The sequence below is a fragment of the Achromobacter sp. FW305-C-30-7 genome (assembly GCF_058783105.1).
This window is the reverse complement of record NZ_JBYSYI010000003.1, coordinates 618,894-669,630: the sequence shown is the minus strand read 5'-3', so window position 1 is coordinate 669,630 and position 50,737 is coordinate 618,894. Positions and strand designations below refer to the sequence as shown.

Annotated in this window: 49 protein-coding genes and 1 pseudogene (1 of these 50 running past the window's edge); 27 read left to right on the top strand and 23 right to left on the bottom strand. The window is 65.7% G+C overall.

The window, feature by feature from the left end:
* Window positions 1–80: 80 nt before the first annotated feature.
* Window positions 81–281, top strand: a pseudogene (locus AC3WOB_RS13765) (IS110 family transposase); the annotation flags it as partial.
* Window positions 282–366: 85 nt separating this feature from the next.
* On the opposite strand, the gene AC3WOB_RS13760 reads toward AC3WOB_RS13765, so the two are convergent.
* Together AC3WOB_RS13760 and AC3WOB_RS13755 are read right to left on the bottom strand one after the other, a co-directional pair.
* Window positions 367–990: a hypothetical protein gene (locus tag AC3WOB_RS13760; RefSeq protein WP_492275339.1), complete on the bottom strand. Its 624-nt coding sequence runs from the start codon at window positions 988–990 to the stop codon at window positions 367–369.
* A gap of 295 nt (window positions 991–1,285) precedes the next feature.
* The gene (locus tag AC3WOB_RS13755) at window positions 1,286–1,864 is read right to left on the bottom strand and encodes a hypothetical protein (protein ID WP_492275338.1); all 579 of its coding nucleotides are present in this window, start codon (window positions 1,862–1,864) and stop codon (window positions 1,286–1,288) included.
* 711 nt (window positions 1,865–2,575) lie between these two features.
* Here AC3WOB_RS13755 and AC3WOB_RS13750 point away from each other — a divergent pair.
* From AC3WOB_RS13750 to AC3WOB_RS13705, 10 genes are all read left to right on the top strand, one after another.
* Entirely contained in the window at window positions 2,576–3,532 is a 957-nt protein-coding gene (locus tag AC3WOB_RS13750; RefSeq protein ID WP_492275337.1) for a reverse transcriptase family protein, read from the top strand.
* Window positions 3,529–4,866, top strand: coding sequence for an AAA family ATPase (locus AC3WOB_RS13745; protein WP_492275336.1), 1,338 nt, complete (start codon window positions 3,529–3,531; stop codon window positions 4,864–4,866). The genes AC3WOB_RS13750 and AC3WOB_RS13745 overlap by 4 nt, the downstream gene beginning before the upstream one ends.
* A gap of 283 nt (window positions 4,867–5,149) precedes the next feature.
* A complete protein-coding gene (locus tag AC3WOB_RS13740; protein WP_492275335.1) occupies window positions 5,150–5,482 on the top strand; it encodes a hypothetical protein in 333 nt (110 codons plus the stop codon).
* A gap of 345 nt (window positions 5,483–5,827) precedes the next feature.
* Complete coding sequence (locus AC3WOB_RS13735; protein ID WP_492275334.1) at window positions 5,828–6,508, top strand: RraA family protein; 681 nt, start codon at window positions 5,828–5,830, stop codon at window positions 6,506–6,508.
* Window positions 6,505–7,770 (top strand): aminotransferase class I/II-fold pyridoxal phosphate-dependent enzyme, encoded by a 1,266-nt coding sequence (locus AC3WOB_RS13730; protein ID WP_492275333.1) that lies wholly within the window; start codon window positions 6,505–6,507, stop codon window positions 7,768–7,770. The genes AC3WOB_RS13735 and AC3WOB_RS13730 overlap by 4 nt, the downstream gene beginning before the upstream one ends.
* 51 nt (window positions 7,771–7,821) lie before the next feature.
* A complete protein-coding gene (locus AC3WOB_RS13725) occupies window positions 7,822–8,643 on the top strand; it encodes an ABC transporter substrate-binding protein (protein ID WP_454694920.1) in 822 nt (273 codons plus the stop codon).
* A 118-nt stretch (window positions 8,644–8,761) separates the two neighbouring features.
* Window positions 8,762–9,451 (top strand): amino acid ABC transporter permease, encoded by a 690-nt coding sequence (locus AC3WOB_RS13720; protein ID WP_013394169.1) that lies wholly within the window; start codon window positions 8,762–8,764, stop codon window positions 9,449–9,451.
* Window positions 9,444–10,133 carry an amino acid ABC transporter permease gene (locus tag AC3WOB_RS13715; protein WP_013394168.1) on the top strand — a complete coding sequence of 230 codons (690 nt, stop codon included), beginning with the start codon at window positions 9,444–9,446 and terminating at the stop codon, window positions 10,131–10,133. The genes AC3WOB_RS13720 and AC3WOB_RS13715 overlap by 8 nt, the downstream gene beginning before the upstream one ends.
* An 11-nt stretch (window positions 10,134–10,144) precedes the next feature.
* On the top strand, window positions 10,145–10,879 hold the full coding sequence (locus tag AC3WOB_RS13710; RefSeq protein ID WP_013394167.1) for an amino acid ABC transporter ATP-binding protein: 735 nt from the start codon (window positions 10,145–10,147) through the stop codon (window positions 10,877–10,879).
* Window positions 10,880–10,923: 44 nt separating this feature from the next.
* Complete coding sequence (locus AC3WOB_RS13705) at window positions 10,924–11,889, top strand: LysR family transcriptional regulator (protein ID WP_013394166.1); 966 nt, start codon at window positions 10,924–10,926, stop codon at window positions 11,887–11,889.
* 33 nt (window positions 11,890–11,922) lie between these two features.
* On the opposite strand, the gene AC3WOB_RS13700 is transcribed toward AC3WOB_RS13705, so the two are convergent.
* Window positions 11,923–12,312 (bottom strand): I78 family peptidase inhibitor, encoded by a 390-nt coding sequence (locus tag AC3WOB_RS13700; protein WP_492275332.1) that lies wholly within the window; start codon window positions 12,310–12,312, stop codon window positions 11,923–11,925.
* Between the two features lie 287 nt (window positions 12,313–12,599).
* On the opposite strand from AC3WOB_RS13700, the gene AC3WOB_RS13695 reads away from it, so the two are divergent.
* The 6 genes from AC3WOB_RS13695 to AC3WOB_RS13670 all read left to right on the top strand — a co-directional run bounded on the left by AC3WOB_RS13695 (window position 12,600) and on the right by AC3WOB_RS13670 (window position 19,621).
* Window positions 12,600–13,448, top strand: coding sequence for a MurR/RpiR family transcriptional regulator (locus AC3WOB_RS13695; protein ID WP_492275331.1), 849 nt, complete (start codon window positions 12,600–12,602; stop codon window positions 13,446–13,448).
* A gap of 19 nt (window positions 13,449–13,467) precedes the next feature.
* The gene (locus tag AC3WOB_RS13690; protein ID WP_492275330.1) at window positions 13,468–14,715 is read left to right on the top strand and encodes a diaminopropionate ammonia-lyase; all 1,248 of its coding nucleotides are present in this window, start codon (window positions 13,468–13,470) and stop codon (window positions 14,713–14,715) included.
* Window positions 14,712–15,968 (top strand): M20 family metallo-hydrolase, encoded by a 1,257-nt coding sequence (locus AC3WOB_RS13685; RefSeq protein ID WP_492275329.1) that lies wholly within the window; start codon window positions 14,712–14,714, stop codon window positions 15,966–15,968. The genes AC3WOB_RS13690 and AC3WOB_RS13685 overlap by 4 nt, the downstream gene beginning before the upstream one ends.
* Before the next feature lie 18 nt (window positions 15,969–15,986).
* A complete protein-coding gene (locus AC3WOB_RS13680) occupies window positions 15,987–16,940 on the top strand; it encodes an N-carbamoyl-D-amino-acid hydrolase (protein ID WP_492275328.1) in 954 nt (317 codons plus the stop codon).
* Window positions 16,941–17,085: 145 nt separating this feature from the next.
* Window positions 17,086–18,417: an MFS transporter gene (locus AC3WOB_RS13675; protein ID WP_013394160.1), complete on the top strand. Its 1,332-nt coding sequence runs from the start codon at window positions 17,086–17,088 to the stop codon at window positions 18,415–18,417.
* 55 nt (window positions 18,418–18,472) lie between these two features.
* Window positions 18,473–19,621: a YgeY family selenium metabolism-linked hydrolase gene (locus AC3WOB_RS13670; RefSeq protein WP_492275327.1), complete on the top strand. Its 1,149-nt coding sequence runs from the start codon at window positions 18,473–18,475 to the stop codon at window positions 19,619–19,621.
* Here the strand turns inward: AC3WOB_RS13670 and AC3WOB_RS13665 are convergent.
* Window positions 19,618–20,523 (bottom strand): LysR family transcriptional regulator, encoded by a 906-nt coding sequence (locus AC3WOB_RS13665; RefSeq protein ID WP_492275326.1) that lies wholly within the window; start codon window positions 20,521–20,523, stop codon window positions 19,618–19,620. The two genes, AC3WOB_RS13670 and AC3WOB_RS13665, sit on opposite strands and share 4 nt — an antisense overlap.
* Before the next feature lie 101 nt (window positions 20,524–20,624).
* On the opposite strand from AC3WOB_RS13665, the gene AC3WOB_RS13660 reads away from it, so the two are divergent.
* Window positions 20,625–21,911 carry an SGNH/GDSL hydrolase family protein gene (locus AC3WOB_RS13660; RefSeq protein WP_492275325.1) on the top strand — a complete coding sequence of 429 codons (1,287 nt, stop codon included), beginning with the start codon at window positions 20,625–20,627 and terminating at the stop codon, window positions 21,909–21,911.
* Between the two features lie 16 nt (window positions 21,912–21,927).
* Here AC3WOB_RS13660 and AC3WOB_RS13655 read toward each other — a convergent pair whose 3' ends face one another.
* The 4 genes from AC3WOB_RS13655 to AC3WOB_RS13640 all read right to left on the bottom strand — a co-directional run bounded on the left by AC3WOB_RS13655 (window position 21,928) and on the right by AC3WOB_RS13640 (window position 29,015).
* Window positions 21,928–25,152 carry an error-prone DNA polymerase gene (locus tag AC3WOB_RS13655; RefSeq protein ID WP_492275324.1) on the bottom strand — a complete coding sequence of 1,075 codons (3,225 nt, stop codon included), beginning with the start codon at window positions 25,150–25,152 and terminating at the stop codon, window positions 21,928–21,930.
* A 6-nt stretch (window positions 25,153–25,158) separates the two neighbouring features.
* Window positions 25,159–26,628: a Y-family DNA polymerase gene (locus tag AC3WOB_RS13650; RefSeq protein WP_492275323.1), complete on the bottom strand. Its 1,470-nt coding sequence runs from the start codon at window positions 26,626–26,628 to the stop codon at window positions 25,159–25,161.
* Window positions 26,558–27,262 (bottom strand): translesion DNA synthesis-associated protein ImuA, encoded by a 705-nt coding sequence (imuA, locus tag AC3WOB_RS13645; protein WP_492275322.1) that lies wholly within the window; start codon window positions 27,260–27,262, stop codon window positions 26,558–26,560. The genes AC3WOB_RS13650 and imuA overlap by 71 nt, the downstream gene beginning before the upstream one ends.
* 217 nt (window positions 27,263–27,479) lie before the next feature.
* Window positions 27,480–29,015 (bottom strand): amino acid permease, encoded by a 1,536-nt coding sequence (locus AC3WOB_RS13640; protein ID WP_492275321.1) that lies wholly within the window; start codon window positions 29,013–29,015, stop codon window positions 27,480–27,482.
* 183 nt (window positions 29,016–29,198) lie between these two features.
* On the opposite strand from AC3WOB_RS13640, the gene ypfH reads away from it, so the two are divergent.
* Entirely contained in the window at window positions 29,199–29,903 is a 705-nt protein-coding gene (ypfH, locus tag AC3WOB_RS13635; protein ID WP_013394152.1) for an esterase, read from the top strand.
* Here ypfH and AC3WOB_RS13630 read toward each other — a convergent pair whose 3' ends face one another.
* From AC3WOB_RS13630 to queE, 7 genes are all read right to left on the bottom strand, one after another.
* A complete protein-coding gene (locus AC3WOB_RS13630; protein WP_492275320.1) occupies window positions 29,904–31,325 on the bottom strand; it encodes an efflux transporter outer membrane subunit in 1,422 nt (473 codons plus the stop codon). It lies immediately after the preceding gene.
* A 54-nt stretch (window positions 31,326–31,379) separates the two neighbouring features.
* Window positions 31,380–32,294, bottom strand: a complete 915-nt coding sequence (locus tag AC3WOB_RS13625) for an efflux RND transporter periplasmic adaptor subunit (RefSeq protein ID WP_492275319.1) — start codon at window positions 32,292–32,294, stop codon at window positions 31,380–31,382.
* A 2-nt stretch (window positions 32,295–32,296) separates the two neighbouring features.
* A complete protein-coding gene (locus AC3WOB_RS13620; RefSeq protein ID WP_013394149.1) occupies window positions 32,297–32,509 on the bottom strand; it encodes a DUF1656 domain-containing protein in 213 nt (70 codons plus the stop codon).
* A complete protein-coding gene (locus tag AC3WOB_RS13615; RefSeq protein ID WP_492275318.1) occupies window positions 32,506–34,557 on the bottom strand; it encodes an FUSC family protein in 2,052 nt (683 codons plus the stop codon). Before AC3WOB_RS13615 ends, AC3WOB_RS13620 begins: the two co-directional genes overlap by 4 nt.
* Window positions 34,554–35,030: a MarR family winged helix-turn-helix transcriptional regulator gene (locus tag AC3WOB_RS13610; protein WP_013394147.1), complete on the bottom strand. Its 477-nt coding sequence runs from the start codon at window positions 35,028–35,030 to the stop codon at window positions 34,554–34,556. Before AC3WOB_RS13610 ends, AC3WOB_RS13615 begins: the two co-directional genes overlap by 4 nt.
* A gap of 174 nt (window positions 35,031–35,204) precedes the next feature.
* Window positions 35,205–35,648 (bottom strand): 6-carboxytetrahydropterin synthase QueD, encoded by a 444-nt coding sequence (queD, locus tag AC3WOB_RS13605; RefSeq protein ID WP_492275317.1) that lies wholly within the window; start codon window positions 35,646–35,648, stop codon window positions 35,205–35,207.
* 28 nt (window positions 35,649–35,676) lie between these two features.
* The gene (gene queE, locus AC3WOB_RS13600) at window positions 35,677–36,309 is read right to left on the bottom strand and encodes a 7-carboxy-7-deazaguanine synthase (RefSeq protein ID WP_492275316.1); all 633 of its coding nucleotides are present in this window, start codon (window positions 36,307–36,309) and stop codon (window positions 35,677–35,679) included.
* Between the two features lie 93 nt (window positions 36,310–36,402).
* Here queE and arfB point away from each other — a divergent pair, with 93 nt between their 5' ends.
* Window positions 36,403–36,819, top strand: a complete 417-nt coding sequence (arfB, locus tag AC3WOB_RS13595) for an alternative ribosome rescue aminoacyl-tRNA hydrolase ArfB (RefSeq protein ID WP_492275315.1) — start codon at window positions 36,403–36,405, stop codon at window positions 36,817–36,819.
* Between the two features lie 2 nt (window positions 36,820–36,821).
* Window positions 36,822–37,505: a DUF2238 domain-containing protein gene (locus AC3WOB_RS13590; protein WP_013394143.1), complete on the top strand. Its 684-nt coding sequence runs from the start codon at window positions 36,822–36,824 to the stop codon at window positions 37,503–37,505.
* Here the strand turns inward: AC3WOB_RS13590 and AC3WOB_RS13585 are convergent.
* Entirely contained in the window at window positions 37,477–38,418 is a 942-nt protein-coding gene (locus AC3WOB_RS13585) for a LysR substrate-binding domain-containing protein (RefSeq protein ID WP_492275314.1), read from the bottom strand. The genes AC3WOB_RS13590 and AC3WOB_RS13585 overlap by 29 nt on opposite strands.
* 132 nt (window positions 38,419–38,550) lie before the next feature.
* Between AC3WOB_RS13585 and AC3WOB_RS13580 the strand changes: the two genes are divergently transcribed.
* The 4 genes from AC3WOB_RS13580 to AC3WOB_RS13565 all read left to right on the top strand — a co-directional run bounded on the left by AC3WOB_RS13580 (window position 38,551) and on the right by AC3WOB_RS13565 (window position 42,537).
* Entirely contained in the window at window positions 38,551–39,537 is a 987-nt protein-coding gene (locus AC3WOB_RS13580; protein ID WP_492275313.1) for a Bug family tripartite tricarboxylate transporter substrate binding protein, read from the top strand.
* Between the two features lie 27 nt (window positions 39,538–39,564).
* Window positions 39,565–40,974 carry an amidase family protein gene (locus AC3WOB_RS13575; protein WP_492275312.1) on the top strand — a complete coding sequence of 470 codons (1,410 nt, stop codon included), beginning with the start codon at window positions 39,565–39,567 and terminating at the stop codon, window positions 40,972–40,974.
* A gap of 114 nt (window positions 40,975–41,088) precedes the next feature.
* On the top strand, window positions 41,089–41,436 hold the full coding sequence (locus AC3WOB_RS13570; RefSeq protein WP_492275311.1) for an ArsR/SmtB family transcription factor: 348 nt from the start codon (window positions 41,089–41,091) through the stop codon (window positions 41,434–41,436).
* 48 nt (window positions 41,437–41,484) lie between these two features.
* On the top strand, window positions 41,485–42,537 hold the full coding sequence (locus AC3WOB_RS13565) for an alkene reductase (protein ID WP_492275310.1): 1,053 nt from the start codon (window positions 41,485–41,487) through the stop codon (window positions 42,535–42,537).
* A gap of 16 nt (window positions 42,538–42,553) precedes the next feature.
* Here the strand turns inward: AC3WOB_RS13565 and AC3WOB_RS13560 are convergent, their stop codons facing one another.
* Complete coding sequence (locus AC3WOB_RS13560; RefSeq protein WP_492275309.1) at window positions 42,554–43,402, bottom strand: CPBP family intramembrane glutamic endopeptidase; 849 nt, start codon at window positions 43,400–43,402, stop codon at window positions 42,554–42,556.
* A 141-nt stretch (window positions 43,403–43,543) separates the two neighbouring features.
* Between AC3WOB_RS13560 and AC3WOB_RS13555 the strand changes: the two genes are divergently transcribed.
* Both AC3WOB_RS13555 and AC3WOB_RS13550 read left to right on the top strand, forming a co-directional pair.
* On the top strand, window positions 43,544–43,918 hold the full coding sequence (locus AC3WOB_RS13555; RefSeq protein ID WP_013394136.1) for an MAPEG family protein: 375 nt from the start codon (window positions 43,544–43,546) through the stop codon (window positions 43,916–43,918).
* A gap of 12 nt (window positions 43,919–43,930) precedes the next feature.
* Window positions 43,931–44,908 carry a glycerophosphodiester phosphodiesterase family protein gene (locus AC3WOB_RS13550; protein WP_492275308.1) on the top strand — a complete coding sequence of 326 codons (978 nt, stop codon included), beginning with the start codon at window positions 43,931–43,933 and terminating at the stop codon, window positions 44,906–44,908.
* 6 nt (window positions 44,909–44,914) lie between these two features.
* Here AC3WOB_RS13550 and AC3WOB_RS13545 read toward each other — a convergent pair whose 3' ends face one another.
* The 6 genes from AC3WOB_RS13545 to AC3WOB_RS13520 form a co-directional block, all read right to left on the bottom strand.
* Window positions 44,915–45,349 carry a carboxypeptidase-like regulatory domain-containing protein gene (locus tag AC3WOB_RS13545; protein ID WP_492275307.1) on the bottom strand — a complete coding sequence of 145 codons (435 nt, stop codon included), beginning with the start codon at window positions 45,347–45,349 and terminating at the stop codon, window positions 44,915–44,917.
* A 120-nt stretch (window positions 45,350–45,469) separates the two neighbouring features.
* Window positions 45,470–46,258 (bottom strand): NRDE family protein, encoded by a 789-nt coding sequence (locus tag AC3WOB_RS13540; RefSeq protein WP_492275306.1) that lies wholly within the window; start codon window positions 46,256–46,258, stop codon window positions 45,470–45,472.
* Between the two features lie 3 nt (window positions 46,259–46,261).
* Entirely contained in the window at window positions 46,262–48,241 is a 1,980-nt protein-coding gene (locus AC3WOB_RS13535) for an FUSC family protein (RefSeq protein ID WP_492275305.1), read from the bottom strand.
* Window positions 48,242–48,267: 26 nt separating this feature from the next.
* A complete protein-coding gene (locus AC3WOB_RS13530; protein ID WP_013394131.1) occupies window positions 48,268–48,750 on the bottom strand; it encodes a YbaK/prolyl-tRNA synthetase associated domain-containing protein in 483 nt (160 codons plus the stop codon).
* Between the two features lie 118 nt (window positions 48,751–48,868).
* Window positions 48,869–49,585, bottom strand: a complete 717-nt coding sequence (locus tag AC3WOB_RS13525; RefSeq protein ID WP_492275304.1) for a DNA-binding response regulator — start codon at window positions 49,583–49,585, stop codon at window positions 48,869–48,871.
* Window positions 49,586–49,716: 131 nt separating this feature from the next.
* Window positions 49,717–50,737: the 3' portion of an efflux transporter outer membrane subunit gene (locus AC3WOB_RS13520; protein ID WP_492275303.1), read on the bottom strand. Its footprint extends 461 nt past the window's final position; the window shows 1,021 of its 1,482 coding nt (coding positions 462–1,482); its start codon lies off the right edge, out of view — the gene reads right to left on this strand; the stop codon is at window positions 49,717–49,719.

Genomic DNA, 50,737 nt, shown 5'->3' with positions numbered 1-50,737 from the left:
GATGTCGTCTTCCATCTTCATACTCATCGTCAACTTCCTCGATTATGACGTGAGCAGGTTTTCACTGGGTCAATACAAGACCGCCACGAGTGAGGGCAACGCTCTACATGGCTGCGATTGTGGCCACGCGCTATAACCCACATGTCCAAGCCCTCTACGCCCGACTGCTAGACGCCGGTAAAGGCAAGATGTTCGCACTCGGCGCTGCAATGAGAAAGCTTGCTCATCTCTGCTTCGGCGTGCTCAAAACGCGTTCATCCGGTCGCCCGGATTACGCCTAATCTCTTGACGGGCAAGACGGTATCTTTTTTCCTGTTCGGCCAGGAGTAGCCGCTGGTGGCGAACAAAAAATTCCCAACGTTTGAGTTAGGCGAACGTTGCTGCATGGGAAGGCTTTTCAACGATCTCCGCAATATCGGCAATGCTTCCGATTGTGAGCAGAACGGGAGATAGTTCTTCAACTCGCTGGCCGGGGTGCCATGCAAAACGCCACTCATGCTGTGAGCTAAATTTAACTGGTTTGGAGAAAACTGCACCAAGCTCACTTCTGCCTCCATACACGACGGTGGCATCCATGCCTGCCCATTGAGGCAGAGCTATCTCAGCCGCATAGTGCAATCTTTCACAGAAATCATCTACTTCATGGATGATTAGGCATGCATCGGTGCCAGGAAAGTTATCAAATTGATGCTCATCCCACAACTTCGAAAAGCAGATGGTTAAATAATTTGTTCCGACTTCTGTTCGATAGACAACTTCGCCAATTGGTTTGATGATTTGCCCCGTGTGTATAACGGTGATCGATACGGAACTAGCCGGAGACGTGTCAATACGAACTAATTCATCATCATGTCGTGCTGCGTCAGTCTCTTGTAATTTATAGTCGGTCGCGGGCCGAAGGCGAAACTCACCGAACTCAAGAGAGCGCTCTAGCCAATTCTTTTCGGAGTATCTGTACAGCTTTTGTGGCCGCATAACGTCGATTTTCATAAGTCCCTACCATAATTTAAACCAAACCTATCTGAATCCAGTATATAGCGCTTGGAAAATGGTGTCAGACTACAATTTCGCTATCCAGACGCTGCGAAATTGTAGTCTGGCACCATTTTTAGTTCAGAAGAGCGGATCGAGGTTTAATCTTTATCGCAAAGTCTAAGCTTTCGGTGTCAGATCAAAATCGTCGAATCCGCAGTGGTGATAGCTGATCACCACAGAGACCAAGATACAAGGTGTCAGACTGCAATTCCACTCGGAAAATTGTAGTCTGACACGTTTTCTATTTATATCACTTCTCCGCATACCGTACTTCATAGTGGTGGCTGAATCGGCGGGTTCCTTTGATTCCATCGATGTGTGTTTTATGGGTAACGTATTCATTGTTGGTGCGAATTTCGAATTCATACCGTTCCCTGGTCATCCAACCAGGGATCGATACCAAAATAACGCGATAGTCTTTAACGTAAAGATCTTTATAGTTTTCGTCGAGATATCTTGGGTCTTTCTCATTCTCGTCCAGAGTTGGCCACCAACGAGCATCTTCAATGCGTTTGAGGATAATGGGTTTGAAAATTCGAAAGATGCGATTTTGGTTTTGAATGGATTCAAATACGGAAAAGCTGTGAATGATTGATGCAATCGAGCCTGGATTAAATAGCACTAGTTTGACCAAGAAGTGTTCATTCAACTGTTCGGAGCTAATATACTGCAGCACAATCTGGCTGCTTCTGTGATTATTTCTGGAAATACGATATGTTGATAACTGTGTTTCCCTGTTTTTGATATTTATATAAAGCAGGTAGAGGGAGATAAGCAGGCCAAGGATGGCAATGGCGAGCGTGATGAGTTGTTGGGTCTCTGGGTTCACGATATATGCGTCTGATACTGATTTTTCTAATAGGAATTCCGGGTCGACTGCTATGCCTGCCGTCTCGGCTCACGGAAATTGTTAGATGAAAATAGCAATAAAGTGCAGCTACAATTTCACCATCAAAATAAAAAAGGTGTCAGACTAAAAATTCGCTAGCTAAATGTTGCGAAATTGTAGTCTGACACCTTATCTCCTTGTCAATGATTATGCACGATTGCATAGCGTTTATGACGGTGATGAGGCGAATTGGGTCAGCGCCCATTGGCTCATACTGAGCGACTGTTTATTGCTTGTCGCGCGCCACAAAGCAGCCGGAGAGGGCGCGTCTTCGAATTGCTGCTAAGGGTTTGCAAACAACCGTTATCAAATGTCTGCGTTCGGCCAGAAACGGCCGGTGCCAACAGGGGGCTGTGTTCTACCAGTCGAGGGTTAGCATGCTCAGCGCCTCGGATCTGGATGCCCAGCACCATATGTTTGGCGTTGCTTGCCTATCGGCACAGGGCTGTGCTACGATTTTTCCACACCAGCGACTAGGAGTAGCTCCAGTCTAATGTCTGGTCCCTAGGGCGTAATATCAACTTACGCATGCCCGGTCGCAGGCTGACGCCCGACCGGGCGTTTCGTATCTGTCATCTACAGGCTGCAATCAGCCACACGTCACCTACAATTCAGTCTCAATTGTGAAGGGATGCCTAAGGTGAGTGATCGATGACTTCACGTCCGCTGCACCAGTTGTTCGATGCCATGTATCACGGGAAGTATAAATTCGAAGAGTTCTTGGAACTGAAGCCCGAAGAACACTACACCCCCGTCCAGTGGAACAGCCGAACCATCTACAAGCCCTCCAAAAAGCTGAAAGAGTTCCACTCTTTCCTCAACGGATTCCTGCTTGAATATCTTTCAGTTAATCAATCCGTGTCGTTTGCTTATCGCAAGGGGGCTACCCTTCTGCAAGCTGTCGTTCCCCATGCACACAGCCGAGCTTTCTACCAAACAGATCTAGAACGGTTCTTCGACAGCATTACCTCGGGCCTGATCCGGTCAACCCTTGAGCGAGCTGTAACTCCTGCCTCTGACTTGGACGAGCATATTGACCATGTCGTGGGCCTGCTCACCATCAATGGCAAACTGCCGATTGGCTACTCCACATCTCCCATCCTGAGTAATGCTTGCTTGCTCGGGTTTGACGAACGACTGGCCACCATTAGCAAAGAGCGGCAATGGATATACACGCGCTACGCTGATGACATCATTATCTCAACACACGATCGCCAAGCTATTGAAGCTGCTAGCGAAGTGATCGAAGGCTGCCTGGCAGCTGAGCTGGGTGATGGTTTCACTCTCAATCCGAGCAAAAGCAAGCTCACGACGATCGGACGGAAAGTGAAGATACTAGGCCTTGTCATTCTGCCCAATGGCACCATCGCTATTGATCGAGACGTTAAAAACAAAATCGAGTCTTGGCTTCACTTCTATATAAATGATAGATCGCGGTTGGAGAAAATTTTCGAGGAAGAGCGAAGCGAGGGAATGGAAGAAGGGTTGCAAAGGCTAAGCGGCTTGATTAGTTACGCCTATGCAGCTGACCTTCCCTACTTGGAAAAACTAAGGGCGAAGTTCGGGACCACAGTTATTGATAGCTTCTTGCACAGGTCTGCCCAATGAACAGCCTCCGAGTCAGTCTCGAGTCCATTCAGCACGTTGTTGACCTTACGCTGGACCTAGACCTCTCGGCTCCCGGATTGATCTGCTTGGTGGGACGAAACGGGACCGGCAAAACGACCTTGGTTCGTGCGCTGCGGAACCTATCCAGCGCCGACACTTTTGTTAAGACGGCGACTCCCTACGCATTCTCCTCCAACAGCCGAATCACCTACGTCGCAGATGGAACCAAGGTGGTGTTCGCGTACGACGAGAAGATACGATCCCTGAACTGCAGAGAAGCAATTCCGTTCGAACTGCGTGGCCTCATCTCAGCCGAGCTGCCGATGCCCCACGGCATACGCTTCAATTACTTCAAAAACGCAGGCGAGGCGGATTTAGATATCCGTAGGGCGATTGCACTTGGAAATTATAGTCACCCTAGTGAACTTGTTGCCTTTCTCACTGCAATGTATGGCTCGATACGCTATTCGAGTATGGTAGAGGTGAGCGTCAGAGGAAAGAGTTACTACGCAATTGTTAAGGATGATGGTACCTACATTCGTGAAGACTACCTAAGCTCCGGAGAATATTTTCTTATAAACCTATATCGAACCATCAAGGGATCTTCCCAGCTCATCGTAATTGATGAGATTGACCTTTCTCTCGATGCGGCGGCCCAGGCGAATTTGGCAGCGTGGCTACGAGATTTCTGCGCCAAGTATGAGCGCAAGATTCTATTTACAACCCACTCCATGGCCCTGATGCGACAGCTTGAGACGCACGAGCTTTTTTATGTGGACGAATGCGAGGGCTACGTCTCTATTAGCCAAAAATCGTATAGCTACGCTAAAGCGCGCCTGTTCGGATTTGCTGGATGGGACAGATACATCCTGACGGAAGATGAGGTTCTTCTTGGCTTCATTGAAGCCATCATACAAGCATACTGCCCGCAGACGTTCTTTCATTACAAGATCATCTTCATTGGTGGAGGAACCCAAGTAACCGGTCTGATGAAACACAATGAGAAGGAGCAGTTCCTGTCTGCACCTGGCAAAGTGATTGCGATCCTTGATGGCGATCAAAAAAACGTGAAATTTGTCGATTACCCTGGTGTCTATATGATCCCTATCGAAAGTGTAGAAAAGGCTATTTATACAGAAAGTCAAGAAGATGGCCATTTCCCATTTGAGACGAATAGGGATCATTTCACGAGTGCCAAGGACTTCCATAACTATCTCCAGCAAAAGGGGATAGCGACGCAGAAGCAGATCTTTGGATATTTGATGAAAAGAAATGAGACGGCGCTTCAAGAAATTGTTGGCGTGCTTCGTAGTTTTCTTGCTCCTGCAACCTGATTTTGGCTTGAGGCACAGCGTGAGATGTCCTCAAAGTCGTGCAAAAAATAATCTCGAATCCCAGTGCCGAAAGTCCGCAATGGGTCGCAACCGGTCTCTCAATGTGTGAAGTTCAGCACCTCCTACACCGCAGCGGAATTGCCACTCTTGTGGCGCTCAGCCGCTGTCCATGCGGTAGACTTTTCCCCACTACCCCACCGGTAGTTCGGTTTGGAAGCCGGAAAGCTATAGGCGGATAGCTGCAACGCATGCGGCTTGACTCATCCCTATAGGAGGCAGCCCCATGCTGCACCACCCCCTGACCGAAAACCCTTGGTCCATCGACACCAATCTCGAATCCGGCCCAGTCTCCCTTTCCCACATCCATCAAATAGACCGCGCCCGCTACGCCATCCAGACCATCGCCCGCATGGTCGGTAACAGCGCATCCGAACCCGATGCAACCGGCTCGCCGCCGCTGGATGCCTGGTCGGTGGCTGCGTTAATGGGAGGAGTGGAGGGCCTTTGCGAACACATGGCTACTTTGACCGACGCCATGTTGGAACAAGCGCTGCATGGAAAGGACGACGCAGATGCAGGTGACGCGATGCACGAGGCGCTGGCGTTGATTCAGTAGTGGCGAGGAAAGCGCGACGCGCCGATCGCTGATCCAGGAGTACCAAGGGAATGGTGTTCGCCTACAGTCTCGACGTCGAAGCCGACATCGAAGTGCAGGCGGGCACTATCTTCTTCCCCGGGGCAGTGGCGTTGATGGAAACACACGACGCCAAAGACAACGTCTAACCTCTGGACCCCGGACCCGACCCCACTCAACCACGAATAAGGGATAACCCTAGTCATCACCATTCACGAATAAAATTCCTACATCACCGGGAATTTATATCGTTTTGAGGAACACCCCCTGGGGCCTTGTAATGCGTGTTCGCTTAACGCTGTTCACGCATCTACCCCGGACTTCCTCATGAATCCCATCGGATACCGCATTCTTCCCCGTTCCGGCCCGGCCGTCTCGGCCGACGTGCTGGCCGGCTTCGCCGCCATCGGCTCGGCCCAGATCAGCGATTGCATGAACCGCCTGTACGGCGTTTCCGGGCTGCGTCCGCTGCACGCCGGCGCTCGCCGCACGGTTGGTCTGGCGCTCACGGTCAAGACCCGCCCGGGTGACAACCTGATGATCCACAAGGCGATTTCGCTTGGCGGCGCGGGTGACGTGATTGTTGTCGACGGCGCGGGCGATACCAGCAATGCGCTGGTGGGCGAGCTGATGATGATGGATGCGCAGTCGCGCGGCATTGAAGGTTTTGTGATCGACGGCGCGGTGCGCGATCTGGACGTGTTCGCGCAAGGCGAGTTCGGCTGCTATGCGCGGGCCGTGTCGCACAAGGGTCCGTACAAGGATGGTCCGGGCGAGATCAATGTGCCCGTATCGGTGGGTGGCCAGGTGGTCAATCCGGGCGACGTGGTGGTGGGCGATGCGGATGGCGTGGTGGTGATTCCCGCCGAGCATGCCGCGGCCGTGCTGGCCCTGGCGCAGAAGAAGGAAGCCGACGAGGTGGTGGCGAAGGAAAGGTTGCGCGCTGGCACCTATACCAAGCCCTGGCTGGAAAAGACCCTGGCCGAGAAGACGGGAGCCGCGAAATGAGCCAAACCCTGGGCCAAACCCCGAGCCAACCCGTGAGCCAAACCCAAACCCCGCAACCCACCAGCATCGTCGCCGACCGCATCAAGCGCATCAAGCTGTCGCCCAGCGTAGCCGCGCGCGCCATCATCGCCGAACTGCGCGAACAAGGCCGCCGCATCATCGACCTGACCATCGGCGAGCCGGATTTCTCGACGCCCGAACACATCCGCCTGGCAGCCACCGCCGCCATGAACCGCGGCGAAACCAAGTACCCGCCGGCCCAGGGCACCGTGGCGTTGCGCCGCGCCGCCGCCCAGCATTTGCTGGAAGCGACCGGCGTCGATTATCCGGTGGGGCGCATCATTGTCAGCACGGGCGCGAAGCAGGTGATCTTCAATGGCCTGGCGGCGACGCTGAACGATGGTGACGAGGTGCTGATCCCCGCGCCGTTCTGGGTGTCGTACCCTGACATGGTGCTGGTCAACGGCGGCGTGCCGGTGACGGTGGAGACCGCGCCGGCGACCGGCTATAAGGTCACGCCCGAAGCGCTGGAGCGCGCGATTACGCCGCGCACCAAGTGGCTGATGATGAATGCGCCCAGCAACCCTACGGGCTCGGTCTATAGTGCGGACGAGCTGCGCGGCCTGGCCGAGGTGCTGAAGCGCCATCCGCATGTATGGCTGATGACGGACGATATCTACGCCCGCCTGAATTTCACGGACGAGCCGACGGTGCATCCGCTGCAGGTCGCGCCGGAACTGGCGGCGCGCACGCTGGTGGTCAATGGCGTGTCCAAGGCCTACGCCATGACGGGCTGGCGCATCGGTTACGGCGCGGGTCCTGACGAGCTGATCAAGGCGATGGCGATCCTGCAATCTCAGAGCACGTCGGGCGCTTCGTCCGTTAGCCAGGCGGCGGCGCTGGAGGCCTTGTCGGGGCCGCAGGATTGCGTGGCCGAGTTTGCCCAGGTGTTCCGCCAGCGCCGCGATCTGGCGATTGCGGAATTGTCGGGCACGCCGGGTCTGGACATCGTCGTGCCGCAGGGCGCGTTCTATGTGTTCCCGGACTGCTCGGGTCTGCTGGGCAAGAAGACGCCGGCGGGCGACGTGATCGCGACCGATACCGATCTGACGCACTATCTGTTGCGCGAAGCGGGCGTGGCGGTCATCGACGGCCATGCCTATGGCGCGCCGGGCACGTTCAGGTTGTCGTTCGCGGCTTCGATGGACGATATCAAGCAGGGCTGCTCGGCCATCCGGGAAGCTTGCGCCAAGCTGGCCTGAGGCCGGGCTAAGCAGTCAGTTCACCATACAACCATACAAGGGGAATCAAGCATGAAACGTCACACTCTTTTCGCCGCCTGCCTGGGCCTGGCGACGCTGGCCCTGGGCGCCGTCGCCCAGGCCGATCAGGTGGATGACATCAAGGCGCGCGGCGAGTTGATCTGCGGCACGCTGGGCACGTCGCAGCCGTTCAGCTTCCAGGATGGCGCGACGCGCCAGCTGGTGGGTTATGACGTGGACGTGTGCAAGCTGGTCGCGGACAAGCTGGGCGTGAAGATCAGCTACAAGCTGCTGTCGGTGGCGGCGCGGGTGCCGGAACTGAACGAAGGGCGGGTCGACATCCTGGCGGCCAACCTGGGTTATTCGCCGGACCGGGCGCAGCAAATCGGCTTCAGCCACGCCTATTACGTCAGCCCGCAGAAGCTGCTGGTGCGCAAGGATTCAGGGCTGGAAACGGTGGAAGCGCTGAACGGCCGCCGCATCGGCGCGACCAAGGGCTCCAGCTCGGAACGCGAGATCAAGCGCATCCTGGATAAGTCGCAGGTGATTGGCTATGGCGACAGCTCGGCTACCTATCTGGCCTTGCAGCAGAAGAAGGTGGACGCGCAGTTCGCTTCTGAGCTGGTGCTGGTGCGCCTGGTGCTGCAAAGCCCGCCGACCGCGCCCGTCAGCGTGATCGCCAAGTCGGTGTTCGACGAGCCTTGGGGCCTGGGCGTGCGCAAGTCCGAACCGCGTTTCCTGGAAACGGTGAACCAGGCGCTGGACGAGGCCGAAGCCTCGGGCGTGGCCGCCAAGCTGTTCGACAAGTGGTTCGGCCCCGAGACGCCGTACAAGCTGGAGCGCGGCTTCAAGATCGGTCCGATTGCGGGCTGAGGTCGGGTTAAGCACCATCGCGAGTCCCTCGTCACGGGTTCCGGCGCCGCATCCAGCGGGCGACCGGGACCCGTGACGTTTGGTCTGGGCCTCGCGCTAGCAGGAGATTGATTGTTTTATGAGCCTACTTGACGCTTCCCAATACCAGCTGCTGCTGAGCGGCATGGCTGTGACCGTGCAGCTGTTCCTGGTTGCCTGGGTCATGGCCTTTGCCATCGCGGTGACGCTGGTGGTGGTGCGCGCGACCAATCTGGCGCCATGCCGCTGGCTGGTCGACGCCTACGTGGAATACCACCGCAACGTGCCGCTGCTGGTGCAGGTGCTGTTCTGGTACTTCGGCATGCCCGAGCTGCTGCCGGAAGGTTTCCGCATGTGGCTGTACCAGCACAATGCCGAGATGTCGCTGGCGGCGATTGCGCTGGCACTGGGGTCGGCGGCGTATATCGCCGAGGACATCCGCAGCGGTTTGCGCGCCATTCCCTTTACGCAGTTCGAGGCCGCCCGCGCGCTGGGCGCCAGCTATCTGCAATGCATGCGCTTCGTGATCGTGCCGCAGGCGGTGCGGATTTCGATTCCGCCGCTGGTGGGGCGCGCGCTGCTGCTGTTCAAGAACACCAGCGTGGCGATGGCCATCGGTGTGATGGAGCTGACCTACCAGGCCCGCGAGATCGAAAACGAGACCTACCGCACCTTCGCCACGTTTGGCGCCGCCACGATCATGTACCTGCTGGGATCGTTCCTCATCATGCTCATCGGATCGCGCATCTATGACCGCTATCGCTTGAACCGGGGAGGCCACGGTGCTTGATCTACTGTCTCAATACTGGCCCACGCTGCTGGTTGGCCAATACCCCAACGGACCGCTGGGCGGACTGGCGCTGACGCTGATCCTGGCCGCCTGCGGCCTGGCTTTGTCGCTGCCGCTGGCGCTCTTGATCGCGCTGGCGCGGGTCAGTCCCTATGGCTGGCTGCGCACGGCCAGCAAGGCGCTGGTCAACGTGGTGCGCGGCATGCCGCTGCTGATGCTGATCTTCTGGGCCTACTTCGTGGTGCCCAAGCTGACCGGGCAGGTGATCAGCGGCTTCTGGACGCTGATCTTTGCGCTGGTGGTCTATGAAAGCGCCTATCTGTCGGAAGTGATCCGCTCGGGCATCGAGGCGGTGCCGCGCGGCCAGATCGAAGCCTCGCGTTCGCTGGGCGTGGGCTACTGGACCACGATGCGCCGGGTGGTGCTGCCGCAGGCGCTGTTCAACGTGCTGCCCAGCATGACCAGCCAGTTCGTCTCCACCATCAAGGAGACCTCGCTGGGCTATGTCATCAGCGTCAACGAGCTGACTTTCGCGGCCAACCAGGTCAACAACCTGGTGCTGACCAAGCCGCTGCAGGTTTTCGGCATCCTGGCCATCATTTATTTCCTGGTGTGCTTCAGCCTGAGCCGCGGGCTGAGCTGGCTGGACCTGCGTATCCGCCGCTCGCGCGCCATGGCTTGAAGGAACTAAACATGATCAATCTAGAAAAAGTGAACAAGTGGTACGGCGCGCATCATGTGCTGAAGGACGTGGATCTTTCGGTGGCGCGCGGCGAGGTGTTGGTGGTGTGCGGTCCGTCGGGCTCGGGCAAGTCCACCATGATCCGCACCATCAACCGGCTGGAGCCGATCGAGAAGGGGCGCATCCTGATCGACGGCAAGGACATCTATGCCAAGGGAGCGGACTTGAACGCGCTGCGCCAGAAGATCGGTTTCGTGTTCCAGCAGTTCAATCTGTTCCCGCACATGAGCGTGCTGGAGAACGTGATCTTTGCGCCCGTCAGCATCCGCAAGCAACCGCGCAAGCAAGCCGTGGAGCTGGCGCGCGGGTTGCTGGAGCGGGTGGGGCTGGAGCACAAGATCGACGCCTATCCGGGCTCGCTGTCCGGTGGCCAGCAGCAGCGCGTGGCGATCGCCCGGGCGCTGGCCTTGCAGCCGCCGGTGATGCTGTTCGACGAACCGACCAGCGCACTCGATCCGGAGATGGTGGGCGAGGTGCTGCAAGTGATGAAGGGCCTGGCCAAGGACGGCATGACCATGGTGTGCGTGACGCACGAAATGGGCTTCGCGCGCGATGTGTGCGACCGGGTGGTCTTCATGGACGCGGGCGAGATCCTGGAGATGGACACGCCCGAGCGTTTCTTCAGCGCGCCCTCGCATCCGCGCGCGCAGCGCTTCCTGGCGGACATCCTGCATCCGCGCGGCTGAGGCCGGACGGCGGGCGTTGCCATGATGGTAAGGTGAGGGTTTCCATGCGTTTCGCATCGACCGCCGCGATGTACACCCTCAAACAGTTAGAGGCTTTCTACTGGAGTTCCCAGCTGGGCAGCTTCAGCGCATCTTCCCGCAAATTGCACACCACCCAGTCGGCGGTCGCCAAACGGGTGGGCGAACTGGAAGCCTTTGCCGGCGCGCCGCTGTTCGAGCGCCGCGCCAAGAAGCTGATCATGACCCCGCAGGGCCGCAAGCTGTACGAGCTGGCGCGCGAAATGCTGGACCTGAACAGCCGCATCGTGCAGAACATGGCCGATCCGGCCAGCTTCGAAGGCGTGGTGCGGCTGGGCGTGACGGAACTGGTGGGCATGACCTGGCTGGCGCGGCTGATCAGCCAGATCAGCCTGCGCTATCCGCGCGTGCAATTGATGCCGGAGATCGACGGCGGCATCACGCTGTATGAAAGGCTGGAGCAGGACGAGCTGGATCTGGCCATCATGCCGGGGCCGTTCTGGGGCTATCAGTACGATTGCGTCCACCTGGGCGCGGTCACCAATGTCTGGATGGCCAGTCCGGCGTTGGACATCGATTTTTCCGCGAAGCTGACGCCGCAGGACCTGGCGCCTTATCCGGTGATCTCGCAGCCTACCAATTCGGCCTTGTCGCATCTGTACGATGCCTGGTTCGCGGAACAGGGCCTGCCGGTCAAGCGCGTGCTGACCTGCAATAGCCTGGGGATGATGGCGCAGCTGACGATGCTGGGCCTGGGCATCAGCTATCTGCCGGGCGCGTATTTCGCGCCGCTGGTGGAGCGCGGCGCGCTATGCCGCTTGAATGTGCAACCCGACCTGCCCACGATCAATTACTACGCGGTGCACAAGAAGAACATCGTCAACCCGGTGGTGGCCCGGGTGATCGATATCGCGCGCGAGGAATGCGCTTTCGAGGTGGCGGGGGCGTTCCTGCCCCATGTGCCGCCGGCGGTCAGGCCGCCAGAGGCGTAGCGCGAGGCCGGCCGGGCCGACCCCCCCGAGGCATCAGCCGCAGCGGATGGCGGTCATGACGTCCTTATCGTCAACGATCAGGTTCAAGCGCGTAGCGTTGTACTCCATCGTGACCAATTGGCCCGGACGCAACATGCGGGCCGTGCTGCTGCCGCTGCGGGTGCGCAGTTCTTCCATGACGGATGCGGTGGCCTTTTGGCCGATCTGGGATTGCAGCGCTGCGGCGTCGCAGGTCTTGCCGCCGCCCATGGAGGACGACGAGCCATAGGACGAGCCGCCGTACGTGCTGGTCCCGGCGTCAGAGGAGGACGCGCTGCCGGAGGAGCTGGAGGCCGCCGGCGCACTGGATGAACGCGGGGCGCCGGTGTTGGCGCATGCGGTCAGGCTGGCGACCAGCAGGAAAGGGATCAGCTTTCGGATCATGTAACGCTCCTTACAACAACTCGTCGAAAAAGCCATGATAGACCAGCCATGGCGGGCTGTGACCGGGAGCGGATGCGGCCGGCGCGAGGTGTTGCCGTTATAGGACGCTGTGCGCGTTCTTGCGCATGCAGGGCCGCCATGGCCTTGACGCCCGCTCATCGAATTTCTTTCCAGGCGTCCAGATTTCCGCGGGCATTCGCCGCTGCGCGACGATCCGATTTTTGCGTTGACACTGTAGTTTCATGAATATATATTTGTGAAACTACAGTTTCATAGGCGGGATCATCATGACTTCGGTGTTGCAGGAGCGCATCCTCGCGCTGCAGGACAGCTTCACGGACAGCGAGCAGCGGCTGGCCAGCGTGACCCTGGAGTGCCTGGGCAATATCGCGGCCTATTCGGGCGCCGAACTGGCGCAGAAGGCGGGCGTGTCCAAGGCCACGGCGGGGCGGTTCTTCCGGCGTCTGGGCTACGAAAATTTCAACGAGGTGCGTGCGCAGGCGCGCGACGAGGCGGATCGTGGGTCTCCGCTGTACGAGATGGCGGGCGTGCGCCCGCCGGACGCGACGGGCGACGCGCTGGCGGAGCATCTGGCCACGGACTTGCAGAACCTGGCGCAGACCTTCGAGCGCCTGGACAGCAGCGACGTGGAGCGGGCCATCGAGCTGTTCGCCGGCGCTCGCCGCATCTGCATCGCAGGCTTTCGCAATGGACGGGTGCTGGCGCAGTACGCCTGGGCCTTGCTGACGCAGCTGCGCGACGGCGTTGCGTTGGTGCCGGGTGCGGGTTTGAACCTGGCCGAGGATCTGGCCGACCTGGGGCCTGACGACGTGCTGCTGGTGATGGATTTCCGGCGTCGCGTCACGCTGCTCAAGCCCATCGTCGAACACGCGAACCGGGTAGGCGCGAAGGTCGTGGTGCTGACCGATCCGACCGCTACCGAATTGCCCGCGCGCTCGGACCTGGTGCTGCGATGCGTGAACAGCGGCGCGGCCGTGTTCGATTCCTACGTCGCCGCCACCAGCGTCATCAATCATCTGTGCTCGGCCCTGGCCCGCAAGCTTGGACCTGCCGCGCGCGAACGTCTGCAGAACATAGAACGCCTGCACGAACACTACGGCGACTTGCATCGCTGAATTCCAAGAGGAGACTGACTTGAACCATCCCATTCCGAACATCCGGCTGCAGTACGCGCCCAACCCGGCCTTTGAACCCGCCGCGCCTTACGGCCAACGGCAGCTGGACGTGCTGGGCGGTAAGGCCTATGCGCAGGCCGACGCGCAGATCCGCCGCTGGCCGGGCTATCAGCCCACGCCGCTGCGCGACCTGTCGGGCCTGGCGCGCGCCGTGGGCGTGGCGGGCATCCGGTACAAGGACGAGGGCGGCCGCTTCGGGCTGGGCAGCTTCAAGGCCCTGGGTGGCGCGTACGCCGTCAGCCGCCAACTGCTGCGCGAATTGGCGGCCAAGCTGGGGCGTGACGATCTGTCGGTCGAGGATTTGCTGTCCGGCCGCTATCGGGAATTGACCCAGGCCATGACGGTGACCTGCGCGACCGATGGCAACCATGGCCGTTCTGTCGCCTGGGGCGCGCAACGCTTTGGCTGCCTATGCGTGATCTACATCCACGCGACCGTTAGCGAAGGGCGCAAGCGGGCGATTGAGCAATATGGCGCGCAGGTTGTGCGCACGCCTGGAAATTACGACGATTCGGTGCGGCAGGCGGCGGAAGACGCGGCTCGGCTCGGACGTTATGTGGTGTCGGATACGTCGTATCCCGGCTATATGGAGGTGCCCAAGGACGTGATGCAGGGGTACGCCGTGATGGCCGACGAGGCATTGCGCCAGCTGCGCGAGGCGGGCGATGGCGAGTTGCCGACGCACGTGTTCCTGCAGGGTGGAGTGGGCGGTTTGGCCGCAGCGGTCTGCGCGCATTTCTGGGAGCAACTGGGCGAGCGCCGTCCGCGCTTCATCGTGGTGGAGCCGGACAAGGCGGCCTGCCTGTACGAGAGCGCCCGCGCCGGTAAGCCGGTGGCGGTGCATGGCGATCTGGATACCGTGATGGCCGGGCTGGCCTGCGGGGAGGTGTCGCTGCTGGCGTGGGAGGTGCTGCATCCCGGCGCGCAGGCTTTCCTGACGGTTGATGACGAGGCCGCGCTGGAGACGGTGCGTCTATTGGCTGGCGGCAAGTATGGCGACGCGCCCATCGTGGCTGGCGAATCGGCCGTCGCCGGGCTGACCGGTTGTCTTGCTGCGCTGGCCGACCCGGCAGTGCGTGATGCGCTGGGCCTGGACGCAGGCAGCCGCGTGCTGGTGTTCGGCAGCGAAGGGGCGACCGACCCGGAACTATATCAACGCATCGTCGGCCGGAGCGCCGCCGAAGTCGAAGCCGAGGCCGTGGCATGACTGGCGCCACGCTTGAGGCCGGCCGCGAGGCCGTGCGGATCGACGGCGCCCGCCTGTTGCGCCGCATTGCCGACCTGGGGCAGGTCGGCGCCATCGAGGGCGGCGGCGTCTGCCGCCTGGCGCTGACGGACGCGGACCGGCAGGGGCGCGACCTGGTGGTGCAGTGGATGCGCGAACTGGGCCTGGCCGTGACGGTGGACGGCATAGGCAATGTGGTGGGCCTGCGGGCCGGGCGCAAGGCCGGTCCGCCCGTGATGACGGGGTCGCACATCGACACGGTGCGCACCGGCGGCCGCTATGACGGCAACCTGGGGGTGTTGGCCGGGCTGGAAGTGGTCGCGGCATTGAACGACGCGGGCGTGGTCACTGAAAGGCCGATAGCCGTGGCGTTCTTCACCAACGAGGAAGGCGCGCGCTTTGCGCCGGACATGATGGGCAGCCTGGTGTTCCAGGGCGACTTGGCGCTGGCGGATGCACTGGTCACGGTCGGTATAGACGGCACCACGGTGGGCGAGAACCTGGCCCGCATCGGCTATGCCGGGACGGCTCCGGTAGGCAATAACGAGGTGCATGCCTTTGTCGAGCTGCATGTGGAACAGGGGCCGGTGCTGGAGCATGAGGACTACACCATCGGCGCGGTGACCGGGGTGCAGGGCATCCACTGGATCGAGTTCACCGTGCGGGGAGTGTCCAACCATGCCGGCACCACGCCAATGGCGTTGCGCCATGACGCCGGCATCGTGGCGGCGCGCATCGCGTGCTTTGCACGGGATCTGACCGTCGAATTGGGGGCGGGGCAACTGGCGACTGTTGGCCAGGTCAATCTGTTTCCCAACCTGATCAACGTCATCCCCAACCGCGCCACCTTCACGCTGGACCTGCGCAACACCGATGGCGCGGCCTTGCAGGAGGCGATTGCGCGCTGCATGAAGTACGCGGCGCAGGCTGCGGCGGACGAAGGGGTGGAACTGAGCCATCGGGTGCTGGCCGATTTTGCGCCGGTGGCGTTCGACGAGGCCATCGTCGGCCGGGTCGAGGACATCGCGCGTAGCCGCGGGCACCGCGTGCGGCGGCTGCCCAGCGGCGCCGGGCACGATGCCCAGATGCTGGCGCGCATGTGCCCGACGGGCATGGTGTTTGTTCCCAGCGTGGGCGGGCTGTCGCACAACGTCGCCGAATTCACGCATGACCAGGATATCGAGGCGGGCGCCGGCGTGTTGCTGGAGCTGATGCTCGAACTCGCAGAACAATGAAACCGTAGGAGACTGAACATGTCACGCATCATCAATGTCGCGGCCGCGCAGCTTGGGCCGATTCAGCGCAGCGACACACGCCGCGACGTCGTCGAGCGCCTGCTCGCGCATCTGCGCCAGGCCCATGCCATGGGCTGCCAGCTGGTGGTTTTTCCGGAACTGGCGCTGACGACTTTCTTTCCGCGCTGGTACATGGAAGATCCGGCCGAGATCGACGCGTTCTATGAAAGCGAAATGCCGGGTCCGCAGACCCGGGTGCTGTTCGAGACCGCGCGCAAGCTGGGCATAGGCTTTTACCTGGGCTATGCGGAGCTGGCGGTGGAGCAGGGCGTCAAGCGCCGCTTCAACACGTCGATCCTGGTGAACCAGAACGGCGACATCATCGGCAAGTACCGCAAGGTGCATTTGCCTGGGCATGCCGAGCATGAGCCGTGGCGCGCATTCCAGCATCTGGAGAAGCACTATTTCGAGCCGGGCGAGTCGTTCGATGTCTGGCGCGGCTTTGGCGGCGTGATGGGCATGGCCTTGTGCAACGACCGCCGCTGGTCCGAGACCTATCGCGTGATGGGCTTGCAGGGCGCGGAAATGATCCTGCTGGGCTACAACACGCCGGTGCACAATCCGCCGGCGCCCGAGCATGACGACCTGTCCATGTTCCACAACCACCTGGTGATGCAGGCGGGCGCCTATCAGAACGGCACCTGGGTGGTGGGCGTGGCCAAGGCCGGCAAGGAAGAGGGCTGCGAGATGATAGGCGGCAGCTGCATCATCGCGCCGTCGGGCGAGATCGTGGCCGCCTGCTCGACCAAGGGCGATGAGCTGGCGATCGCGCGCTGCGACCTGGACCTGTGCCTGTCCTACAAGAGCACGACTTTCAATTTCGACCGGCACCGGCGTCCCGAGGCTTACGGCCTGATCACGGAACGCAGAGGCGCGGTGGAACCTGCGCTGGAGGCGGCGGCAACCGCCTGACCTGCGGCGCGACCAGCGTGGCCGGCCGGCAGGCTGGCCGCATAACCGGTCCGGACGTTTCCTTCCCATAAAAAACAGCATGCGGACGCCCCGAGCGCCTGCAGGGGAGCGTTCGGCCTAAAAAAACAGACCCCAAGGTGAAAATATGGACCAGTCAGTCGAGAGTATTGCGGCGCCTCCGGTTGCCGCAGACAAGGATCCCCTGGCGGCGCGGGATGACGCGCTGTATCGGAAGGTGGCGTGGCGGCTGCTGCCGTTTTTGATGGTGTGCTACATCGCGGCGTTTCTGGACCGGGTGAACGTAGGCTTTGCCAAGCTGCAGATGCTGGACGATCTGAAGTTCAGCGAAACGGTGTACGGCCTGGGCGCGGGCATTTTCTTCATCGGCTATTTCCTGTTCGAGGTGCCGAGCAATGTGCTGATGCACCGCATCGGCGCGAAGAAGACGCTGGCGCGCATCATGATCCTGTGGGGCATCATCTCGGCCGCCATGGCCCTGACGCAGACGCCGACCCAGTTCTACATCCTGCGCTTCCTGCTGGGGGCGGCCGAGGCCGGCTTCTATCCCGGCATCATCCTGTACCTGACCTATTGGTTTCCGTCGAACCGGCGCGGCCAGATCGTGGCGGTGTTCATGACGGCGGTGCCGTTCGCCGGCATCCTGGGCGGGCCGCTGTCGGGCTGGGTGATGGAATCCTTCCATGACACGCATGGTCTCGCTGGTTGGCAATGGATGTTCATCATCGAGGCGATCCCTTCGGTGCTGTTGGGCCTGGCGGTGTTCTGGTACCTGGATGACCGCATCGACGATGCGCGCTGGCTGTCGACCACAGAGAAGTCGCGGCTGGGCCAGAACCTGCTGCGCGAGAAGACCGCCAAGACCGAACACGTGTCGATGCTGACGCTGCTCAAGGACCGGCGCGTGGTTCATATGGCGCTGATCTGCTATTGCACGGTGTCCAGCCTGTCCGGCCTGGCGTTCTGGATTCCGTCGGTGATCCGCTCCACCGGCGTGGTGTCGCTGCTGGATATCGGCCTGCTGACGGCGGTGCCGAACATATGCGCAGTGATCTCGATGGTGCTGGTGTGCCGCCATTCGGACGCGACGCGGGAGCGCCGCTGGCACATGATCGTGCCCTTTCTGGTGGGCGGGACGGGTCTGGCGCTGAGCACGCTGTTCAGCCATAACCCGATGTTGGCCGTGGCCATGCTGTCGGTGGCGGCCGCGGGTTGCATGGTGTGCTCGCCGCTGTTCTGGAGCCTGCCGACGGCGTTCCTGGAAGGCAAGAGCGCGGCGGCGGGTATTGCCGGGATCAATTCGTTCGCAGGGTTGGCGGCCTTTGTCAGCCCGTACGCGATCGGTTGGATCAAGGACCTGACCGGTTCGACCGACTGGGGCATGTATTTCCTCGCCAGCTTCGCGCTGATCGGGGCGGTACTGGTGTATCGCGTGCCCAAGAGCCTGGTCAACCGGTAGGCGTCGCGCCTCTCCACATCGGCGGGCGCGCCGCGCCCGCCACTCTCAGACAGGAATGATGATGACTCTGGACGTAGTTGCATTGACGCAGGCGATGGTGCAGGTTCCGAGCCTTTCGGGCAAGGAAGGCGAGATGGCGGCGCTGATGGCCGCGACCATGCGTGAGGCGGGCTTCAGCTCGGTCACGACCGATAGCAATGGTTCGGTGCTGGGATTGATCGGCCCCGAGGATGCGGACGTGGCCCTGTTGTTCGACGGGCACATGGACGTGGTGCCGGTGGCGGGCGAGTGGCGCTTCGATCCGTTCGGCGCCGAGATCCGGGATGGGCGGCTGTATGGGCGCGGCAGCACCGACATGAAGGGTGGCATCGCCGCAGCGATTTGTGGCGTGGCGGAGGCCGCGCGGGATGGCTTGAAGCGCCGTGTGGCGGTGTCGGCCAGCGTGCTGGAGGAAGTCATCGAAGGGCATGCGCTGGCTTCGGTGCTGGACATCTGTGAGCCGCAGGCGGTGGTTATCTGCGAGCCCTCGAAATTGCAGATCAAGGCGGGGCAGAAGGGACGGGTGGAGTTGCTGCTGACCTTCCACGGCAAGCCGGCCCATGCCGCGACGCCGCACATTGGCGTCAATCCCTTGCATGCCGCGGCCCGGGCGCTGGCGGTCCTGGAGAGCTTGCCTTTGCCGCACGATGAGGTGCTGGGCCAGGCGCTGCTGGTGCCGACGGACATCGTGTCGCATCCTTACCCGTCGATTTCCATGATTCCGATTTCGACGACGATACGTTTTGACCGGCGCACCGTGTCGGGCGAACGCCTGGAGGACGTGTTGGCGCAGATCCGCGGGCATCTGGCGGCGCATGGCCTGTCCGACTTCACCTTGCAGGTCAGTGAGGACCGGGTGGCGACCTATACCGGGCAGCACGCCACGCCGCCGCGCTGGTTGCCAGGTTGGCGTTGCGATGCGCAAGCCAGCTTGTTGCAGGCCGCGCGCACGGCGGTCAGCGGCAGCGGCCGGGATCCGGTGGTGGGCAGCTGGGCGTTCTGCACCAACGGGTCGGAATCGGCCGGACGCCGCGGTATCCCGACGATAGGATTGGGGCCGGGCAATGAAGAAGACGCCCACACGATCGACGAATCCATCGCGCTGGAACAGTTGGAAGGCGCGCGCGACATTTACCGGAATCTGGTGCGCGCTGTCTGCGGTTAAGGCGCCTGCATTCCGGGCAGGCGGGCCAGCCGGTCATTCAGGAAGTCGATCAGCAGCCGCGCCCGCAGCGACTGGTAGCGGCGCGATGGGTAGATGAGAAAGGCCTCTTGTGGCGTGGCGGCCCATTTGGGCAGGACGCGCAGCAGTTCGCCGCTGGCGATCAGGTCCTGCACCAGCCAGGCGGGACATAGTCCGATGCCGGCGCCCATGGCCAGGCTTTCGCGGATGGCCAGGGCGTTGTTGACGCGGAAGCGCCCCTGGGTCTGGACCGTGGCGAGGGTCGCGCCCTGGTGCAGTTCCAGGGTGTCGCCGGCAGCCAGCCAGGCAAAGCGCACGTATTCGTGGGTGGCCAGATCGCGGGGCGCGCGGGGCTTGCCGCGCTGCGCCAGGTAGGAGGGGGCTGCCACCAGGTAGCGTGGCGACTCGGCCGCCTTGCGCGCGATGGCGTTGGGCGGCAGGTTGCCGCCCAGGCGCAGCGCCACGTCCACGCCTTCTTCCACCAGGTCCACGTAGCGGTCGTTGAGGATCAGTTCGACCTGGATGTCGGGGTATTCGTCCAGGAACTCGCGGACCAGCGCATTCAGGCGGAACTGGCCCAGCGCCACGGGCGCGTTGATGCGCAGGAAGCCGGCGGGCTTTTCGGTCTGGCCGCGGGCGTCGGCGACGGCTTCGGAATATTCCTCCAGCACGCGGGTGGCGCGCTCGTAGAAACGCTTGCCTTGCTCGGTGGGTACGACGCGGGTGGTGCTGCGTTCCAGCAGCCGCACGTTAAGGTCCTTTTCCAGCGCGGCGACGATCTTGCTCAGGGCCGGTTGGCTCAGCGTCTGTTCGCGGGCGACGGCCGACAGGGTGCCCAGCTCCACGGCGCGGACGAAGGCCCGCATGGCGCGCAGGGTATCCATGGTCATTCCTTTTTGGAAGAAGTGGTATGCAGTTTAGGGTTCTACCGGTGGAATTGGGAAGAACCTATCGTGACGTCACTTTCTCTTTTTCTGGAGTCGTCATGAATCGCTTCAATCCTCATTCCCTGGTTTCGGCCGTTGCGTTGGCCGGTGGCCTTTCGGTCCTGGCCCCGTCCGCCGCCATCGCGGCGCAGCCTCCTGTTCAGGCCGATGCCGCGCGTTCCAGTTGGGTCAGTTCCTGGTTCGCCAGCCCGCAACCGCTGTGGGAGGATTCCTTCGTGCTGCCCACGGAAATGCCGGCCGAATTGCGCGGACAGACCTTGCGGCAGACCCTGATGCTCAGCGTGGGCGGACCGCGCCTGCGGGTGGTGTTGTCCAACCGCTATGGCACTCAGCCCCTGGAGATCGGGGCGGCCAGCGTTGCCTTGGCCTCCGGCCCTTCAAAGATCAGTCCGGCGTCCAGCCGCGGACTGGCCTTTGGCGGTCGGCCAAGCGTGACGGTGGCGCCGGGCGCGCAGGTCGTCAGCGATCCGGTGGACCTGCCGGTAGCCGCGCTGGCCGAGCTGGCCGTCAGCCTCTACTTCCCGCAGGCCACGCCGGTGACGACCTTCCATTGGGGAGCGCAGCAGACCGGTGCCCTGGTGCGGGGCGATGCCACGGCGGCGGCGGAGCTGCCGGATGCCCAGGCGCTGCAAGGCCGGGCTTTCCTGGCCGGGATCTGGGTCGAGAGCCCGTCGCGCGCGCCGGTGGTGGTGGCGTTTGGGGATTCCTTGACCGATGGCAATGGCTCGACGCCCGGCGCCAATCGCCGCTGGCCGGACTTCCTGGCGCGCCGTCTGGCGCCGCAGGGCATGGGCGTGGCGAACGCGGGCATTTCGGGCGCGAGGGTCTGGGGCGACAAGATGGGCGTGAACGCGATGGCGCGCTTCGATGCCGACGTACTGTCGCAGCCTGGCGTGCGCACGGTGGTGATGATGATGGGCATCAATGACATCGGTTGGCCGGACAGCGGCTTCGCGCCGGACGACGCGCCCATGACGGCGGCAAGGTTGACCGAGGGCTACCGGCAACTGGCGGAGGCCGCCCACCTGCGCGGCGTGCGCATCGTGGGTGGCACCATCGCGCCGTATGAAGGCTCGCTGCACGGCACGCCGCTGTCGGGCCACTACAACCCGGCGAAGGACGCGGTGCGGCGGGAGGTGAACCGCTGGATCCGCGAAAGCGGCGTGTTCGACGCGGTGGTGGATTTTGACGCGGTGTTGCGCGATCCGGCGCATCCGGCGCGGCTGCTACCCGCGTATGACTCGGGCGATAACCTGCATCCCAACGATGCCGGCTACCAGGCCATGGCACAGGCCTTGGATCTGGCCACGCTGTTCGGCGATTGAGATGCGTCCGGAACGGTTAGTGGAAATTGCGGCTCTGGGTGTTCAAGTCGCCCAGCAGTTCGGACAAATCCACCAGCCGTTGCGCGATCAGGTGGCGCACGCCGTCCACGCTTTGCCAGGATCCATAGACGCCCAACAGCGAGGCCCCCAACAGTTCCCGGCGCTGGCGTTTGATGAGTTCCGTACGCACGACCACGTTGACGGGGCCGGTCTCGTCTTCCAGCGTGACGAAGATCACGCCCTTGGCGGTCTGCGGGCGCTGGCGCACGGTGACGATGCCGCAGGCGCGCGCCACGCGCTTGTCGGGGTAGCCGTTCAACACCGAGGCGGGCTGGAAATTGCGCGCCGCCAGTTGGGGGCGCAGCAGGGCCACGGGGTGGCTGTGCAGGGTCAGGCCCACGCTGCGGTAGTCGGCCGCCACGGTCTGGCCCTCGGAGGGGGCGGACAGTTGCGGCGCCTGGGTTTCCTGGATGGCGGCGTCGCGCAGCAGGTCGCGGCTCTGCACGCTGGCGGCGGCTTCCCAGCTGGCCTGGCGGCGATGGCCGGCCAGGGTGCGCAGGGCGTCGCCGGCGGCCAGCGAGTTCAGGTCATGGCGGGTGAGCGCGGCGCGGCGGGCCAGGTCGCCGGTGTCGGCAAAGGGCGCGGCGGCGCGCGCGTCCTCGATGCGCCGGGCGGCGTCCTCGCGCATGCCCTGGATCAGGCTCAGCCCCAGCCTGACGGCGGGGCGGGTGCCGTCGGTGGCGGGCGCGTGCGGATGCGCGGTACGGCGGGCGCCGGGGTGGCCTTCGGGCAGGGCTTCCAGCGCCGAGTCCCAGCCGCTGATCATGACGTCCGGCGGCAGCACGCAGACGCCGTGGCGGCGGGCGTCCTGCACCAGCTGGGCGGGAGCGTAGAAGCCCATGGGCTGGGAATTGAGCAGGGCGGCCAGGAAGGCTTCGGGCTCATGCCGCTTGAGCCATGAACTGGCGTAGGCCAGCAGGGCGAAGCTGGCGGCGTGGCTTTCGGGGAAGCCGTATTCGCCGAAACCTTCGATCTGCCGGAACAGCGCCTCGGCGAAGTCCAGCTTGTAGCCATGGGCCAGCAGGCCGCCGACCAGCTTGGTACGGTATTTGTCCACGCCACCCTTGCGCTTCCAGGCGGCCATGGAGCGGCGCAACTGGTCGGATTCGCCCGGCGTGAAGCCGGCGGCCACCACGGCGATCTGCATGACCTGTTCCTGGAAGATGGGCACGCCCATGGTGCGGCTGAGCACACCGCGCACTTTTTCGCTGGGATAGGTTTCGGGCTCCTTGCCCTGGCGGCGGCGCAGGTAGGGATGGACCATGCCGCCCTGGATCGGGCCGGGCCGCACAATGGCCACCTGCACCACCAGATCGTAGTATTGACGCGGACGCAGGCGCGGCAGCATGGTCATCTGGGCGCGGGATTCGATCTGGAACACGCCTATGGTGTCGGCGTCGCAGATCATGTCGTAGGTGGGCGTGTCGTCCGGCGGGATGTCTTGCAGCCGCAAGGGCTGGCCGCGGCGCTGGCCGGCCAGCTCCAGCGTGCGGCGCAGCGCCGACAGCATGCCCAGCGCCAACACGTCCACCTTCAGCAGGCCGAGTGCGTCCAGGTCGTCCTTGTCCCACTGCACGACGCTGCGGTCTGCCATGGCGGCGTTCTCGATGGGCACCAGGCGCGACAGCTTGCCGCGTGAAATCACGAAGCCGCCGGGGTGCTGCGACAGGTGGCGCGGAAAGCCCATCAGCGTCTGCGCCAGCGATGCCCAGTGCCGCGCCACCTGCGATTCCGGGTCCAGGCCACAGGCGCCCAGGGTGCGCAGCATTTCCTTCTTGCCGTCCCACCATTGGTGGGCGCGCGCCACGGCGTCGATGACACCGAGGTCCACGCCCAGCGCGCTGCCGGTATCGCGCAACACGCTGCGCGGGCGGTAGGAGATGACCACGGCGGTCAGCGCGGCGCGCTCGCGACCATATTTGCCGTAGATGTACTGGATGACCTCTTCGCGGCGCTGGTGCTCGAAGTCCACGTCGATGTCGGGCGGTTCGTTGCGTTCCTTGCTGATGAAGCGTTCGAACAGGTTGTTGCCGCGCACCGGGTCCACTTCGGTGATGCCCAGGCAATAGCAGACCGCGGAGTTGGCGGCCGACCCGCGGCCCTGGCACAGGATGCCCTGGCCGCGGGCGAACTGGACGATGTCGTAGACCGTCAGGAAATAGGCTTCGTAGTGCAGGTCCGTGATCAGGGCCAGTTCTTTTTCGATCTGCGCGGTGACGCTGTCCGGCGTGCCCAAAGGAAAGCGGCGGGCGGCTCCGGCCAGGGTTTCCTGGCGCAGATAGGTCGCCGGCGTGTGGCCGCGCGGAATGATCTCGTCCGGGTATTCGTAGCGCAGCTCGTCCAATGAGAAGGCGCAGCGGCGGGCCACGGCCAGCGTCTGGGCCATCGCTTGCGGCGGGTACAGGTTGGCCAGCCGCATGCGCGTGCGCAGGTGCTGCTCGGCGTTGCCGGACAGTTCGTAGCCGCATTGCGACACCGGCTGGCGGGTGCGGATGCCGGTCAGCGTGTCGTGCAGCGGCTTGCGTGAACGCAGGTGCATCTGCACCTGGCCCAAGGCCACGAGGGGCAGTTCCGCGGCCTGCGCGGCTTGTTCGACTGCGGCGCGGTGCAGGTCGTCGCGCGAGCGGTGCAGCAGGGTCAGCCCGACCCAGGCGCGGTGGGGGAAGACGCGCGCCAGCCAGCGCGCCTGCTCGGCCATGCGGTCGGCATCGGTGCCGTAGGCGGGACTCAGGATGGCCAGGCATTCGGGCAGGTGGCGCAGATGGGCGTAGCCCGCGGGCGGATCGGTGAGGTCTTCGGGCGCCAGCCGGTATTCGCCCTTGGGCGCGCGGGTACGGGCCAGGGTGATCAATTCGGACAGGTTGCCGTAGCCCTCGCGCGTTTGCGCCAGCAGGGTCAGGCCCAGCGGCGCGGCGTCGGGCGCGGCGCGCAGCTGGAAGGTGGCGCCGATGATGAGCGGCAGCTTGCGGGCGCGGGCCTCCACGTGGGCGCGGACCACGCCCGCCAGCGAGCATTCGTCGGTGATGGCGAGGGCGGCATAGCCCAGCTCGGCGGCGCGGTCGATCAGTTCCTCGGGGTGCGAAGCGCCCTGCAGGAAAGAAAAATTGGACTGGCATTGCAACTCGGCGTAGCCGGGCAGCTGCGCCAGGATGCCGGGGGTATTGTCGTCGTCCATGCGCATGCCGCTTCAGGCGTAGAGCCCATGCAGGAACCAGCGGGCGTGTTCGTCGTCGCGCTCGCGGTAGATCCAGTAGCGCGCGGCGGCGGCGTCCTCGGCGACGAAGTAGTCGCGCACGGTCAGGGCCGGATCCCACCAGCCGCTTTCGATGCGTTCCGGGCCGCGCATCAGCCGCAGCGCCTGGCCGCCGTATTGCGGGCGATGGCCGGACAGCTTCAAGGGCAGCGGCGGGTCCAGCAGCCAGAAGGGCCGGTCCAGCAAGACGGGCAGGGGGGCGGGCCGCTGGGGCGGCGACAGCGCGTCGCCCCAGGCGTTGGCGGCCTCGGGGCGGTGATCGGGAACCGGATGGGCGTGGCGCACCTGATCGCGGCCCAGCCGCGCGACCAGCAGGTCCAGCAGCCGGGCATGGTCGGCGGGCGTGCCGCCGGGCTCGGGGAACAGGGTGGTGCTGGCGGCGGGCTGCTCGACCGTGTCGGGCGCCAGCAGCATCACGGCGATCACGGGCGCTTCCAGCGTGAAACGGGCCAGCTTTTCCCGCAGCAGGTGGAGGATCTGCGGCGCCTGCCACACCGGCTGGGCCAGGGCCAGCTCCAGTTCGGTGGGCGGCCGGGCGTGGCGGCCGCGTTCGTGCTCCATGCTGAGCACCACGCGGCGCACCGCCAGTTGTCGGGCGCTGAGCCAGCCGCCCAGCTGTTCGGCCAGGCGGCGCGCCACCGCCAGCACCGCGTCGGTGTGCTCGACGTAGTCCGTGAGTTCGATGCGGCGCGAGAACTGGTGCGGCGGCTCGATCCAGCGATGCAGTTCGGGCGCCTGGCCGTAGGCGGCGTCCAGGGCCTGGAGCAGTTCGGGGGCGCTGCGCCGTTGCAGGCCCGCGCGCGGCAGGGCGCGCAGGTCCGCCAGGGTATGGCAGCCGATGTCGTCGAGCCAGTCGCGGCGGGTCTGCGCCTGCGGCAGCAGGGTGAGCGGCAGGGCGTCCAGCCGCCGGGTCAGCGTGGGCAGCGTCAGGGTGCGTCGGGGCGCGCGCCGGCCGGGGCTGCGCGCCAGCAGCCAGGCGCCGGCGGCGGTGGGCGCCATGCCTAGTGAGACGCGCAGGTCCAGGGCGCGCAAGGTAGCCGTCACCCGCCGGTGCAGCGCCTTCGGGCCGCGGAAGAGCATCAGGCTGGCGCTCACGTTCAGGAGCAGGGTGTCATCGTCGGCCAGGGCGATTTCGGGCGTGTATTGCAGCAGCGCCAGCGCCGCGCCCTGTAATGCTTCGGCCTCGGCCTGGACATCGCGGGGCAGCAGCTCGACCTCGGGGGCGATGGCGGCCGCGCCGGCGCGGCGCATGCCCGGCTTGACGCCGGCCCGGCGGGCGGCGGGCGTCAGGGCGGCGACGCGTTCCTGTTCCAGGACCGCGAACGCCTGCCCCTCAAGCGGCCAGTGCGGGCGCAGTGCGTCCAGCGGCAGGCAGCGCAGGAAGGCGGCGATCCAGAGGCGCATGGCGGGGAGTAACAGGTGTGGTGGCGCCCGATTCCAGGCCCACGTATAGCGGGGTGTCGCAGGCAGGCCCGCGGCGCTTCAGGATGTGCACGGACAGGCCGCCCGCGGCCGGCGCAAGCGCCAGCCGCAAGGGCGCGGGCGTGGCGTTCTGCGCCGCGCTGCTGGGGCGCACGGCGATGAACAGCAGGTCGCTGGCCTGGGCGGCCAGGTGCAGGCGGCGCAGGGATTCGGGGCGCACGTGGGGTAGCCAGCAGATCAGGGCGCCGCAGCTGCCGTTCTTCAGGATCTGTTCGGCGGCCCAGAGCGCGTCCACGGGTTTTTCCGGCGCGACCCAGAGCAATTGGCGCGGATCCAGCCGCCAGCTCATCCAGCTGGCGATGTGAGGCGCGTGCGGCGGCTGCACCAGCGCGATGGCGCGGCGTGTTTCCAGCTGGGCCAGCGCCGGACGCAACAGGCGGATTTCACCGATGCCGGGATGCGGGGCCATCAATTCGATCAGGGAACTCAGCGGCCAGCCGCCGTCCGGCAGCTCGGCGGACAGCGCGGCGTGCCCGGTGGGCAGGGTGCGGGCGGCGCTTTGGGCCAACTGGGTGGCGCGCCACAACGCGGGATGGATACGTTCTGGGGACTGCATGGCAATCGGTTCCTGGATGGCAGGAACCGGGGTAGTGGCCGATGCATCATTATAGCTGTATGTATATACAGTAGTTAAAAGGGGCGGAGCGTGCCGCGAATAGTTTTGCGCCGGTAACGCCGTAGCCCAAAAGAAAACCCACCCGTACACCTTTCGATGCAGAGGGGTGGGCCGTGTTGAGTGCGATGTTAGTCGCTTCAGGCACGCGGATCCACGGTCAAGCCCGGGCGTTCTCCGCAGTAGATACCGAGGTCTCCGTCCCCGCCGCGCGATCCAGATCCAGCCCATAAAACCGCATATCCTCGTACCGGATCCAGTGCGACTTGCGCACCAGCCGGTGGCCGATCCACAAGGCCAGGAACAGCGGAATCGCCAGGTAGGTGGAGATCACGCCGATCCAGTCGATGCGGTCTTGCAGGAAGGCCTGGTAGTTCTGGCCCAGCGTGACCAGCAGGCACAGGACGAAGGCGAGCAGCGGGCCGAAGGGGAACAGGCCGGCCTTGTAGGGCAGGTCGGCGGTGTCGTAGCCGTGCTTCACATAGCCCTGGCGGAAGCGGTAATGGCTGACGGCGATGCTCAGCCACACGATGAATTCCGTCATGCCGGCGAAGTTCAGCAGCCAGATGTAGACCGCCTTGGGGCTGTACACCAGGCTGAACAGGCACAGGCAGGCCAGCAGCGCGGTGGCCATCAGCGCGTACAGCGGCACGCCGCTGCGGGTGACGCGCCGGAACAGGGCGGGCGCTTGGCCTTCCACCGCCATGTTGAACAGCATCCGCGTCGCCGCGTACATGCCGGAATTGCCGGCCGACAGCACCGAGGTCAGGATCACCGCGTTCATCACGGTGGCCGCCGACAGCAGCCCCGCGTGCTGGAATACCAGCGTGAAGGGGCTGACCGCGATGTCTTCCACTTCGTTGCGCAGCAGTTGCGGGTCGGTATAGGGCAGCAGCAGGCCGATGATCAGGATGGCCAGCACGTAGAACAGCAGAATGCGCCAGAACACGTGGTTGATCGCGCGCGGCACGTTGCGGCGGGGGTTCTCGGATTCGCCGGCGGCCACGGCCACCAGTTCGGTGCCCTGGAACGAATAGGCCACCACCATCGCCACGCCCACCCAGGTGGCCGCGTTGCCCACGAAGGGCGCGTCGCCGATGGTCCAGTTCGCCAGGCCTACCGTCGTGCCGCCATGGATGATGCCGACCAGCATCGCCAGCCCGACGCCGATGAAGCACAGCACGGCCACGACCTTGATGATGGCGAACCAGTATTCGGCCTCGCCGAAGCTGCGCGCGGAGAAGGCGTTCAGGCCGAAGGTCAGGGCCAGGAAGGCCACGCTCCAGATCCAGCCGGGCGTGTCGGGGAACCAGTAGGCCATGACCAGTTGCGCGGCGACCACGTCCACCGCCACGACCGTGGCCCAGCTGATCCAGAAGTTCCAGCCCAGCGCAAAGCCGAAGCCGCCATCCACATAGCGCGAGGCATAGGTGCAGAAGGAGCCCGATACCGGCATGAAGGTGGCCAGTTCGCCCAGACTGGTCATGATGAAGTAGACCATCAGGCCGATGGCCAGGTAGACCATCAGCGCGCCGCCCGGGCCCGCCTGGGCGATGGCCGCGCCGGAGGCCACGAACAGGCCGGTGCCGATGGCGCCACCTAACGCTATCATCGTGAGGTGGCGCGCCTTGAGCACGCGATGCAGCTGGTTCTGGCTGGCAGGCGTGGCGCCGGATTCTGTCGTCGGAGTTTGCATTGCTGGGTAGGTGGTTGCCGGGGCGGCGGACCCATCAGGCACGGGCATGCGGGCCTGCCCGCCGGGCAACGCCGCAAGCCAGCCGGTCCGTGGCGGTGCGGCAAAGGTTGCTTCAAGGCGCGCATTTTACAATGCGGCTATTCCGGGGCTGTTCGGCGGCCCCAGCCAGCACGGAGCGGTTTCATGGCGTCTTCCTCTTCTATCGAATTCCTTCCCGATGCCGGCGTCGACGTGCGCCAGCTGTTCATCCTGCTGCACGGCGTGGGCGGCACCCCCGCTGACATGCAACCCCTGGCGCAGGCGGTGCGCGCGGCGTTCCCCAGCGCGGCGGTGCTGGTGCCCCAGGGGTTCGAGCCTTTCGACGGCGGCGGCGAGGGCCGGCAATGGTTCTCGGTGCGCGGCGTGACCGAGGAAAACCGCCCCGAGCGCGTGGCGCGGGCGCTGCCGCCCCTGGAAGCCTATATGCGCGAGGCGCAGGCGCGCTTCGGCCTGCTGCAATCGGACACGGCGCTGGCGGGTTTTTCGCAGGGCGCCATCATGGCGCTGGAACTGGTGCAGGCGCACGACGGCATGGCTGGCCGCGTGATCGCGTTTTCAGGCCGCTATGCGCAGCTGCCCAAGTCCGCGCCGCAGTACACCACGCTGCACCTGCTGCATGGCGAGGCCGATCCCATCATGAGCGTGGACCACATCCAGGCCGCCCAGGCGCGCCTGAGCGAACTGCACGGGGATTCGACCATCGATATCGCCAGCAATGTGGGGCACGCGCTGCATCCGGCCTTGATCGAGCGCGCCATCGTGCGCCTGAAGACCTGCGTGCCGCTGCGCAGTTGGGAGGCCGCGCTGGGCCTGAACCAGACGCCGCCGGACGGCGCCTCGGTGCATTGATCACTTTTCCCAGCCGCCGCCCAGCGCCAGGAACAGCGCGATCTGGTCGTTGCTGAGGTCGGCCTGCGAGGCGGCCAGCGCGCTTTCATTGGTAGCCAGCGTGCGTTCGGCGTCCAACACCGTCAGGTAGTCGGTCTTGCCGTACTGGAACAGGCGGCTGGCCTGCGAGGCCGCCTCGGCGCTCTGGTCGCGCGCGGCGCGCAGGGCGGCGTCGCGGTCCAGTTGGCGCGCGTAGACCACCAAGGCACTTTCCGTTTCCCGCAGGGCGTTCAGCACGGTGGCGTCGAAACGCGCCGCCGCGGCCTTGGTGCTGGCCTGGGCCTCGGCGATGCGGGCTTGGGCCGCGCCGGTGTTGGGGATCGTCCAGGAAATCAACGGACCGACGCTCCAGCTGAAGGTGCCGCGGTCGCCGAACATGCTGGCCGGGCCGCCCGAAGCGGACGACAGGCCCAGCGAGATTTTCGGATACAGGTCGGCCGTGGCCACGCCGATGCGGGCGGTGGACGCGGCCAGCGTGCGCTCGGCCTGGCGGATGTCCGGACGGCGGCGCAGCAGTTCGGCGCCATCGCCCACGGGGATGGTCTCGGTCAGGCGCGGCGCCTGGGCGCATTGCAGCAGCGCGGGTGAGATCTCGCCGGGCGTCTGGCTGGTCAGCGCCGCCAATCGGTACAGGGCCGTGCGCTGCTGGGCCTGGAACGGCGGCAGATTGGCCTGCAATTGTTGTAGCTGGCTGCGGGCGCGGGTCACGTCCAGTGTGGTGCCGCGGCCGGCGCGTTGCAGCCGGTTCACTGCGTCCAGCGATTGCTTCTGCACTTGCACCGAATGCTGGGCGGAAGCCAGTTGCATGCCGGCCGCGCACATATTGGCGTAGGCGCGGGCGGTCTCGGCGGCCACGGTGACGCGGGTGGCGTCGTAGGCCGCCTGCGCGGCCTGCTCGTCGCCGCTGGCCGCTTCCACGGCGCGGCGGATCTGGCCGAACAGATCCAGCTGATACGACACGCTGGCGCCCATGGAATAGGACCAGCGGTTGGGCGGATCGATGCCGGGTTGCAGCTCCTGCAAGCCCGACACGTGGCCGAAAGTGGGCGAGGCATTGACGCCGATCGTGGGCTGTTGCTGCGCCTGGGTTTCCTTCACCGCGGCCTGGGCGCGTTCCAGGTTGGCGCTGGCGACGCGCAGGTCGGTGTTGGCCGCCAGGGCTTTTTCCACCAGTCCGTCCAACACGGGGTCGTCGTACAGGCGCCACCAGTGGCCAGGCACCGCATCCTGCCGGAAGGCCGCGTTGCGCGCTTCCGTGAAAGGCGTTTGCGCGCTCTGCCGCTCGGCCACCGATCCGGCGGGCACCTGATAGTCAGGGCCCACGGTGGTGCATCCGGCCAGCGTCAGGGCCAGCAGCAGCGGCAGGAGGTGTCTGGTGTTCATGGCAATTACGGCTGTGCGTCGATTAGGGGGGAGAGATTGAAAAAAAAGCGGCGATCAGGACGGCTGGTGAGCCTCGTTCAGCGCATGGGCCGGGCCGGAATCCACCGACACGGTGGCGGTCTGGCCGGCCACCAGGCGCACGCCTTCCGGCACGTCGTCGATCTTCACGCGCACCGGGATGCGCTGCGCCAGGCGGACCCAGTTGAACGTGGGATTGACGTTGGGCAGCAGGTTGGCGCCGGTGCTGCGGTCGCGGTCGGCGATGCCCATGGCGATGCTTTCCACATGGCCGCGGATATGGTGCGAATCGCCCATCAGCGTCACGGTGACGGGATCGCCCTCGTGGATGCCGGGCAGCTTGGTTTCCTCGAAATAGCCTTCGACATAGAACGAACCGGAATCCACCAGCGCCATCACGCCGCGGCCGGCGGTGGCGTAGGAGCCGGCGCGCAGGTCCAGGTTGGTGACACGGCCGTCGTTGACGGCCAGCACCCGGCTGCGGTCCAGGTTCAGGCGCGCGGTATTGAGCTGCACTTCGGCCTGGGCCAGCGCGGCCTCGGTCTGCTGCAGCTTGGTCTGGCTTTGCTCCAGCGCCTCGGCGGCGACCAACTGGCCCAGCGAGCGGTTGCGCTTGGCGTCGCGCACCGCCTGGTCGCGCGCCACCTGCGCCGACCGCACCGAGGCCTGGGCCTGATCAAAGGCCAGCTGGAAGCGCGCACGGTCGATTTCGAACAGCACGTCGCCGGCCTTCACGTCCTGGTTGTCGTGCACCGGCACGCTGGTCACCAGTCCGGAGACATCGGGCGCCACCTGCACCACGTAAGCCTTGATGCGGCCGTCGCGGGTCCAGGGTTCGACTTCATAGTGCACCCAGAGCTGCCAGCCGGCGTAGGCGGCCGCGGCGACGACGACGGCGGTCACCGCGAACTTGCCGATGGCTGCGGGGCGCAGGGCGTTGGGGAGTTTCATGCTTATCTCTGGAGTAAATAGGGGGAAATGAGGGATACGCCGTACAGCAGCACCACGAACAGCGCCAGGTCGAATAGCGCGGGGTGCCACACCAGGCGGTACAGCCCGGCGCGCGCCAGCACGCGGCGCACCGCCCAGGCCACGCCCAGGGTCACCACGCCCAGCACCAGCAGCCAGGGGAAATAAACGCCGTAAAGATTGAATTCGCCGATCATGATGCTTGGCCCTCCAGGGTGGGATGGGCAGGTTGGTAGTCGGGCGCGTCGGGGAAGAAGGCGCGGCGCAGGCCCACCAGGGCGACCACGGCGCGGTCGCGGGCGGCGGCGCCTGGGGGCGTGGCGGCCACGCTGGCCAGCGCGCGGTCGATCTGCGCCAGGAACTCGGGCGTCTTCTCGCCGACTTGCCAGGCCGAGCGCGCATGGAAGAATCGGGCCAGCCCGTCGAGCACCGGCTGGATGGCCGGTTCCGCCATGGGCAGGTGACGGCGGGCGCGCTGCAGTTCGGTGATGTCGCGGCCCACGCGCAGGTCCTTCAGCGCGTCGGCGGCCACGACATCGTCCGGACGCTGGGCCAGCGCCAGACGCGGCTGTAACAGGCCGATGCGGTCCAGCATGCGGGCGGCATAGGTGTGACGCGAAGGCGCGCGCGGCGAGCTTGCCAGCGTTTCCAGTTCCTTCCAGTTGGCGGCCTGGATGCGGCGCGCGCTCCAGTCGGCGCTGACGGTGCGGAAGATGGCGGCGATGATGGCCGCCGTGGCCACGCCCATGCACTGCGCGACCTGCGTGTCGATGAACGACACGATGTCGGCGGTGTTGGTGTCCTGCAGCGCCATGGTGCCGAGGAAGCCGAACAGCATCGCCATGGCCTTGCCGGCCGTGGCCGGACGGGCGATGAAGATGCCCAGCACGAAGGTCGTGGGCAGCATGGCCAGGGCCAGCATCTCGAACGAGTGCAGGGCGGGCATGATGCCCAGCAGGTACAGCGCCGACAGCGGGATCGAATACACCGTGTAGGTCAGGAACTGCATGATGCCGGGGACCGGGTTGTCCTGCGACGCGAAAAAGCAGCTGAAGATGGCGGCCATGAGCGCGGCGGTGGCGCCGTTGCTCCAGGCCGTGCCGATCCAGAAAGCGCAGCAGACTGAAATGGCCACGCCGGCGGCCAGGGCCGATAGCAGCGCCATGCCGCGGTCGCGGTGCAGCGCGGCGTTGGGCGCGGGCTTGGAGCGCGTCGCGCGTAGCGGCGCGCCGGCCAGGCCTGCGCGGATCTCGCGGCGTAGCGCCAGGCATTCGTCGTAGGTGTCGACCAGTTCGCGCAGCCGCGTCATCAGGCTGGCCAGCAATACGTCGCGCCAGCTGGAGCGGCTGTCGATAGCGGGCGTGAGTTGGGTCGCGGTGGCGCGCAACTGCACCGCGGTCTCGTGCGTGGCCTGGGCGCCGGCGTTGATCCATTCGGAGATGTCTGCCAGCAGGGCCGAGACTGGCTCCGGCAGCGGCTGGCCGCCGGCCTGCAGGGCGCGCATGCGGTCTTCCACGGCCGACACGGTGGGGGTCAGGGCCGCGATCTGGTCCTGCATGGCGCGCACCGCGCCCGAGGTCCAGCGCAGGTTGCTGGTGTCGAAAGGCACGTGGGTGGACATCAGGCGCAACTGGGTGATGTCGTTGGCCAGCACGCGACGGTCGCGGTCCTTCTGTTCGGTGGCCTGGCCGCTGAGCGTGTCGTGCATCCAGTTGCGGGCGTCGCGCACGGCCTTATCCAGCATCAGCGTCAGGGCCGGGGCCAGGCCGCGCGGCAGCACGATGCTGTGGATCAGGGTGGCGCAGACGATGCCCAGGCTGATTTCCTCGACGCGGGCGAGCGCGGTGTCGAACACCAGGGCAGGAGCCGTCACGCTGGGAAAGCCGATCATCGCGGCGGTGTAGCCCGCCAGCATGAACAGGTACGAGCGCGGAGTGCGGTCCAGCACTGACAGGTACAGGCAGGCGCCCACCCACAGCACCATGGCGGCGGTCATGACCACCGGCGAATTCGACAGCCGCGGCACCAGATAGACGGTGGCGGCGGAGCCAAAGAAGGTGCCGGCCAGGCGATACAGCGCCTTGGAGCGCACCGCGCCCGACCAGGGCTGGGCTACCACATAGGCCGTGGTCATGGCCCAGAACGGACGCGGCAAACCCATGCTGTAGGCCAGGTAGAGCGCCATGATGGCGCTCAGGTAGCTCTTGAGCGAGAAGATGGATTCGCGGACGTTGGGGAGTTTCACGCTTGTTCGTCCTGTGGCTGGGTGCCCGCGCCGCCGCGGCCCAGGGTGACTTTCAGGCTGTCGAAGACCCGCAGGCAGGCTTCCAGATCCGCTTCGCTCACGCCGCGGAACAGACGGCGGCGCAGGTCGACCAGCACGTCCTCGACCGTGGCGCGCAGCGCCTGGCCGGCGTCGGTCAGGTGCAGGGTCTTGGCGCGGCGATCGTGTGGGTCTTCGCGGCGTTCCATCAGGCCGGCGGCGACCAACTGGTCCAGCACCCGCACCAGCGAGGGGCCTTCCACGCCCAGCGCCTCGGCCAATGCGCCCTGGCGCACGCCGTCTCCCAGCCGGCCGGCCAGGATCACGGGCCAGGCGGTGGCCTGGGACAGGCCATAGTCGGCCAGGGCTTTGTCGGCGGCGCCGCGGTAGGCGCGCGACAGCACCATCAGGGCAGAGGTGGTGGCCATGAGCTGGGAGTCGGTGGGCGTATTCATGGAATAGATTGTATCCTATCTATTAGCTTACTAATAATTGAAAATGGCGATTATCTCCATGGATTTTCTCAATCGGGAAAATAGGGGGCGGGTTTCCCGTCTATGGAAAACCGAAGGTCAGGGGCCGGTGGCGAGGGAAAGACAGGCGCGGCAGCGGCGGCCGCGCCCCGGGGTTCAGCCGTTGCAGTCCGCCCAGCAGTTGGGCGTTTCGTACAGGCGCACGCGGGTCAGGCGCAGTTCGGCGCCGTAGTGGCGGTGATAGTGCGGCGCCAGGGTCTGGAAGACGATGGCGGCCAGGTTTTCGGCCGTGGGGATGCGGTCCAGCACCACGGTCTTGTGGCCGGGCAGGCTGTCCAGGAAGCCGCGCACCGCGGCGTCGCCTTCATAGACCAGGAAGGCATGGTCCCAGACGTCCACGATGTGGGTCTTGGCGATGTGCTTGATTTCGGAGAAATCCATCAGCATGCCGTTGTCGGACTCGCCGGGCGCCTGCACCACGTCGCCGGTCAGGGTGATTTCCAGCACGTAGCGGTGGCCGTGCAGGTTGCGGCACTGGCTGCGGTGGTCGGGAATGCGGTGGCCGGCGTCGAACTCCAGCCTGCGGGTCACGGAAATCATGGCGCGCTCCGCAGGGGGCAAGGGTAAATCATGGAATGCCTATGTATTTGTGGGTCTGCAGGCTGAGCCGCCATTGCGGGTGCTGCATACAGTACTGGACGGCTTGCTCGGTGTTGGCCGCGCGCGCGGGGCCGTCCATGGGTTGCAGGAAGAAGTGGTCGAAGTCCAGGTGCGCAAAGGCTTCGGGGCGCGCGTTGGCTTGCGGATAGACCAGCTTGAGCTCGTCGCCGCGTTCCAGGACCACGGGCGCCGTGCCCTTGGGGCTGACGCAGATCCAGTCGATGCCGGCGGGCGGCTTGATGGTGCCATTGGTTTCGATGGCAATGGTGAAGCCGCGCGCGTGCACGGCCGTGAGCAGGGGCGCGTCCAGCTGCAGCAGCGGTTCGCCGCCGGTAAAGACCACGTAGCGGTCAGCGGCGCCGGGGCCCCAGGCCGCGGCGATGGCGTCGGCCAGCAGTTCGGGCGTGGCGAACTTGCCGCCGCCTTCGCCGTCGGTGCCGATGAAGTCGGTGTCGCAGAAGGTGCAGGCGGCGCTGGCGCGGTCGCTTTCGCGGCCGGTCCAGAGGTTACAGCCGGCAAAGCGGCAGAAAACCGCCGCGCGGCCGGCGTGGGCGCCTTCGCCCTGCAGCGTCTTGAAGATTTCTTTGGCGGAATAAGTCATGGTGGTGCCGGCGGCCGGATAAGGCCGGACCTCGGATAAATCAGGCAAAAGCGCATTATTTTACTTTGCGCGGCGCATCTATACTTGCGGCCTATGTTTCACGTCCAAGATTCCATCTACCTCGATGAACGCGACCTGGCGTTCACCATGATCCGCGCCCAGGGCGCGGGCGGCCAGAACGTCAACAAGGTGTCCAGCGCTGTGCACCTGCGTTTCGACGTGCGCGCCTCCAACCTGCCCGAGGAAATCAAGGAAGCGTTGTGCGCGCTGAGCGATCACCGCGTCTCCAAGGACGGGGTAATCGTCATCAAGTCGCAGGCGTTCCGCAGCCAGGAAAAGAACCGCGCCGAAGCCATCGAACGCCTGATCTCCATGGTGCGCGCGGCGGCGCGCACCGACAAGCCGCGCCGCCCGACCAAGCCCACCCGCGCCTCGCAACGCCGACGCGTGCAGCGCAAGGTGCTGCACGGCGAAGTCAAGCGCCTGCGCGGCCGGGTCCAGGGAGACTGACCGTGGCCGACCCGCGCCGGCGCTACCTGTACACGCTGGGCGCGCTGTTCGCGCTCATCTGGACGGCATTGGCCATCGCGCCGCACGATCGCGCGGACTGGGCCCTGGAGAACGCGCTGGTGCTGGCCTTCGGCGCGGCGCTGTTCTTCACGCGCCGCTGGTTCGTGTTTTCGCGGACCTCGTACACGCTGATCTTTCTTTACCTGTGCCTGCATGCGGTCGGCGCGCATTACACCTATTCGCTGGTGCCTTATGACGACTGGTGGCGGGCGCTGACGGGCCACAGCTTCAACGGCATGGTCGGCTGGGAACGCAATAATTTCGACCGCGTGGTGCATTTTTCCTACGGCCTGCTGCTGGCCTATCCCATCCGCGAGATCTTCCTGCGCGTGGTCGAGGTGCGCGGCTTCTGGGCGTACTTCCTGCCCATGGACGTCACGCTGTCGACCTCGGCGCTCTACGAATTGCTGGAATGGGGCGCCGCCGCCACCGTGGGCAGCGAACTGGGCGCGGCCTACCTGGGCACCCAGGGCGACATCTGGGACGCGCAGAAGGACATGGCGCTGGCGGCCGGGGGCGCGGTCATCGCCATGGCTATCACCGCTTTGGTCAACCGGCGCGCCCGCCGCGACCTGGCGCGCGATTGGGCCGACAGTCTCAAGCCGCGCCGCCAGCCTGGCGGTTAGCTACGGCACCTGCCTGGGTCAGTCGCTGGATGCGGCGCCGGAACAGGTCCGCCATGGTGGACGCCGCCAGCGACAGTGGCGTCCCCCGCAGCGTCATGATGCCTATGCTGGCGACCGGCATGGGCGCCTCCGTCAGGATTTGGCTGGCTTCAGCGCCGTAGGGCGGGATATCGAGCATGCCCGCCGGGCAGACGATCAACGCGTCGCTGCGGACCATCAGGTTCCACATCACCCCGAACGTATCGCAGTCGATGACGCGTTCGGGTGGCTTCAGGCCGTTTGCGCGCAAGCCTTGCAGAAAGGCGTCGGTGTGGCTGCCGCCCGAGGTGTTGAGCAGCCATTCGCAGCCCGCGATGTCGTGCCATCGCGTGGCGCCCGCCAGCGGATGCCCGCGGCGGCAGGCGACCATGAATTCGAGCGGCCGTAGTTCCTCGAAGTCGAATTCCTGCCCGCCATGGTTGTCCGCCATGCTGGACGCCAACGCGAAATCCAGCGTGCCGTTGCGCAGCGCGGGCAGGACCGCCGCCAGCAAGCCTTCCGAGACCTTGAGTTTGGCCGCGGGCATGCTTTGCCTGAAATCGCTCAGCACGTCGGGCAGCACGCTCAGCATCACCATGGGCGTCACGCCCACGGCCACCCGCGCCTGGGCGCCGCTGAGCAACTGCCGGATGTCCTGGCGCGCCAGCGTGAGCTGGGCCTGGGCGAGCTGCGCCCGCACCGTCAGGTGTGCGCCGCATTCGGTGACCTCGATGCCCTGGGGGCTGCGCGTGAGCAGCGGCGCTTCGAGTTCGGTTTCCAGTTCCTTGATGGCCTTGGTCACCGCGGCCTGGCTCAGATGCAGGCTGCGGGCGGCGGCCCGGATGCTGCGCAGTTCGGCGACCTTCAGCCAAGCCCGGAGATGGTGATCCTTCATGCGCCCCTCGATAGCGACAACTTGAAGTTGTCACCTTAACAAAGAAATAGCCTTATGCGCAGCGCGGGCGGTCTCTAAGCTTCACGACGACAAGACTCGGTGCAGTCCCGTACTTCAGTTCAGGAGCAAGCCATGCAGATCTTTTCCCGTCGTGTCCATCAGGCCATTTCTTTGTGCTTTGCCTTGCTGGGAGCGGCCAGCGCCGGCACGGCCCAGGCGGATTGGCCCGAGCGGCCGGTCAAGCTGATCGTGCCGTATGTGGCGGGATCCGGGCCCGATGTGGTGCTGCGGCCGATAGCCGATGCCCTGGGGCGCGAACTGGGCCAGCCGGTGATCGTCGACAACCGCGGCGGGGCGGGCGGCATCGTCGGCACCCAGGCCCTGGCCGCGGCGGCGCCGGACGGCTACACGATAGGCTTCGGCAATCTGGTGACGCTGGCGATCAACAAGAGCATGTATTCGAAGCTGCCTTATGACCCGCAACGCAGCCTTGCGCCCATCAGCCTTGCCATCAGCAACGCCCTGGTGCTGATCGCCCGCAACGACTTCCCGGCAAGCAATGTGCAGGACCTGATCAGCTATGCCAGGCAACATCCGGGCAAGGTCAGCGTCGGTTCGTTGGGCGTGGGTTCCAGCGCCCACCTGGCCGGAGAAATGCTCAAGAGCGAAACCGGCACGACCATGCTGCACGTCCCTTACAAGAGCGGCCAGCAGGCGGTGGGCGACATCGTGGGCGGCCAGCTCGACGTGATGATCGACAACGTTGCAGGCGTGCTGCCCTTCATTCGCTCCGGCCAGGTCAAGGTGCTGGGCGCGACCAGCCTTGCGCGCGTGCCGGTCCTGCCGGGCGTGCCTACCGTCGACGAATCCGGCTTGAAGGGATTCGAAGTGGTGTCCTGGGGCGGCATCGTCGCACCCGCCGGCACGCCCAAGCCCATCATCGACAAGCTCAATGCCGCCATCGCCAAGGCGCTGCGGGATCCCGCAGTCCTCAAGCTCAATGAAACGCTGTCCGTCGACGCGACGCCTTCCACGCCTGAACAATTCGCCAGCCTCATCGCCACCGAGATTCCGCGCTGGGGCGAAATGGTGAAGCGCTCCGGCGCGTCGGCCGACTGACCGCGTTCACAACCATCCGGAGCCATCATGACGAACGAACTCTGGCGCTGGAGCGCCGTCGACCTGGCCCAGGCCATCCGCAAGCGGGAAGTTTCCAGCCGCGAAGCCGTGCAGAGCTGCCTGCAGCGGGCGGAGCAACTCAACCCGGTCTTCAATCCGTTGACCGGGATCTGCGCCGATCAGGCCCTGAAGGCGGCCGACGCCGCCGACGCGGCGGTGCGCGAGGGGGCGCAGTTAGGCCTCCTGCACGGCGTGCCGGTAACGATCAAGGCCAATGCCGATCTGGCGGGATCGGCCACGACCAATGGCGTCGTCGCGTACCGTGACCTTATTGCCCGCGAGAACAATCCGGCGGTCGACAACTGGCTCAAGGCGGGCGCGGTCGTGATCGGCCGCAGCAACGTCCCGGCATTTTCCTGGCGCTGGTTCTCGGACAACGACCTGCATGGCCGCACCGTCAACCCATTCGATGCCGCGCGCACGCCGGGCGGATCCAGCGGCGGCGCGGCGGTCGCCGCCGCCCTGGGCATGGGGCCGCTGGCGCACGGCAGCGACCAGGGCGGATCGATCCGCTACCCGGCCTATGCCTGCGGCGTGGCGGGGCTGCGGCCATCGCAAGGCCGGGTGCCGGCCTACAACGCCACCCAGAAATCGGAGCGTCCGGTCGCCTCCCAACTGGCTGCGACCCAGGGGCCATTGGGCCGCAGCATCGCCGATCTGCGGCTGGGCCTGGAAGCCATGTCCGCGGGCGATTCGCGCGATCCGTGGTGGGTCCCCGCGCCGCTGGATTTGCGGCGGCCTGGCGACAGCCGGCGGGTGGCGCTATTCTGCGGCACCTCGGCCTTGCAGCCCGATCCCGCCGTAGTGGACGCCTTGCTGCGTGCCGCCAAAAGCCTGGAAGACGCCGGCTACATCGTGGAAACGGCGGCGCCGCCCAGGTTCGAGGAGGCCGCCGAGCTCTGGCGCAATGTGTTGATGAACGAGGCGTCCGGCTCCATGGGCCGCGAAATCGAGCGCGCCGGCGACGCGGCGATCCAGCGCGCGTACCGCAGCATGCTGGCCCACACCTCGTCCCTGGACAAGGACGGCTTGGTGCAGGCGCTGGCTATGCGCACCACGCTCCTGCGGGAGTGGGGCGCGTTCTTCGACCGCTATCCGGTTCTGCTCATGCCGGTGTCGTTCGAACGCCCGTTCCCGATCGACCAGGACCAGCAAGGCGACGCGGCCATGGGCGACATGCTGCGCGCCCAGAGTCCGCTGGTCTCGACCGCGATACTCGGCTTGCCGGGCTTGTCGGTCCCCGTCGGCCTGGCGGACGGCGTGCCGATGGGCGTCCAGCTGGTGGCGGGGCGTTTCCGGGAAGACCTGTGCCTGGCCGCGGGCGAGGCCATCGAGGCGCGCGCGGGATGGTCCGTGTTGGACCGGTGCCCGGTCTGAGCGGTACGGCACGGGGAAGGGCGCTGCCGGGGCGAAAAGCCCTGACCACCGCAGGGGCATGACTATATATCGAATAGTTCCGATATAAGATTCGGTAAATTGCGATATTTGAATATGACTGCCCCCACTCCCAGCCCAGACCCCGCCGCCGTGCTACCTGCCGTCGACGCCGACGCCATCCTCAAGGCGCTGGCCAATCCGGTGCGGCGCGACATCCTGACGTGGCTGAAGACGCCGCATGCGTACTTCCAGGAGCGCCCGGGCCATACGCTGGAGCATGGCGTATGCGCGGGCCACATCGATGAACGCTGCGGACTGTCACAGTCCACCGTGTCCTCGCACCTGGCCGTTTTGCAGCGCGCGGGCCTGATTTCGGCCACCAAGGTGGGGCAGTGGATCTTCTACCGTCGCAACGAAGCCGTCATTGCCGCATTCCTGCGGCGCTTGAACCAGGATATGTAGCCCCGCTACGCCGCCAGCGGCCCCTCGTCCGGGGCCAAGGATTTACGCATGAACCAACTTTTCGAACCCCTGCGCGCAGGCGATCTGACGCTGCGCAACCGCATCGTCATGGCGCCCATGACGCGCATGCATTCCAGCCCGGGCCGCGTGCCCAATGAGCTGATGGTCGAGTACTACACCCAGCGCGCCGGCGCCGGCTTGATCCTGACCGAAGCCACGGCCGTCACGCCGCAAGGCGTGGGCTATGCCGATACGCCGGGCCTGTGGACCCCCGAGCAGGTCCAGGGCTGGCGCAAGGTCACGTCGTCGGTGCACCAGGCCGGCGGCCTGATCGTGGCGCAGCTCTGGCACGTGGGCCGCATTTCCGATCCCATGTTCCTGGACGGCGAACTGCCCGTGGCGCCCAGCGCCATCGCTGCCAAGGGCCACGTCAGCCACGTGCGCCCGCAGCGCGCCTATGTCACCCCGCGCGCGCTGGAAACGGCCGAGATTCCGGGTGTGGTCGAGGCTTACCGCCATGGCGCGAAGATGGCCATGGAGGCCGGTTTCGACGGCGTGGAAGTGCATGCCGCCAACGGCTATCTGCTGGACCAGTTCCTGCAGGACAGCACCAACCACCGCACTGACGCCTATGGCGGCTCGTTGGAAAACCGCGCGCGGCTGCTGCTGGAAGCGGTGGATGCCTGTATATCGGTGTGGGGCGCGGGCCGCGTGGGCGTGCACCTGTCGCCGCGCGGGGATATCCACACCATGGGCGATTCCAATCCGGCCGCCACGTTCGGTTATGTGGCGCGCGAACTCGGCAAGCGCGGCATCGCCTTCCTGTGCGTGCGCGAGTACGAAGCCGCTGACAGCCTGGGCCCGATGCTCAAGGCCGAATTCGGCGGCACCTACATCGCCAACGAAGGATTCGGCCGCGAGTCCGCCGAGGCTGCCATCGCCGCGGGCCGGGCTGATGCCGTGGCCTTCGGCGTGCAGTACATCGCCAACCCGGACCTGGCGCGCCGTTTCGAACTCAAGGCGGCGCTGAACCGGCCCAACCCGGCCACCTTCTATGCGCCGGGTCCGGGGGGCTATACCGACTATCCGGCACTGGCGTAGGTAAAAGGCCCAGCCTTCAGAGCACGGCGCGCATCGGATAGGTGAACAAGCCGAAGTGCGCCGCGTTCAGGCCCAGGTGCGCCAGCACCGCCGCGGCCAGGCCGCCGTAGCGGTAGGCCAGGCCGTAGGCCGCGCCTGCCAGGCCGGCCAGCAGCATCCATTGCCAACCGCCAGCGTAATGCGCCAGGCCGAACAGCACGGCCGCGATGATCAATGCCGCCCACGGCCCCCAGTTGCGGCCGCTCCACAAGTCCGTCAGCCGCTGCTGCAGGTAGCCGCGGAACAGCGCCTCTTCCGCCAGCGTTACCAGCAGGGCGTTGTTGATCAGCCAGATCCAGCCCGATGGCGGCCATTTGGGCGTCCAGCCCACCACGCCCAGCGCCAGGGCGCAACCCAGGCAGACGGCCACCGCGGCCGCGCAGGCCAGGAACGCCGCCGATAGCGTTGCGCGGAAATCCGCTCCCGCCATCGGCGGCGCCATGGCCAGCACCACCCAGAACGCCACCAGCGGCTTGTCCAGGTTCAGGTACATGCCGAAAGGCACGGCGTCCGGACTCAGCGGCGCCGGCGCGATGACCTGCGGGTTGTGAAAGCCCGGCAGCAGATGCAGGAACAACAAGGTCGCCAACGCGATGAAGAGCGCGTGGCCGGCGGCGCGCGTCGTTGCGTTCGATGCCGATTGGACCAGCACCCCAGCCAGGATCAGCAGCGCAGGCCAGGCCAGCGCCACGGGATCTATCGTGCCCTCGGCCCAGGCCCAGGCGTAGGCGGCGGCCAATGGCGCCAGCGCCCAGCGCCGCGTGGCGGGCGGCCACAACATGGCGGCGGCAAGAAACAGGGCGGACCAGGGGCTGAGCAGGGGCATGGAGGTGGATGGACTTGGCAAGCGCTGAGTGTAAACGCGGCCCGGCGCAAGCCGCGCGGACCAGGCCCTGCACTTCATTCTCTGCCGCCGCGCTCCGAACAAAGGTATCCTGGCGCCTGCCGGATACCTGGGAGCCAGACTATGAAAATGATCGCGTGGTTGATGTTGGCGGCGGCGCTGCTGCCTTTCGTATCGGCGATAGTCGCCAAGGCGGGCGGACAGAAGTTCGACAACAATGATCCGCGCGCCTGGCTGGCGCGCCAGGAAGGCTGGCGGGCACGCGCCAACGCGGCGCAGACCAATACCTTCGAATCGCTGCCGTTTTTCTATGCGGCCGTGCTGTTCGCGCTGTATACCCAGGCGCCGCCCGCGCATGTCGCCACCTTGATGGCCTGCTGGCTGGGCGTGCGGCTGGGCTATCTGGCCATGTACCTGGCAGGCTGGGGCGCGCTGCGCTCGCTGGTCTGGACGATCAGCGTGGGCTTCATCATCGCGATCCTGTTCTCCGGCGTCTAAGGGGCAGCAGGCATGCGCAAGCGGCGCGTTGCAGCGCTGGCAGCCATCGCGTTGCTGGGCTTCGTCTATCTCAACAACGCCGACCGGACCGTTCCCGATCCCGGCGCGAGGGCGACGCTGCTGGCGCATCGCGGCATTGCGCAGCGCTACGACACGGCGGGCATGGAGCAGGACACCTGCACCGCCACCCGCATCGTCGCGCCCACGCACGGCTATCTGGAGAACACCATCGCGTCCATGCGCGCCAGCTTCGACGCCGGCGCCGACATCGTGGAGATCGACGTCCATCCCACCACTGATGGACAGTTCGCCGTGTTCCACGACTGGACGGTCGACTGCCGCACCGAGGGCCGCGGCGAGACGCGCGCGCACACGATGGCCGAGCTCAAGGCGCTGGACATCGGCTACGGCTATACCGCCGACGGCGGCAAGACCTTTCCGTTCCGCGGGCGCGGCGTGGGTCTGATGCCCACGCTGTCCGAAGTGCTGGAGGCCTTTCCGCGCCAGCGTTTCCTGATCAACGTCAAGAGCCGCGACGCGGCCGAGGGCGCGGCGCTGGCGGCCGTGCTCAATGGCATGCCATCCGCAAGGCGGGCCGACTTCATGGTGTACGGCGGCGAGGAGCCGGTAGGCCGGCTGCGCCAGCTGGCGCCGGACCTGCGGACGCTGACACGCTCGGACTTGAAGTCCTGCCTGTTGCGCTACGCGGCCGCAGGCTGGAGCGGCCATGTGCCGCAGGTCTGCCGCGGCATGGTGTTGATGGTGCCGGTGAACGTGGCGCCCTGGCTGTGGGGTTGGCCCGGTCGCTTCCTGGAACGCATGGATGCCGCAGGCAGCAGCGCGTTCCTGATCGGCCCTTACGGCGGCGAGGGGTTTTCCACGGGCATCGACACGCCCGAGGACATCCGCCGCGTGCCGGCGGGTTACGCGGGCGGAATCTGGACCAACGAAATCGAAGCCGTGGCGCGCGCGTTCAAGCGCGTGCCATGACGCCCGCTACTTCCATTCGAATACGGCGCGCGCGGTGCCCGCGTTCTGCACGGACACTTCGCGTTGCTGCGCCTGGCCGTTGTAGGTGGCCGAGATCTTGTAGTTGCCGGCAGGCAGCTTCACCAGCATGTACGGACCTTCGGCGGTAACTTGCAAGACGGACTTGCCATGCGCGTCACTGATGGTGACGGCGACATTGGCGACGTAGTCGGCCTTGCCGTCGCGTTGCGCGGCGAACGTCAGCGCCAGTGGATAGTCTTTGGCGGCGGCCTTCATGGCTTCGGATTCGTCCAGCCCGATGCCGCCGCTGACGTACTGCACCGAACCTTGCTGCTGTACCGGCGGCAGGCCCGCCTGCGCGGTGGACAGGATGCCGGCAAAGGCCATGCTGCCCAGCGCCATCGCGGCGGCCATGGTGCAGCGTTCTATACGCTTGTTCATGAGACTCTCCTGAATAGGACGATCTGCACGCCTGCCCGGCGCGCATGAACAGTTCGACCCGCATGCCGGCGCGGAGTTCGCTCCCGCGGGCCTCCGATATCAACCGATTGTTTCCGCAGCCTATGCAAGCGTACCGCTAGTCGCGCGCCAGGAAAATGTCAGCCGGCTTTCGCCGCTGACGGTGCCGTCCGGGCCAAAGCGCCTTTCATCCAGCTGTCCGGCGCCATCGTCGCGCAGCGCCAGCACGCTGGAACTGCGGGTGCCATAGTTCGGACTGACGATGAAAGGGCTGCTCAATAGCCTTTCCCGATCCAGCGGCAGGCCGGTGGCAGGCAGCTCGGCGTCCCCGGCGGGCTGGCGGTCGGCCAGCGCGGCCATCAACGCGGGCAGGTCTGGCTGCGGCCCGTTGCGCAGCACGGCTTCGAAAGCAGCCTTGGTGCGCGCCAGCTTGGGCCAGGGCGTGTCCAGCAGATGGTTGGACAGGGCATAGACGCCGGGAGCCAGGCGGCGCGGGCCGCCGTCGCGGTTGCTGAGATACCAGGCTTCATGCGCGTCGCCCACGATCAGGTTGAAGCCGTTGTAGGCCTGGCCGGCGGCATGGACCTGCGTCAGGTAGTCGGCCGGGGACGTCGCGCCGCGCAGATAGTCTTCCACCAGCGCGCCGCGCGAAGGTGCGTTCTGGATGAGCTTGCCGGGTTCGCGGAAGTTGGTCACCAGGGCATGGCGGCCGCCGGTCGTGACTCCCATCCAGCTGCCGCCGGCCAGACCGTCGCGGCCCGCGTAGACCTCGGGCGCGTCCGGCCATTGCGCGGCCGGCAAGGTGGGGCGTTGATGGAACTCGTCGCGGTTGGCGGCGATCAGGACGGGGATACCCGGCAGGGCATGCAGGGCCAGTACGGCAAGACACATGGTTCAGACCTGGTTGGCGGGTTTGTGGGGAAGGGCTTTGCCTGGCGCGGCCGCGAAATCCGGGCCGGCCAGCGCGGCGCGCAAGGCTTCGATCTGGGCCGCCACGTCGCGCAGCGCGGGCGCGGGCGAGGCGATGGCGGCGGACGGCATCGCCTCGCCCTGGACGACCGCGGCGCTCATCTGATGCAGGCTCGCGGCCAACTGCGCCAGTTCCGCGGCGCTGGGCGCGGCCTGATCGGCGGGCAGCGACCATGCCGTGTCGGAAATGGCGTTGGCGACCCGTTCCAGCGCCACCTCCACTGGCCACCACGCCAGCGCGCGGCGGCTGACCAGGCGGGGCTCGGACAGCCCGCGCTGCAAGGCGATGCGCAGGTCGGAAAGCCGCGCATAGGCGCTGGCGCGCAGGTCGTGGCGGCCCGTGAGGTCGGCCTGGAACACGGTGTTCAGATAGGCGGCCAGTGTGTCCATGGCGGCCGCGACCGCGTTGTCCAGGTTGCCGCGTTCGATGCGTATCCAGGGCAGGTAGCCCACCAGCAGCACGATGCCCGCGGCCACGGCCACGTCGATCAGGCGTGCCAGCGCGATGGGCCAGCTGCCCGGTTGCAGGGCGCCGATCAGCAGCATCAGGATGGGCAGCATGATGGCCGAGAACAAGCCGTAGTTGCGCCGCACCGACCAGGGCAGCAGGGACGCCAGCGCCGCCACCGTGAGCAGGCTGACGATGCCGTTGCGGTCCAGCGCCAGCACGGTCGCGCTGATCGCCACGCCGACCACGCTGCCGGCGCAGCTTTGCAGCGCCCGCGCGAACACCGAGCCGAAGTTGGGCTTGAACACCACCACCACGATCAGCGGCACCCAGTAGGAGCGCGGCAGCGAGGCCGCCATCGCCACCACCTCGGCGGCGATCAGGCACAGGCCCAGCCGAACCAGATAACGCAGCGTGGTGGGCCCCGGCCGGTAGGTGCGCGCCAGCACGCGCCAGGGCGTGCGCGGCCGCGCCGGCGGCAGGCCGGCGAAGGCGTCGGCCTCGGTCAGCGCGGCGCCGTCCAGCAGCGGCTGCACCTGGGCCAGCGCGTCGGCCAATGGATCCATGCCCGCCTGGCGCAAGGTAGCGATGTCGTCGCGCGGGTCCGGCGTCGCGTCGTTTTCCACGCGGTCGGCCAGCCGGTTCATGACACGGGCGCAATCGTGCGGCAGCACCCGCCCGGCGCGGGCCAACGCCAGCGCGGCGTTGGTCAGCGGCGTGCAGGCCTGCAACTGCGCGGCCAGCCGCGCCAGCCGGGGCGAGGGGCCGGCCGCGCCGCGGCGGGCGGCCAGCACGGTGTCGTAGGCGGTGGTCATGGCCGCTTCCATGTCGCGCCGCGCGCTCATGGTGCGCGAGGTGCCGATGGCGGCGAACATGGCCGCCAGCTTGCGGTAGGCCATGGCGACCGCGGCGCGCTCGGGCGCTATCGGGTTGACCACCCAGCCCGTCAGGGTCAGCGCCAGGCCGAACAGGCCGCCGGCGCCCACCAGGATCGAAGGCAGCCAGGGCGGCAGGGTGGAAGTCAGGCTGGCGCCGACGATGACGTAGACGGCGAATTGCAGCGTGGCGACGGCGGCAATGTTGTTGAAGGTGCCGACCAGGCTGGCCGCCAGCACCAGCAAGGTCATGGCGGCGGAGGTCCACAGGCCATGTCCGGCAATCATCGTGCCCAGGAAATACCCCAGCGCGCCGCCGAACACGGTGGCACCGATGGACAGCGCGCGGTTGCGGTAGGGGCCGCCGTTGTCGCCGGTGATGGCGGGCAGCGCGCCCAGCGCAACCAGCGCCGCGGCCGCGCTCTGGTCCAGCGCCAGCCCGACGGCCGAGGGCAGGCCGATGGCGAGGGCGGCGCGCAGCGCCACCCAGCGGCTGATGGGCGAAGGCTCCATGTGCGCCAGGCTCATCAGCCAACGCATATTGGAGCCGCTTGCGGCATGTTTCAGCGAGGAGCGGAACATGGCGGCCTCGTGGCGCGGCCTGGGGATCAGGCCTTGATCAGCGGCGCCTCTGCGGGCGCGGCCAGCCGGAAATAGTCTTCCGTGTTCAGGAGGATGGAGGCGTCCAGACGCCCCGCATTGAACACGATTTCACCATGGCGCAGGCGCAGGCTGGGATCCACCAGCAGGTGCAGTTCGGGGTTGAAGCTGAAAGGCGGGATGGCGCCGATTTCGCAGCCGGTGAGTTCGCGCGCCAAGTCCTGCGACGCCAGCGAGGCCTTCTTGCCGCCCGCCGCGCGGGCGATGGCGTCCAGGTCGGCCTGCTTGTCGGCAGGGAACACCGCCAGCACGTTCTTGCGCTGATTGGACGATATCTTCACGCGGCACACCAGCGCCTTGGCGCCCTGGCTGACCTCGGTGCCGCGGATCGCCGCGACCTCGACGGAGCGGCCGGCCGCGGGGTGTTCAATCAGGCGGTAGCGGGCCTGGTTCAGGGCAAGCAGGGCTTGCAGGCGTTCGAAGACTTCCATGTCGGGCGCGAAGGAGGGAGCGTGGCGGGCGCAGGCCGGGAATCGGCCTCGTACGCCGCATGATACGCCCGCCGCGGGCCGCGGCGGCGGGCGCGCCCGCGGGGCCGGGCCTGCGGTCTCAGATTTCTCCGGTGAAGGCGTAGCCCCAGCCCCAGACCGTGCGGATCGGCAGTTCCAGGTTCAGGTCTTGCGCCTTGCGCCGCAGGCGGCTGACCAGCACGTCGGTGCGGCGCATCGATTCGTGGCCGCCGTGCGTGTCGGTGCTGGCCGCGTCGGCGCGCGGCAGGCGCTTATCGGCGGAAGCCGTCAGCTTGAGCAGGAACTCCCGCTCGGCCAGCGTCAATGCCAGCCGCGTGCCTTGCGGACTGACCAGGGTCCAGGCCGCGTCATGGAACTGCCATTTGCCGGGGGCTTCGCTTGGCGCGGCTTGCGCCGGGCGCGGCTCGGCGTCCGCGGCGCGCCTGGCGGCGGGTATCCGACGTACCAGCGCTTGCAGCGCGGCTGCGATTTCCGCGGCGCATACATCGGGCGGCAGGCAGACGTCGGCGCCGCAATGCAGGCCGAGGATGCGGTTTTCAGGGGAATCGAAGGTGGACACGGCGACGATGCCGGCGGTGGTGTCCATGGCGCGCAGGCCGGCCACGGCCATGCAGAGCTCGGAAAGTCCGGCTTCCATCACCAGCAATGGAGTGCGGTGGGCCTGGAACAGCCGGAACAGGCTGTTGGAGTCTTCGCACGGCCGGGGCGAGAAGCCCATTTCCGCCAGCGCCGCGCTGCGCTGCGCGCGTACTCCGGGGGCGGGAGAGAAGACGATCAGGTCTAGTAGGTCATTCATGAATCGTTGTGTCTGTGCAGCATGAGCGCATGCATGATGCATCGGATACAGCGATTTCCTAAACCTCGCACAACACCAGTTTCTTACCCGAATTCTCGGACATGGTTACGCATTGCGCATGGACGGCACCGTTATGGTGCGCCGCCGGGCGCTTCGTTCCACCAGCCGCCGCCCAGCGCCTGCAACAGGGCGGCGGTGTCGGCATGGCGGGCCGCGTCCGCGGCGGTGCGCGCGATGCGTGTCTGCAACAGCTGGCGCTGGCTGTCCAGCAGGCTCAAGTGGCTGATGCCGCCGGCCTGGTAGCGGCCTTGCGCGATGCGCTCGGCCTGGTCGGCGCGGCGCCACGCCTCGTCGCTGGCCTGGTAGGCATCGCCGTCCGTCTGTACCGCGCGCAAGGCGTCGGCCACTTGGCGAAAGCCCTCCAACACTGTTTGCCGGTATCCGGCGGCAGCCGCATCGTAGGCGGCCTCGGCCGAGCGTGTGCGCGCGCGCAGTTCGCCGCCGTGGAACAGCGGCTGGACCAGTCCCAGGCCCAGGCTCCAGACGTTCAGGCCATTAGACAGGTCGCCCACGCGGGTGCGTTGCGAACCGAAGCTGGCGGTTAGGGTGAACTGCGGATACTGGTTGGCGACGGCCACGCCGACGTTGGCCGAGGCTTGGTGCCAGAGCGCTTCGGCGGCAAGGATGTCGGGGCGCTGGCGCGTCAAGGCCGAGGGCACGCCGGTGGGCACGTCGGCGGGCAGCGTCAGATCGGCCAACCGCAGCGGCGCGGTACGCAGATCGGCCGGCGCCAGGCCCAGGTAGGCCGCCAGTTGGTGCGTGGCCTGCGCCAGCTGGTACTCCAGCGGCGGCAGCGTCGCCCGCGTCTGCGCGACCAGCAGTTCCTGATTGCGCAAATCAGCCTCGGAAACGCCGCCCGCCTGCTGGCGCTGGCGCATGATGTCCTGCTGCCGCACTTGGGCCGCCAGCAGCTCGCGGGTGTCGGCCAGGCGTTCGTCCAGGTCGGCCTGGCGGATGGCGGCGGTGACCACATTGGCGGCCAGCGACATGCGCGCGGCCTGCAGCTCATGCGCCTGGTAGTCGACCTGCGCGCTCAGCCCTTCCAGCGCGCGGCGGTTGCCGCCGAACACGTCCAGCGTGTAGGACACGTCG

Coding starts and splice junctions, on each gene's coding strand:
- AC3WOB_RS13565 (WP_492275310.1), top strand. CDS start 41,485: ATGAACCAACTTTTCGAACCCCTGCGCGCAGGCGATCTGACGCTGCGC.
- AC3WOB_RS13580 (WP_492275313.1), top strand. CDS start 38,551: ATGCAGATCTTTTCCCGTCGTGTCCATCAGGCCATTTCTTTGTGCTTT.
- AC3WOB_RS13680 (WP_492275328.1), top strand. CDS start 15,987: ATGTCACGCATCATCAATGTCGCGGCCGCGCAGCTTGGGCCGATTCAG.
- AC3WOB_RS13555 (WP_013394136.1), top strand. CDS start 43,544: ATGAAAATGATCGCGTGGTTGATGTTGGCGGCGGCGCTGCTGCCTTTC.
- AC3WOB_RS13560 (WP_492275309.1), bottom strand. CDS start 43,402: ATGCCCCTGCTCAGCCCCTGGTCCGCCCTGTTTCTTGCCGCCGCCATG.
- AC3WOB_RS13575 (WP_492275312.1), top strand. CDS start 39,565: ATGACGAACGAACTCTGGCGCTGGAGCGCCGTCGACCTGGCCCAGGCC.
- AC3WOB_RS13685 (WP_492275329.1), top strand. CDS start 14,712: ATGACTGGCGCCACGCTTGAGGCCGGCCGCGAGGCCGTGCGGATCGAC.
- AC3WOB_RS13620 (WP_013394149.1), bottom strand. CDS start 32,509: ATGATCGGCGAATTCAATCTTTACGGCGTTTATTTCCCCTGGCTGCTG.
- AC3WOB_RS13625 (WP_492275319.1), bottom strand. CDS start 32,294: ATGAAACTCCCCAACGCCCTGCGCCCCGCAGCCATCGGCAAGTTCGCG.
- AC3WOB_RS13735 (WP_492275334.1), top strand. CDS start 5,828: ATGAATCCCATCGGATACCGCATTCTTCCCCGTTCCGGCCCGGCCGTC.
- AC3WOB_RS13745 (WP_492275336.1), top strand. CDS start 3,529: ATGAACAGCCTCCGAGTCAGTCTCGAGTCCATTCAGCACGTTGTTGAC.
- AC3WOB_RS13650 (WP_492275323.1), bottom strand. CDS start 26,628: ATGCGCCTCTGGATCGCCGCCTTCCTGCGCTGCCTGCCGCTGGACGCA.
- AC3WOB_RS13630 (WP_492275320.1), bottom strand. CDS start 31,325: ATGAACACCAGACACCTCCTGCCGCTGCTGCTGGCCCTGACGCTGGCC.
- AC3WOB_RS13665 (WP_492275326.1), bottom strand. CDS start 20,523: ATGGATACCCTGCGCGCCATGCGGGCCTTCGTCCGCGCCGTGGAGCTG.
- AC3WOB_RS13700 (WP_492275332.1), bottom strand. CDS start 12,312: ATGATCCGAAAGCTGATCCCTTTCCTGCTGGTCGCCAGCCTGACCGCA.
- AC3WOB_RS13740 (WP_492275335.1), top strand. CDS start 5,150: ATGCTGCACCACCCCCTGACCGAAAACCCTTGGTCCATCGACACCAAT.
- AC3WOB_RS13675 (WP_013394160.1), top strand. CDS start 17,086: ATGGACCAGTCAGTCGAGAGTATTGCGGCGCCTCCGGTTGCCGCAGAC.
- AC3WOB_RS13750 (WP_492275337.1), top strand. CDS start 2,576: ATGACTTCACGTCCGCTGCACCAGTTGTTCGATGCCATGTATCACGGG.
- arfB (WP_492275315.1), top strand. CDS start 36,403: ATGTTTCACGTCCAAGATTCCATCTACCTCGATGAACGCGACCTGGCG.
- AC3WOB_RS13535 (WP_492275305.1), bottom strand. CDS start 48,241: ATGTTCCGCTCCTCGCTGAAACATGCCGCAAGCGGCTCCAATATGCGT.
- AC3WOB_RS13525 (WP_492275304.1), bottom strand. CDS start 49,585: ATGAATGACCTACTAGACCTGATCGTCTTCTCTCCCGCCCCCGGAGTA.
- AC3WOB_RS13530 (WP_013394131.1), bottom strand. CDS start 48,750: ATGGAAGTCTTCGAACGCCTGCAAGCCCTGCTTGCCCTGAACCAGGCC.
- AC3WOB_RS13710 (WP_013394167.1), top strand. CDS start 10,145: ATGATCAATCTAGAAAAAGTGAACAAGTGGTACGGCGCGCATCATGTG.
- ypfH (WP_013394152.1), top strand. CDS start 29,199: ATGGCGTCTTCCTCTTCTATCGAATTCCTTCCCGATGCCGGCGTCGAC.
- AC3WOB_RS13550 (WP_492275308.1), top strand. CDS start 43,931: ATGCGCAAGCGGCGCGTTGCAGCGCTGGCAGCCATCGCGTTGCTGGGC.
- AC3WOB_RS13545 (WP_492275307.1), bottom strand. CDS start 45,349: ATGAACAAGCGTATAGAACGCTGCACCATGGCCGCCGCGATGGCGCTG.
- AC3WOB_RS13540 (WP_492275306.1), bottom strand. CDS start 46,258: ATGTGTCTTGCCGTACTGGCCCTGCATGCCCTGCCGGGTATCCCCGTC.
- queE (WP_492275316.1), bottom strand. CDS start 36,309: ATGACTTATTCCGCCAAAGAAATCTTCAAGACGCTGCAGGGCGAAGGC.
- AC3WOB_RS13660 (WP_492275325.1), top strand. CDS start 20,625: ATGAATCGCTTCAATCCTCATTCCCTGGTTTCGGCCGTTGCGTTGGCC.
- AC3WOB_RS13655 (WP_492275324.1), bottom strand. CDS start 25,152: ATGCGCATGGACGACGACAATACCCCCGGCATCCTGGCGCAGCTGCCC.
- AC3WOB_RS13610 (WP_013394147.1), bottom strand. CDS start 35,030: ATGAATACGCCCACCGACTCCCAGCTCATGGCCACCACCTCTGCCCTG.
- AC3WOB_RS13705 (WP_013394166.1), top strand. CDS start 10,924: ATGCGTTTCGCATCGACCGCCGCGATGTACACCCTCAAACAGTTAGAG.
- queD (WP_492275317.1), bottom strand. CDS start 35,648: ATGATTTCCGTGACCCGCAGGCTGGAGTTCGACGCCGGCCACCGCATT.
- AC3WOB_RS13695 (WP_492275331.1), top strand. CDS start 12,600: ATGACTTCGGTGTTGCAGGAGCGCATCCTCGCGCTGCAGGACAGCTTC.
- AC3WOB_RS13730 (WP_492275333.1), top strand. CDS start 6,505: ATGAGCCAAACCCTGGGCCAAACCCCGAGCCAACCCGTGAGCCAAACC.
- AC3WOB_RS13670 (WP_492275327.1), top strand. CDS start 18,473: ATGATGATGACTCTGGACGTAGTTGCATTGACGCAGGCGATGGTGCAG.
- AC3WOB_RS13640 (WP_492275321.1), bottom strand. CDS start 29,015: ATGCAAACTCCGACGACAGAATCCGGCGCCACGCCTGCCAGCCAGAAC.
- AC3WOB_RS13585 (WP_492275314.1), bottom strand. CDS start 38,418: ATGAAGGATCACCATCTCCGGGCTTGGCTGAAGGTCGCCGAACTGCGC.
- imuA (WP_492275322.1), bottom strand. CDS start 27,262: ATGCAGTCCCCAGAACGTATCCATCCCGCGTTGTGGCGCGCCACCCAG.
- AC3WOB_RS13570 (WP_492275311.1), top strand. CDS start 41,089: ATGACTGCCCCCACTCCCAGCCCAGACCCCGCCGCCGTGCTACCTGCC.
- AC3WOB_RS13760 (WP_492275339.1), bottom strand. CDS start 990: ATGAAAATCGACGTTATGCGGCCACAAAAGCTGTACAGATACTCCGAA.
- AC3WOB_RS13725 (WP_454694920.1), top strand. CDS start 7,822: ATGAAACGTCACACTCTTTTCGCCGCCTGCCTGGGCCTGGCGACGCTG.
- AC3WOB_RS13720 (WP_013394169.1), top strand. CDS start 8,762: ATGAGCCTACTTGACGCTTCCCAATACCAGCTGCTGCTGAGCGGCATG.